This window comes from Actinomycetospora chiangmaiensis DSM 45062 (assembly GCF_000379625.1).
Taxonomy (GTDB): Bacteria; Actinomycetota; Actinomycetes; order Mycobacteriales; family Pseudonocardiaceae; genus Actinomycetospora; species Actinomycetospora chiangmaiensis.
Genome location: NZ_KB903240.1, coordinates 287,740 through 343,970, shown reverse-complemented (window position 1 = coordinate 343,970; position 56,231 = coordinate 287,740). Strand labels below are relative to the sequence as shown.

Annotated in this window: 53 protein-coding genes (2 of these 53 only partly in view); 31 read left to right on the top strand and 22 right to left on the bottom strand. The window is 74.4% G+C overall.

Going from position 1 to position 56,231, the window contains the following annotated elements; genetic code table 11:
* Positions 1-150, top strand: partial view of an ABC transporter ATP-binding protein gene (locus A3CO_RS0118680; protein WP_018333767.1) — the 3' end only. It extends 1,590 nt beyond the left edge of the window; only the last 150 of its 1,740 coding nucleotides appear in the window; the start codon falls outside the window, past its left edge; its stop codon occupies positions 148-150.
* 47 nt (positions 151-197) lie between these two features.
* On the opposite strand, the gene A3CO_RS0118675 is transcribed toward A3CO_RS0118680, so the two are convergent.
* Both A3CO_RS0118675 and A3CO_RS33070 read right to left on the bottom strand, forming a co-directional pair.
* Complete coding sequence (locus tag A3CO_RS0118675) at positions 198-725, bottom strand: formaldehyde-activating enzyme (protein ID WP_018333766.1); 528 nt, start codon at positions 723-725, stop codon at positions 198-200.
* Positions 722-1,873, bottom strand: coding sequence for an alcohol dehydrogenase catalytic domain-containing protein (locus A3CO_RS33070; protein WP_018333765.1), 1,152 nt, complete (start codon positions 1,871-1,873; stop codon positions 722-724). The genes A3CO_RS0118675 and A3CO_RS33070 overlap by 4 nt, the downstream gene beginning before the upstream one ends.
* Positions 1,874-2,119: 246 nt before the next feature.
* On the opposite strand from A3CO_RS33070, the gene A3CO_RS33065 reads away from it, so the two are divergent.
* Together A3CO_RS33065 and A3CO_RS0118660 are read left to right on the top strand one after the other, a co-directional pair.
* Positions 2,120-3,058, top strand: coding sequence for a LysR family transcriptional regulator (locus A3CO_RS33065; RefSeq protein WP_018333764.1), 939 nt, complete (start codon positions 2,120-2,122; stop codon positions 3,056-3,058).
* A gap of 270 nt (positions 3,059-3,328) precedes the next feature.
* A complete protein-coding gene (locus A3CO_RS0118660) occupies positions 3,329-4,543 on the top strand; it encodes a S53 family peptidase (RefSeq protein ID WP_018333763.1) in 1,215 nt (404 codons plus the stop codon).
* Positions 4,544-4,603: 60 nt separating this feature from the next.
* Here the strand turns inward: A3CO_RS0118660 and A3CO_RS38250 are convergent, their stop codons facing one another.
* Both A3CO_RS38250 and A3CO_RS0118645 read right to left on the bottom strand, forming a co-directional pair.
* On the bottom strand, positions 4,604-5,029 hold the full coding sequence (locus A3CO_RS38250) for a hypothetical protein (protein WP_157647686.1): 426 nt from the start codon (positions 5,027-5,029) through the stop codon (positions 4,604-4,606).
* Between the two features lie 146 nt (positions 5,030-5,175).
* Positions 5,176-5,373 carry a DUF1059 domain-containing protein gene (locus tag A3CO_RS0118645; protein ID WP_018333760.1) on the bottom strand — a complete coding sequence of 66 codons (198 nt, stop codon included), beginning with the start codon at positions 5,371-5,373 and terminating at the stop codon, positions 5,176-5,178.
* 185 nt (positions 5,374-5,558) lie between these two features.
* On the opposite strand from A3CO_RS0118645, the gene A3CO_RS0118640 reads away from it, so the two are divergent.
* Positions 5,559-6,158, top strand: coding sequence for a class I SAM-dependent methyltransferase (locus tag A3CO_RS0118640; RefSeq protein WP_018333759.1), 600 nt, complete (start codon positions 5,559-5,561; stop codon positions 6,156-6,158).
* A 275-nt stretch (positions 6,159-6,433) separates the two neighbouring features.
* Positions 6,434-8,335, top strand: coding sequence for an AAA family ATPase (locus tag A3CO_RS33060; RefSeq protein ID WP_018333758.1), 1,902 nt, complete (start codon positions 6,434-6,436; stop codon positions 8,333-8,335).
* A gap of 68 nt (positions 8,336-8,403) precedes the next feature.
* Here A3CO_RS33060 and glmS read toward each other — a convergent pair whose 3' ends face one another.
* From glmS to A3CO_RS0118620, 3 genes are all read right to left on the bottom strand, one after another.
* Entirely contained in the window at positions 8,404-10,212 is a 1,809-nt protein-coding gene (glmS, locus tag A3CO_RS0118630; RefSeq protein WP_018333757.1) for a glutamine--fructose-6-phosphate transaminase (isomerizing), read from the bottom strand.
* Positions 10,213-10,232: 20 nt separating this feature from the next.
* Complete coding sequence (locus A3CO_RS0118625; protein WP_018333756.1) at positions 10,233-10,490, bottom strand: hypothetical protein; 258 nt, start codon at positions 10,488-10,490, stop codon at positions 10,233-10,235.
* Between the two features lie 80 nt (positions 10,491-10,570).
* Entirely contained in the window at positions 10,571-11,737 is a 1,167-nt protein-coding gene (locus A3CO_RS0118620) for a citrate/2-methylcitrate synthase (RefSeq protein WP_018333755.1), read from the bottom strand.
* A 54-nt stretch (positions 11,738-11,791) separates the two neighbouring features.
* On the opposite strand from A3CO_RS0118620, the gene A3CO_RS0118615 reads away from it, so the two are divergent.
* From A3CO_RS0118615 to A3CO_RS33050, 8 genes are all read left to right on the top strand, one after another.
* Positions 11,792-12,910: a citrate synthase gene (locus A3CO_RS0118615; RefSeq protein WP_018333754.1), complete on the top strand. Its 1,119-nt coding sequence runs from the start codon at positions 11,792-11,794 to the stop codon at positions 12,908-12,910.
* A 162-nt stretch (positions 12,911-13,072) separates the two neighbouring features.
* The gene (locus A3CO_RS0118610; protein ID WP_018333753.1) at positions 13,073-13,630 is read left to right on the top strand and encodes a type 1 glutamine amidotransferase domain-containing protein; all 558 of its coding nucleotides are present in this window, start codon (positions 13,073-13,075) and stop codon (positions 13,628-13,630) included.
* 37 nt (positions 13,631-13,667) lie between these two features.
* A complete protein-coding gene (locus tag A3CO_RS0118605) occupies positions 13,668-14,816 on the top strand; it encodes a glutathione-independent formaldehyde dehydrogenase (protein ID WP_018333752.1) in 1,149 nt (382 codons plus the stop codon).
* Between the two features lie 19 nt (positions 14,817-14,835).
* Positions 14,836-15,288, top strand: a complete 453-nt coding sequence (locus A3CO_RS33055; protein WP_157647685.1) for a hypothetical protein — start codon at positions 14,836-14,838, stop codon at positions 15,286-15,288.
* Positions 15,285-16,454, top strand: coding sequence for a zinc-dependent alcohol dehydrogenase (locus A3CO_RS0118595; protein ID WP_018333750.1), 1,170 nt, complete (start codon positions 15,285-15,287; stop codon positions 16,452-16,454). Before A3CO_RS33055 ends, A3CO_RS0118595 begins: the two co-directional genes overlap by 4 nt.
* 231 nt (positions 16,455-16,685) lie before the next feature.
* Entirely contained in the window at positions 16,686-16,952 is a 267-nt protein-coding gene (locus A3CO_RS0118590) for a GlsB/YeaQ/YmgE family stress response membrane protein (protein WP_018333749.1), read from the top strand.
* Positions 16,949-19,108 (top strand): amylo-alpha-1,6-glucosidase, encoded by a 2,160-nt coding sequence (locus tag A3CO_RS0118585; protein ID WP_018333748.1) that lies wholly within the window; start codon positions 16,949-16,951, stop codon positions 19,106-19,108. Before A3CO_RS0118590 ends, A3CO_RS0118585 begins: the two co-directional genes overlap by 4 nt.
* Positions 19,109-19,131: 23 nt before the next feature.
* On the top strand, positions 19,132-20,376 hold the full coding sequence (locus A3CO_RS33050; RefSeq protein WP_084682051.1) for a S1C family serine protease: 1,245 nt from the start codon (positions 19,132-19,134) through the stop codon (positions 20,374-20,376).
* A 55-nt stretch (positions 20,377-20,431) separates the two neighbouring features.
* Here A3CO_RS33050 and A3CO_RS0118575 read toward each other — a convergent pair whose 3' ends face one another.
* The 3 genes from A3CO_RS0118575 to A3CO_RS0118565 all read right to left on the bottom strand — a co-directional run bounded on the left by A3CO_RS0118575 (position 20,432) and on the right by A3CO_RS0118565 (position 24,065).
* The gene (locus A3CO_RS0118575) at positions 20,432-21,622 is read right to left on the bottom strand and encodes a glycosyltransferase family 4 protein (protein WP_245561534.1); all 1,191 of its coding nucleotides are present in this window, start codon (positions 21,620-21,622) and stop codon (positions 20,432-20,434) included.
* A gap of 125 nt (positions 21,623-21,747) precedes the next feature.
* The gene (locus tag A3CO_RS33045; RefSeq protein WP_018333745.1) at positions 21,748-23,217 is read right to left on the bottom strand and encodes a PucR family transcriptional regulator; all 1,470 of its coding nucleotides are present in this window, start codon (positions 23,215-23,217) and stop codon (positions 21,748-21,750) included.
* Positions 23,218-23,312: 95 nt separating this feature from the next.
* Positions 23,313-24,065, bottom strand: a complete 753-nt coding sequence (locus A3CO_RS0118565; protein ID WP_157647684.1) for an ANTAR domain-containing protein — start codon at positions 24,063-24,065, stop codon at positions 23,313-23,315.
* A gap of 258 nt (positions 24,066-24,323) precedes the next feature.
* Between A3CO_RS0118565 and A3CO_RS0118560 the strand changes: the two genes are divergently transcribed.
* Genes A3CO_RS0118560 through A3CO_RS0118550 form a run of 3 tightly spaced genes read left to right on the top strand, consistent with a single transcriptional unit; the run spans position 24,324 to position 26,824 of the window.
* Positions 24,324-25,259, top strand: coding sequence for an SRPBCC family protein (locus tag A3CO_RS0118560; protein ID WP_018333743.1), 936 nt, complete (start codon positions 24,324-24,326; stop codon positions 25,257-25,259).
* 21 nt (positions 25,260-25,280) lie between these two features.
* Positions 25,281-26,450, top strand: a complete 1,170-nt coding sequence (locus A3CO_RS0118555; protein ID WP_018333742.1) for a zinc-dependent alcohol dehydrogenase — start codon at positions 25,281-25,283, stop codon at positions 26,448-26,450.
* Positions 26,451-26,485: 35 nt separating this feature from the next.
* Positions 26,486-26,824 carry a hypothetical protein gene (locus A3CO_RS0118550; RefSeq protein WP_026204750.1) on the top strand — a complete coding sequence of 113 codons (339 nt, stop codon included), beginning with the start codon at positions 26,486-26,488 and terminating at the stop codon, positions 26,822-26,824.
* A gap of 9 nt (positions 26,825-26,833) precedes the next feature.
* Here A3CO_RS0118550 and A3CO_RS33040 read toward each other — a convergent pair whose 3' ends face one another.
* Positions 26,834-28,039: a hypothetical protein gene (locus A3CO_RS33040; protein WP_018333740.1), complete on the bottom strand. Its 1,206-nt coding sequence runs from the start codon at positions 28,037-28,039 to the stop codon at positions 26,834-26,836.
* A gap of 248 nt (positions 28,040-28,287) precedes the next feature.
* Here A3CO_RS33040 and A3CO_RS0118540 point away from each other — a divergent pair, with 248 nt between their 5' ends.
* Positions 28,288-29,382, top strand: coding sequence for a hypothetical protein (locus A3CO_RS0118540; protein WP_157647683.1), 1,095 nt, complete (start codon positions 28,288-28,290; stop codon positions 29,380-29,382).
* Positions 29,383-29,444: 62 nt separating this feature from the next.
* Positions 29,445-30,341: an LLM class flavin-dependent oxidoreductase gene (locus tag A3CO_RS0118535; RefSeq protein ID WP_026204748.1), complete on the top strand. Its 897-nt coding sequence runs from the start codon at positions 29,445-29,447 to the stop codon at positions 30,339-30,341.
* Here A3CO_RS0118535 and A3CO_RS0118530 read toward each other — a convergent pair.
* Together A3CO_RS0118530 and A3CO_RS0118525 are read right to left on the bottom strand one after the other, a co-directional pair.
* Positions 30,331-31,194, bottom strand: coding sequence for an ABC transporter permease (locus tag A3CO_RS0118530; protein WP_018333738.1), 864 nt, complete (start codon positions 31,192-31,194; stop codon positions 30,331-30,333). The two genes, A3CO_RS0118535 and A3CO_RS0118530, sit on opposite strands and share 11 nt — an antisense overlap.
* Entirely contained in the window at positions 31,191-34,064 is a 2,874-nt protein-coding gene (locus A3CO_RS0118525) for an alpha/beta fold hydrolase (RefSeq protein WP_018333737.1), read from the bottom strand. The genes A3CO_RS0118530 and A3CO_RS0118525 overlap by 4 nt, the downstream gene beginning before the upstream one ends.
* Before the next feature lie 263 nt (positions 34,065-34,327).
* Between A3CO_RS0118525 and A3CO_RS0118520 the strand changes: the two genes are divergently transcribed.
* The 5 genes from A3CO_RS0118520 to A3CO_RS0118500 all read left to right on the top strand — a co-directional run bounded on the left by A3CO_RS0118520 (position 34,328) and on the right by A3CO_RS0118500 (position 39,686).
* A complete protein-coding gene (locus A3CO_RS0118520; protein WP_245561532.1) occupies positions 34,328-35,356 on the top strand; it encodes a TerC family protein in 1,029 nt (342 codons plus the stop codon).
* Positions 35,357-35,434: 78 nt separating this feature from the next.
* The gene (locus A3CO_RS38245; RefSeq protein ID WP_018333735.1) at positions 35,435-36,658 is read left to right on the top strand and encodes a hypothetical protein; all 1,224 of its coding nucleotides are present in this window, start codon (positions 35,435-35,437) and stop codon (positions 36,656-36,658) included.
* Positions 36,655-37,713: an ABC transporter ATP-binding protein gene (locus A3CO_RS38240; protein WP_018333734.1), complete on the top strand. Its 1,059-nt coding sequence runs from the start codon at positions 36,655-36,657 to the stop codon at positions 37,711-37,713. The genes A3CO_RS38245 and A3CO_RS38240 overlap by 4 nt, the downstream gene beginning before the upstream one ends.
* Entirely contained in the window at positions 37,710-38,750 is a 1,041-nt protein-coding gene (locus A3CO_RS0118505) for an ABC transporter permease (RefSeq protein ID WP_018333733.1), read from the top strand. Before A3CO_RS38240 ends, A3CO_RS0118505 begins: the two co-directional genes overlap by 4 nt.
* 36 nt (positions 38,751-38,786) lie before the next feature.
* Positions 38,787-39,686 carry a Dyp-type peroxidase gene (locus A3CO_RS0118500; RefSeq protein ID WP_018333732.1) on the top strand — a complete coding sequence of 300 codons (900 nt, stop codon included), beginning with the start codon at positions 38,787-38,789 and terminating at the stop codon, positions 39,684-39,686.
* Here the strand turns inward: A3CO_RS0118500 and A3CO_RS33030 are convergent.
* Genes A3CO_RS33030 through A3CO_RS33025 form a run of 3 tightly spaced genes read right to left on the bottom strand, consistent with a single transcriptional unit; the run spans position 39,626 to position 42,634 of the window.
* A complete protein-coding gene (locus A3CO_RS33030) occupies positions 39,626-41,233 on the bottom strand; it encodes a chloride channel protein (RefSeq protein ID WP_018333731.1) in 1,608 nt (535 codons plus the stop codon). The genes A3CO_RS0118500 and A3CO_RS33030 overlap by 61 nt on opposite strands.
* Positions 41,234-41,277: 44 nt before the next feature.
* On the bottom strand, positions 41,278-41,727 hold the full coding sequence (locus A3CO_RS0118490; protein WP_245561531.1) for a MarR family winged helix-turn-helix transcriptional regulator: 450 nt from the start codon (positions 41,725-41,727) through the stop codon (positions 41,278-41,280).
* A gap of 52 nt (positions 41,728-41,779) precedes the next feature.
* Positions 41,780-42,634 (bottom strand): esterase/lipase family protein, encoded by an 855-nt coding sequence (locus A3CO_RS33025; protein WP_018333729.1) that lies wholly within the window; start codon positions 42,632-42,634, stop codon positions 41,780-41,782.
* Between the two features lie 50 nt (positions 42,635-42,684).
* On the opposite strand from A3CO_RS33025, the gene A3CO_RS0118480 reads away from it, so the two are divergent.
* A complete protein-coding gene (locus A3CO_RS0118480; RefSeq protein WP_018333728.1) occupies positions 42,685-43,560 on the top strand; it encodes an SCO6745 family protein in 876 nt (291 codons plus the stop codon).
* A 127-nt stretch (positions 43,561-43,687) separates the two neighbouring features.
* Here A3CO_RS0118480 and A3CO_RS0118475 read toward each other — a convergent pair whose 3' ends face one another.
* Complete coding sequence (locus A3CO_RS0118475) at positions 43,688-43,891, bottom strand: hypothetical protein (protein ID WP_018333727.1); 204 nt, start codon at positions 43,889-43,891, stop codon at positions 43,688-43,690.
* Positions 43,892-43,948: 57 nt separating this feature from the next.
* On the opposite strand from A3CO_RS0118475, the gene A3CO_RS0118470 reads away from it, so the two are divergent.
* Together A3CO_RS0118470 and typA are read left to right on the top strand one after the other, a co-directional pair.
* A complete protein-coding gene (locus A3CO_RS0118470; protein WP_018333726.1) occupies positions 43,949-44,971 on the top strand; it encodes an NAD(P)/FAD-dependent oxidoreductase in 1,023 nt (340 codons plus the stop codon).
* Between the two features lie 40 nt (positions 44,972-45,011).
* Positions 45,012-46,943 carry a translational GTPase TypA gene (typA, locus tag A3CO_RS0118465; RefSeq protein WP_018333725.1) on the top strand — a complete coding sequence of 644 codons (1,932 nt, stop codon included), beginning with the start codon at positions 45,012-45,014 and terminating at the stop codon, positions 46,941-46,943.
* A gap of 15 nt (positions 46,944-46,958) precedes the next feature.
* Here the strand turns inward: typA and A3CO_RS33020 are convergent, their stop codons facing one another.
* Complete coding sequence (locus A3CO_RS33020; protein ID WP_157647682.1) at positions 46,959-47,519, bottom strand: hypothetical protein; 561 nt, start codon at positions 47,517-47,519, stop codon at positions 46,959-46,961.
* The gene (locus A3CO_RS0118455; protein WP_157647681.1) at positions 47,516-48,433 is read right to left on the bottom strand and encodes a cation diffusion facilitator family transporter; all 918 of its coding nucleotides are present in this window, start codon (positions 48,431-48,433) and stop codon (positions 47,516-47,518) included. Before A3CO_RS0118455 ends, A3CO_RS33020 begins: the two co-directional genes overlap by 4 nt.
* Before the next feature lie 113 nt (positions 48,434-48,546).
* Between A3CO_RS0118455 and A3CO_RS0118450 the strand changes: the two genes are divergently transcribed.
* Both A3CO_RS0118450 and A3CO_RS0118445 read left to right on the top strand, forming a co-directional pair.
* Positions 48,547-49,263, top strand: a complete 717-nt coding sequence (locus tag A3CO_RS0118450; protein WP_018333722.1) for a hypothetical protein — start codon at positions 48,547-48,549, stop codon at positions 49,261-49,263.
* Between the two features lie 75 nt (positions 49,264-49,338).
* Positions 49,339-50,049 carry a hypothetical protein gene (locus A3CO_RS0118445; RefSeq protein WP_018333721.1) on the top strand — a complete coding sequence of 237 codons (711 nt, stop codon included), beginning with the start codon at positions 49,339-49,341 and terminating at the stop codon, positions 50,047-50,049.
* Positions 50,050-50,060: 11 nt separating this feature from the next.
* Here A3CO_RS0118445 and A3CO_RS33015 read toward each other — a convergent pair whose 3' ends face one another.
* Both A3CO_RS33015 and gndA read right to left on the bottom strand, forming a co-directional pair.
* On the bottom strand, positions 50,061-50,753 hold the full coding sequence (locus A3CO_RS33015; protein ID WP_018333720.1) for a DedA family protein: 693 nt from the start codon (positions 50,751-50,753) through the stop codon (positions 50,061-50,063).
* 55 nt (positions 50,754-50,808) lie between these two features.
* On the bottom strand, positions 50,809-52,248 hold the full coding sequence (gene gndA / locus A3CO_RS0118435) for an NADP-dependent phosphogluconate dehydrogenase (protein ID WP_018333719.1): 1,440 nt from the start codon (positions 52,246-52,248) through the stop codon (positions 50,809-50,811).
* Between the two features lie 154 nt (positions 52,249-52,402).
* Here gndA and A3CO_RS33010 point away from each other — a divergent pair, with 154 nt between their 5' ends.
* Entirely contained in the window at positions 52,403-53,263 is an 861-nt protein-coding gene (locus A3CO_RS33010; RefSeq protein WP_084682049.1) for a GH12 family glycosyl hydrolase domain-containing protein, read from the top strand.
* Positions 53,264-53,339: 76 nt separating this feature from the next.
* Here A3CO_RS33010 and A3CO_RS0118425 read toward each other — a convergent pair whose 3' ends face one another.
* Positions 53,340-53,936, bottom strand: a complete 597-nt coding sequence (locus A3CO_RS0118425; RefSeq protein ID WP_018333717.1) for an NADPH-dependent FMN reductase — start codon at positions 53,934-53,936, stop codon at positions 53,340-53,342.
* 149 nt (positions 53,937-54,085) lie between these two features.
* On the opposite strand from A3CO_RS0118425, the gene hisD reads away from it, so the two are divergent.
* Complete coding sequence (gene hisD, locus A3CO_RS0118420; protein ID WP_051086003.1) at positions 54,086-55,375, top strand: histidinol dehydrogenase; 1,290 nt, start codon at positions 54,086-54,088, stop codon at positions 55,373-55,375.
* Positions 55,372-56,231: the 5' portion of a histidinol-phosphate transaminase gene (locus A3CO_RS0118415; RefSeq protein ID WP_018333715.1), read on the top strand. Its footprint extends 256 nt past the window's final position; only the first 860 of its 1,116 coding nucleotides appear in the window; its start codon is at positions 55,372-55,374; its stop codon lies off the right edge, out of view. The genes hisD and A3CO_RS0118415 overlap by 4 nt, the downstream gene beginning before the upstream one ends.

Here is a 56,231-nt window from a genome sequence, read left to right as displayed (position 1 = left end):
GTGATCGCGATCGCGCACCGGCTGCACACCGCGTCCGGGGCCGACCGCGTGGTGGTCATGGCCGACGGCCGCGTCGTGGAGCAGGGCCCGCCCGCCGATCTCCTCGCCGCCGGCGGGGAGTACGCCCGGCTGGTGGCGGCGGCGTCGTGACGGTGGCGACCTGCTCCCGCTGAGTGCGCGCAGGTCGCCGTCGTGGTTCAGTCGCCGTCGTAGAACGGGTGCCGCACCCGGTCGCGCTGCCGGACCAGCCGGTCGACGGCCGCCGCGTCGCGACCGGCCACGGCCTCCCGCACGGCGGCCGAGGTGGCGGTGCGCGCGTTCGCACCCACCGCCGTCTCGTCGCCCGCGGCGGGATCGAGCCAGAGGGACACGAGGACCAACGTGTCCTGGTCGGCACGGAGAACGCCCTCGGCCGCCACGTCGAGCACCCCGCGGGCGATCCCGGCGGCGCACGCCCCGAACACGAGCTTCTCGTGGCGCTCGCCGGCCGGAGCGGTCTTCGGCACGATCACGGTCGGCGGGTACAGGGTCTCGTACTCCAGCTGGGTGTCGCCCACGCTCGCGAGGACCGGGGTGAACCCGGCCGACGGAGCGGTGAAGGCGCTCGCCACCACCGCCGCCGTCGGGGACCCCCGATGGGCGAGCAGCACGTTGAGGTGCACGCCGTCCGGGGCGGCTCCGCCCCAGCCCTGGGCGAAGCGGCCGTCGACGTCCGGGCCGCTCATGCGGCGAGGACGACGGCGGGGTCGTGGCGGGGCACGCCGGCGAGGGCCTCGTCGAAGACGACGATGCCGCGCCGCAGCCGTCCGTCGCGCATGTCGGCGAACGCCTCGTTGATCCCGTCGAGCGCGTAGGTCCGGGTGATGAGCCGCTCGAGCGGCAGGTGTCCGGACGAGTACCGGCGCAGGATCGAGGGGATGTCGAGGGCGGGGCGCGAGGAGCCGTAGAGGCTGCCGGTGATGATCTTCTCGGAGCGCACGAGCTCGGGCCCGGGCACGGACGGGCGGGCGTGCACCCCGGGCAGCCCGACGCAGACGATGGTCCCGCCGTCGACCGTGGCGGCGAACGCCTGGCCGAGGATGCCGTCGCTGCCGGCGGCGTCGATCGCGTAGTCGACCCCGCCGCCGGTGATGTCGCGGATCCGCTCGACGACGTCCTCGCCCGGGACGATCCCGTGCGTCGCCCCGAACGCGACGGCCTCCTCGACCTTCGACGCCACGGGGTCGCAGACGAGGATCTGCTCGGCGCCGCTGACGCGGGCCGCCATGACGGCGCTGAGTCCGACGCCGCCGGCGCCGAAGACGACCACGGAGCTGCCGGGGTGCACCCGGGCCCGGTTGACGACCGCGCCGTAGCCGGTGAGCACCCCGCACCCGACGAGCGCGGCGACGGCCAGCGGCACGTCGCGGGGGACCCGGACGGCGCTGGAGGCGGGCACCACGCAGTGCGTGGCGAAGGTGGACAGGAACGAGTACTGGTGCACCGGACGGCCCTGGTGGGAGAGGCGGACCGTCCCGTCGAGCAGGGTGCCGGCCAGCAGCGCGGGGGCCGCGAGGGCGCACAGGACGGGCCGCCCCGACACGCAGTGCCGGCACTGGCCGCAGTTCGGCATCCACGACAGGGCGACGTGGTCGCCCTCGGCGACGGTGGTGACGCCGGGCCCGACCCGCTTGACGACGCCGGCGCCCTCGTGTCCGAGCACGCACGGCGCGGGAGAGGGGATGCGGCCGGAGTGGGTGTGCGCGTCGGAGGCGCAGATCCCGGTCGCCGCGAGCCGGACGAGGACCTCGCCGGGGCCGGGGTCGGCCAGGTCCAGCGAGACCGTCTCCAGCGGCTCGCCGGGCTCCGTCATGAGGGAAGCGGTGATCTCCATCGAACAGGCTCCATCGAGGCGATCCGGCGGCTGCCGTGCGACCACGCCGGGCGGGGATGCGCAGGCCACCGGGAACGGCGGGTGCGCGCGGTCATGAGGGGGAGATGCGCGGCGGCGACGCGTGCCGCTCGCGGGAGGTGAGTCGGTCCGCTCCGGGGGAGTCACCCGCTCACGACTCCGGAGTCTGCCCGCCGTGGAGCGGAGACGGCAGTGACAGTCGCTCCACCTGTGGTTCAGCATGACTACATGCCGATCGACCCCCACCGGCTCCTCGTGCTGCGCGCGGTGCACCGCACCGGGAGCGTCCAGGCGGCGGCCACGGCCCTGCACCTGACCCCGTCCGGGGTGTCCCAGCACCTGAGCCGGCTCGAGTCGGAGGCGCGACTGCCGCTGCTCGATCGCACGCAGCGGGGCGGGGGACGCGCCGTGCGCCTCACCGAGGCGGGGCTCGCCCTGGCGCTGCGGGCGGACGACGTCGCGCTCGCGCTCGCCGAGGCCCAACGGGAGACCGACCGCCTGCGGGAGGGGACGGCGGGCACCGTGCGCGTCGGCGGGTTCGCCACTGCGCTCGGTCACCTCGTCGTCCCGACGTTGCAGCAGCTGGCGATCACCGACGCCGCGCTCGCGGTCCAGGTGATCGAGGTCAACGAGCGGGACGGCATCAACCTGCTGCGCGCCGGTGACCTCGACCTGCTGATCGGCGAGCGCTACGTGGAGTCGACGACCCCGGCCCCCGGGCCGTACCCGGGCCTGGTCGAGCAGGTGCTCTACCGCGAGCCCTTCCGGATCGCCCTGCCCGAGCTGTGGGCGACGCCGGGCAGCATCGAGGAACTCCTCGCCGGGGCCTGGGTGACCTCGCCCGACCACCGTCCGCCCCGCCAGATGCTGGACCGGCTCGGCGCCGAGTACGGCGTGACGCCGGTGCACCGGCACATCTGCACGGAGTCGCAGACCATGCTCGCGCTGGTGTCGGCCGGGCTGGGGGCGGCGATCGTCCCGGACCTGACGCTGGCCTACCTGCGCACCGAGGGCGTGGTGGTCTACGCGGCCGCGGTCGACATCGGGTCGCGGCTCCTCACGGTCACCGGGGCACGACGGGACCGCCGCGCCTCGGCGCCCCACCGGTTCCTCGAGGCGCTGCAGGAGGTGATCGCCCGCGTGACGTCGGCGGGCATCACGGGTTGACGGACCGTGTGCGGCTCGCGGTGTCCGGTGACGTCGTGAATGTCGCGTTCGCTCGGTCGGTCCCCTATCGAGGCGCGATAAGGTGTATCTAGTCGCGCAGCGTGGCTAACGCGCTGAGCCGGTCGGGCGATAGGGGGGCAGGTTCCGCATCGATCGGGACGGAACCGCCCGAGGACGACCTGGAGGGGGACCCCCACGATGAGCACCCGGCCGCGCAGCGCTGCGCCGACGACGAGTCCACGACGGCGAGCCCGTCGGCCGGCATCCGGGGTGGCGCCCCGTGCGTGGCGGAGCCTGGTGGTGCTGGTGGTCGCCTGCGTCGTGGCGGCCCTGTGCTCGTCGGCCGCGGCGTGGGCGGCCCCCGCCCCGTCGTCGCCGGCCGTGGCCAAGCCCCACCCGCACAAGAAGGTGTGTCCGGTCACGCCGGAGCCGGGTGCGGCGTGGTGCAAGTCCGAGGTGGTCACCGACGCCTCCGGGGCCCCGGCGGCGAGTTCGGGGCCGGCGGCCGGTAGCTACGGGCCGGCGGACCTGCACAGCGCCTACGGACTGCCCGCCACGGTGGCCGGGGCGCCGACGGTGGCCATCGTGGACGCCTACGACGACCCCCGGGCCGAGGCGGACCTGGGCGTCTACCGCGCGCAGTACGGCCTCCCGGCCTGCACCACCGCGAACGGCTGCTTCCGCAAGGTCGACCAGAACGGGGGGACGCGCTATCCCGCCGCCGACGTCGGCTGGGCCGAGGAGATCTCGCTGGACCTCGACATGGTCTCCGCGACCTGCCCGGGGTGCCGGATCCTGCTCGTCGAGGCCCGGTCGGCGAACTTCTCCGACCTCGGTACCGGGGTGAACCGGGCCGTGGCGCTGGGCGCGAAGGCGGTCAGCAACTCCTACGGCGGCTCGGAGTTCTCGACTGAGACCTCGGCGGACCGCCAGTTCTTCAACCACCCCGGCGTCGCGATCACCGCGTCGGCCGGTGACTCCGGCTACGGCGCGCAGTACCCCGCCTCCTCCCCGTTCGTGACCGCGGTCGGCGGCACCAGCCTGACCCGGACCACCGCGAACGCGCGGGGCTGGACCGAGACGGCGTGGAGCGGGTCGGGCAGCGGCTGCTCGGCCTACGAGGCCAAGCCCACCTGGCAGACCGACCCCGGCTGCGCGAAGCGCACCGAGGCCGACGTGTCGGCCGTCGCCGATCCCAATACCGGGGTCTCGGTCTACGACTCCTACGGCACCGGCACGGGCGGTGGCTGGCTGGTCTTCGGAGGCACCAGCGCCGGCGCGCCGCTCATCGCCGGGGTCTACGCGCTGGCCGGCAACACGTCCGCGATCTCCAACGGCAGCTACCCCTACGCCCACCGGACCGCCCTGAACGACGTCACCTCGGGCAGCAACGGGACGTGCCCGCAGGTGTACCTGTGCACCGCCGGACCCGGCTACGACGGCCCGACCGGGCTGGGCACCCCGAAGGGCACCGGCGCGTTCTGACCGGCTGATCCTGGGCGCGGCGCGACCGGCGGCAACCCGCCGGTCGCGTCGTGCTGTCGTCTACCGGCGCTGCACGCTGCTGACCTGCACCGGGGTGCCGGCGTTGCAGGCGCTGGCCGACCCCGGGTCGGCGGTCCCGGTCACGGTGATCGGGACCCCCACCGGCGTGGTGGGGGCACCGAGGAGTACGAAGTGCCGACCGTCGGCAGTAGTGAGAACCAGACACGAGGGCAGCGCGCCCCGCGTGGCGACACCGTCGAGGGTCTCCGCGCCCGAGGTCGGCAGCGCGACCCCGGAGCTTGAAGGCCCGGAGTTTGAAGGCCCGGAGCCTGCCGTTCCCGAAGCCGGCGCCCCGGTGTCCGTCGTCGGGGAGGCCGAGGCGGAGGTGGCCGGTCCCGGCGCGGTGCCGCCGGTGGCGCAGCCGGTCACGACGACACCGCACAGGATGATCGCCGCCGTGAGCATCGAGCGTCCGAGCACGCGCATCGCGTCAGTGTGACCGAAGGTCGCCGCGTGGCATCGGTTGGACATGGTCGAGTCGGCAGAGGACCTGTCCGTCAGGCCACGCCGGCTGATCGAGCGCCGTCGTTGCCGCCACCCCGCCCACCGAGACATGCGTTCGGCGCGCCGAGTCAGGCCATCGCGGACTCCACCGGCTTGAGGCCGCCGCGGATCCCCTCCCGCAGCTCCGGCCCGTCCTCGTGGCCGTGCTTGCTGATCGCGTGCTGGGTCGCGGCGTCGAGGAGGTCCTCGACGTCATCGCCTGCGATGGCGAGTGTGCAGTTGCTGTCGCTCGGCATGTCGCGGCAGTCGATCATCATCCTGGCCATGACGGAGCCTCCGGCTCGCGAGTGGAGTGGGCGTCACCGTGTGTGATGGACGCGCCATTGGGGCCGGCGAGACTAATCGTCACAGGTGAAGGCATCGACACGTCTTCGTACCGTTCGATCACGATCCGCCACGGTGGGGCTCGCTGTCGGACCGACCTACCTCGTGCCCTCCCAGGAGCCCTGCAGTGTTGGACCTGCTGATCTTCGCCCGCGAATTCGTCCGATCCCCGTGGACGACGGCCTCGCCGCTACCGACGTCGAGCGCGGCCTGCGAGGTCGCACTCAGCCCTCTCCCGGCCCACGGCGACCCCGTCGTGCTCGAGCTCGGTGCGGGCGCCGGGGCTACCAGCTCGGTGGTCGCGCGCCGGCTCGACGGACGAGGCCGTCACATCGCGGTCGAGGTCAACCCTCGCCTGGCCTCGGCGCTCTCGCGACGGCACCCCGACGTCGAGGTGATGTGCGACGAGGCCGTCAGCGCGATGGCGGAGCTCGCTGCGAGCGGTACCTCCGTCGACCTCGTGTTCAGCACGCTGCCCATCAGCCTCGCGGAGGACCGGTCGTTTCTCGTCGCCGCCGGGGCGCTGCTCACACCGACCGGGGCGCTCTCGCAGGTGCAACACAGCTGGACCCGTCCGCTGCCGTGGGCGAAGGCGGCCGAGCGGGCTCTCGGCGACGCGTTCGAGGAGGTCGTGGTCAGTCGGACGATCTGGCGGAACGTGCCGCCCGCGACGGTGACGATCGCCCGTCGACCGCGCGAACATGTCGTGCGCCCCGCCGACAGGTGAGACAAGCGCTGCCCGCGTGGCAGCCGACGGCTTCGCTGATGCCGCGAGCAGAGGGCTGATCGCGGCAACAGCCGTGTTCGGCTCCGGACGACGAGTCGGTGAGGCCGTGACCGCCAGGGCCAGGCGGGGGTGTACGCGCGCCCCTCGCTGCCACCGGCAACAGGCCGAATGTGGAGAGCGCGAGGAGGCCCACGAGCGACTGCCCTGCTCCCACCGGTCCGCGTGCGACACCCGCGTGCGGCGAGCGGCGCCGCCGACGGGCGCACAATGGGGTCATGGCCGACCAGGACCGCACCCGCCGGGACGACCCGGGGCCGGGGCCGTTGTTCGACGAGCTGCTCGGACGGTTGGTCGACCTCGACCTGGGCGCGCTCTTCGGCGGGGGCTTCGACGACCCCGACCGGCGGGAGGAGCCCCGGCAGCCGCGGCAGGACGCGTCGTCGGGAAGGGCCTCGAGGCGCACCCCGACACTGGACCGGCACGGCCGGGATCTGACCGCCGACGCGCGGGCGGGGCGGCTCGACCCGGTGATCGGCCGCGACCACGAGCTGTCGCAGGTCGTCGAGATCCTCGCGCGACGGAGCAAGAACAACCCGGTGCTGCTGGGGGAGCCCGGCGTCGGGAAGACCGCGATCGTCGAGGCGCTCGCCGCCCGCATCGCGGCGGGCGACGTGCCGGCGGCGATCCGGGACACGCGGGTCGTGTCGGTCGACCTCGCGGGGATGGTGGCCGGGACGAAGTACCGGGGTGAGTTCGAGCAGCGGCTGACCGCGCTGGTCGCCGAGGCGTCGCACCCCGACACGATCCTGTTCGTCGACGAGCTGCACGCGATCGTCGGGGCGGGTTCGGCCCAGGAGTCGCCGATGGACGCGGCCGGGATCCTGAAGCCGGCGCTGGCCCGGGGGGAGCTGCGGCTCGTGGGCGCGACCACCACTGCGGAGTACCGCCGCCACGTCGAGCCCGACGCCGCGCTGGCTCGCCGGTTCGCCGCCGTCGACGTCCCGGAGCCGGGCGCGGAGCAGACGGTCACGATCCTCGACGGGCTCGCCCCGGGCTACGAGGCGCACCACGGGGTGGTGCTGCCCCCGGCGACGCGGCGCGCCGCCGTGGAGCTGACCGCCCGCCACGTGCGGGACCGCTTCCTGCCCGACAAGGCGATCGACGCGCTCGACCGCGCGGCCGCCCGCGTGCGTATGCGGGACCCGGAGGGGCGCCCGACGGTCACCGTGGACGACGTCGCGCGAGTGGTCGCCGACCTCACCGGGATACCGGTCGCCGACCTGACCGAGGACGACCGGTCCCGTCTGCTCGACCTCGAGGACCGGCTGCGGGCGCGGGTGGTGGGCCAGGACGGGGCGGTCGACACGGTCGTCGACACCGTGCTCGCGGGACGCGCCGGGCTGGCGGACCCGGAGCGGCCGCACGGCGCGATGCTGTTCGTCGGGCCGACGGGGGTCGGGAAGACCGAGCTGGCGCGGGCGCTGGCCGACGCGCTGGGCTCCGAGCTCGTCCGGTTCGACATGGCCGAGTTCGGTGAGGCTCACACGGTGTCGCGGCTGACCGGCGCGCCCCCCGGGTACGTCGGGCACGACCGGCCCGGCGAGCTCGCCGAGGCCGTGCGTCGCCACCCGGCGTCGGTGGTGCTCTTCGACGAGATCGAGAAGGCCCACGCCGACGTGGTCGCGGTGCTGCTGGGCGTGCTCGACGCCGGGCGGCTCACCGACACCCACGGCCGCACCGTGAGCTTCGCCGACACCGTCCTGATCATGACGTCGAACCTCGCGGCCGCCGAGCTGAGGATCGTCGAGGACCCCGAGGAGGCCCGCGAGCCGGTCATGCGGGTGCTGCGGCGGAGTCTGCGACCCGAGCTGCTCGGGCGGATCGACGACGTCGTGCTCTTCCGGCGGCTGACCCCCGACCTGCTCGCCCGGGTGGTCGGGCTCGCGCTCGACGCCACCCGCGACCGCCTCGCCGCGCAGGGGATCACCTTCACCGTGGAGCCCGCCGCGCTCGCGACCCTCGCCGCCCGGGCCGACCCGGCGTCGGGGGCCCGCGGGTTGCGGCAGGTCGTGGCGCGCGAGGTGGAGCGCCCGCTCTCGCGCCGGATCGTGGCCGGTGCGGTGCGGTACGGCTCCGAGGTGGTCCTCGACGGTCAGCTGCGGTTGGAGGTGCGCTGACAGTGATGATGTAGGCGAGCCCCGCGGCGCCGGCCACGGACAGTGCGCACGGGCGCGGAGCGCACCCCCTACTCCACCGTCACCGACTTCGCCAGGTTGCGCGGCTTGTCGATGTCCCGGCCGAGGGCCGCGGCGCAGTGGTAGGCGAAGAGCTGCAGCGGGACACCGAGCAGGATCGGGTCGAGTTCCGGTTCGACGCTCGGGACACGGATCACGGCGTCGGCGAGTCCCTCGGGCAGCTCCGCGTTCGTCACCGCGATGACGGGGCCTCCCCGGGCCTTCACCTGCTCGATCGTCGAGACGTTCTTGGCGACGAGCTCGTCGTCGGGCACCACGATCACGCAGGGCATCGTGGCGTCCACCAGCGCGAGCGGGCCGTGCTTGAGCTCGGACGCCGCGTAGGCCTCGGCGTGCACGTAGCTGATCTCCTTGAGCTTCTGTGCGCCCTCGCGGGCCACCGCCGAGCCCCGCACCCGGCCGAGGAAGAACATCGACCGGGCGTCGGCGTAGCGCCGGGCCACGGCCGCGATCTCGTCCTCGACGGTCAGCGCCTCGGCCACCGCGTCCGGGAGTCGCCGCAGCCCGTCGACCAGGCGCGTGCCGTGGGCGGCCGAGAGGTCGCGGACCCGCCCGAGCAGCAGCGCGAGCAGGGCGAACGACGTCGCCATCGAGCTGAACGCCTTCGTCGACGCGACGCTGACCTCCGGGCCGGCGTGCAGGAACATCCCCGCCCCGCACTGGCGCGCGATCGCCGAGCCGATGACGTTGACGCACCCGACGACGCGCCCGCCCTTGCGCTGCAGCTCCTCGACCGCCGCGAGGGTGTCGATGGTCTCGCCGGACTGGCTCACCGCGACGTAGAGCGTGTCGGGGTCCACCAGGGGGTTGCGGTAGCGGAACTCGCTGGCCTGCTCGGCGTCGGCGGGGACGCGGGCGAGCTCCTCCATGAGCGCCGCCCCGATCTGCCCCGCGTAGTGCGCCGACCCGCAGCCCAGGAACGTCACGCGCCGGATTCCGCGGAGCTCCCGCGGGTCGAGGTGCAGGCCGTCGAGCCGCGAGGTGGCGAAGCGGGTGTCGAGCCGGCCGGCCAGGACGCGGCGCAGCGCCGCGGGCTGCTCGTGGATCTCCTTGGACAGGAAGTCGGGGTGGCCGTCGAGGTCGTAGTCGTCGTCGCCGACCTCCACCGTCGTGGGCGGGCCGAGGCGGGAGCCCTCGTAGCCGGTCGCGGTGATCGTCGCGATCTCGCCGTCGGCCAGGAAGATCACCTGCCGGGTGTGCCGGACCAGCGCGGCGACGTCGCTCGCCACGAACATCTCGCCGTCGCCGAGCCCGAGCACGATGGGGCTGCCGTTGCGGGCGACCACCAGCTCGTCGGGCCGGCGCGCGTCCAGCACGACCAGCCCGTAGGTGCCCTCGACGACGCGGAGCGCCTCCCGGACCGCGGCCTCCAGCGAGTCCTGCTGCTCGACGGCCTGGGCGATGAGGTGGGGGAGGACCTCGGTGTCGGTGTCGCTGGCGAGCGTCACCCCGTCGGCCACGAGCTTCGCCCGCAGCTCCTCGGCGTTCTCGACGATGCCGTTGTGCACCACCGCGATCCGCCCCGCGGCGTCGGTGTGCGGGTGGGCGTTGCGCTCGCTCGGCTCGCCGTGGGTCGCCCAGCGCGTGTGCGCGATCCCCGTCCTTCCCGACGACGGGTCGCCCGCCACCTTCGCGCGGAGGTCGTCCACGCGGCCGACCGCCTTCGTCGTCCGGAGGGCCTTCCGGTGGGCGACGGCGATGCCGGCGCTGTCGTACCCGCGGTACTCGAGCCGGGCGAGCCCGTCCACGAGGATCCGCGCCGCCGGCCGGTTCCCGACGTACCCCACGATGCCGCACATGCTGCCTGCCCCCTGATGGCTCAGCCGTAGACGATGCGTCGCAGCTGCCGCTCGCTGACCTCGCCGGGCCGGACGGGACGCGCCGCGAGCTCCGACGCGATCACCGCCCAGATCTCGGCGTTGCGCCGGTCGCGGGCCTGCAGCTCCCGGTGACGTCGCCGGACGAACTCCTCGGTGGTCTCGGCGAAGTACGCGACGACGTCGGCCACCACCCGCGCGGCGACCGGACCGGGCAGACCCGTCGAAGCGGCCACGTGGCGCACCAGCTCCGGGTCCATGACGGCGAGCCTGCCCCGCTGCGACGATTCAGGCCAGGGTACTGCCCGCAAACGGGCAAGCAAGTGAGCAGAAAGTGGGGCTATAGCCCCATCTGCTCACGAGGCGAAGCCACATATCGCGCGGCGGGCCGGATGATCGTGGAGCTCTGCGTCTGTTCGAGCACGTGTGCACACCACCCGACGACCCGGCTGACCGCGAACGTCGGCGTGAACATCTCCCGCGGGATTCCGGCCAGGTCCATCACCACGCCGGCCCAGAACTCCACGTTGACCCGGAGCTCCCGGCCCGGGCGGTGCTCGGCGAGCAGCGCCTCGGTGCGGTCCTGGGTCTGCCCGGCGAGCTCGACGAGCGGCCCGCCGATCCCCTCGGCGACCTCCCGGAGCAGCACCGCCCGCGGGTCGGCCGTCCGGTAGACGGCGTGCCCGAACCCCATGATCCGGTCGCCCGCGGCGAGCTTCGCCCGGACGTAGGGCTCGATCCGGTCGGCGGTGCCGATCTCGTCGAGCGCCTCGAGCGCGCGGTCGGGCGCGCCGCCGTGCAGCGGGCCCACGAACGTCCCGATCGCCGCCACCACCGCGGACGCGACGTCGGTGCCCGCCGAGGCCGCCACCCGGGCGGTGAAGGTCGAGGCGTTGAACCCGTGGTCGATGGTCGCGACGAGGTAGCTCTCCACCGCCGCGGCCGCGACCGGGTCCGGCTCGACGCCGTGCAGCGCCCACAGCCAGGCCGCCCCGCCGTGCAGGTCGTCGCGCGGCTCGACCGGCTCCCGTCCCTGCCGGCGCCGCCACAGCGCGGCGAGGACCGTCGGCGTCACCGCCACCACGCGCAGGGCGTCGTCCCGACGCCGGGTCGGGGTCGCTCCCCAGGTCGGCGCGAGACCGTCGGCCTCGGCCAGCACGCACAGCGCGGCGCGCAGCCCGGCGAGCGCGTCGAAGCGGGCGCCGGCCGCGGCCACCGTCGGGAGCACCGTGGCCACGGCGGGCGGGAGCGTCCGGTGGGCGGCGAGTTCGCCGCGCAGGCCCGCACCCCCGTCGTCGGGAAGCTCCCCGTCGAGGACGAGCGCGGCGGCCTCGTCGAACGAGACGGCGCGGGCGAGGTCGACCGCCGAGCGCCCGCGGTAGTGGTAGCGCCCCTCGCTGCCGAGGACGTCGCCGATCGCGGTGTCGCTGACGACGACCCCGCGGAGTCCGGGCGGGGTCTGCTGGGGCGGGCGCAGCGACGGGGGCTGGGTCGTTGTCGATGTCATGGCGGGAACGCTCCGCCGGTCGATCAATGCCGTCAATCTTGATAGCGTCAACCCGTGCGGACGTTGACGACCACCGAGGCGGCCGCGCGCCTCGGGGTCAAGCCCGAGACGCTGTACGCCTACGTCAGCCGCGGCCTGCTGACCTCGCAGCGGGGGACCGGGGGGCGGCCGAGCACCTTCGACGCCGCCGAGGTCGACGCGCTCGTGGCGGGGCGGGGACGCCGACCGACCGGGGTCGCGGAGACGATCACGACGCGGCTGACGCTGGTCGAGCCGGACGACGTCGTCGTCCGCGGCCACCGCCTCGTCGACCTCGCCCGGGTCGAGACCCCGGAGCGGATGGCCGCCCTGCTCTGGCTCGGCGACCTCGACGCGCCGCTGCCCGACGGCGATCCCGACGCGGCGGTGGTCGCGACGGTCCGTGGGCTCGTCGCCGGGATGCCGGGCGATCCGCGTCCGGTCGACCGGTTGCGCCTGGCCGTGGCGGCGCTGGCCCCGAGCGACCCCTGGCGGTTCGACCTCGACGCCGCCGTCGCGACCGGCCTGCGGTGCTGGCGCGGGATGACGGCGGCCCTCGGCGGGCTCTGGCCGGCGCTGTCCGACCGCCCCGAGCCGCCGGACGTGCTGCGCACCGCCCTCGTGCTGCTCGCCGACCACGGCCTCGCCGCCTCGACCCTCGCCGCGCGGGTGGCCGCGAGCGCCCGGGCCCACCCCTACGCCGTGGTGTCGGCGGGGCTCGGTGCCCTGGACGGCCCCGTGCACGGCACCGCGTCGACCGCCGCGTACCGCTTCCTCGCGGAGGCGTTGGACGACCCGGGCCGCGCCGTGACCGACCGGCTGCGCGCGGGGGAGCGGCTGCCCGGCTTCGGCCACTCGATCTACCGCGAGCGCGACCCGCGCACCGACGTGCTCCTGGGCACGATCGCCGGGTCACAGGAGGCCGCGCTGGTCGGCGAGCTCGCGGCGCAGGTCGCCGGCCGGCCGGGGGTGTTCCCCAACGTCGACCTCGGGCTCGCCGCCGTGATGCACGCCCACGGGATGCGCCCCGACGCGGGCGAGGCGGTCTTCGCCGTCGCGCGCACCGTCGGGTGGATCGCCCACGCGCTCGAGCAGTACGCCGAGCCCGGTCTCCGGTTCCGCGTCACCGGCACCTACGCCGGCCCGCGCCCCTGACCGACCGCCCCCGTCGCGGGCTCCTCGTCGGCCCGAGGGGCCGAAATCGCCGCCGCCGCCTCCGCCCGGGCGGACGGTTCCGTCGTCGCGCCGTCTGCCGTCGCGCCGGGTCGCCCACCCCGGGACGCGAACGATCCCTGCTCACCACCAGGAGGCGAATCCATGGCAGACGAGTTGCGCGGCATCACGGTCGCGATCCTCGCCACGGACGGCGTCGAGCGCGTGGAGCTCGAGGCACCGCGGGGGGCGCTCTACGGAGCGGGCGCCCGGACCGAACTGCTGTCGATCCACGACGGCGAGATCGCCGCTCGGCAATTCGATCTCGACCCGGCCGGGTCCTTCCCGGTCGACCGCCAGGTCGGCCAGGCGTCGGTGGACGACTACGACGCCCTGCTCCTGCCCGGCGGCACGATGAACCCCGACCAGTTGCGCACGAACTCCGACGCGGTCGAGTTCGTGCGCTCGTTCGTCGAGTCCGGCAAACCGATCGCGTCGATCTGCCACGGCCCGTGGACCCTCGCGGAGGCCGACTGCGTGCGCGGCCGGCGGCTCACGTCGTGGCCGAGCATCCGCACCGATCTCCGCAACGCCGGCGCCGAGGTGGTCGACGAGGAGGTCTGCGTCGACGGCCAGTTCACCACCAGCCGCGGGCCGCAGGACATGGCCGCGTTCTGCGCCGCGATCGTCTCGCAGTTCGCCCGGACCCCCGCCGGCGCCTGACCCGCCCACCACCCAAGCGTCACGAGAGGACACGAACATGAAGGCAGTCGTCTACCACGGTCCCCGTCAGGTCAGCGTCGATGACGTCCCCGACGCCAGGATCGAACGGCCCACCGACGTCCTGGTGCGCATCACCTCGACGAACATCTGCGGGTCCGACCTGCACATGTACGAGGGCCGCACCGACTTCGAGCAGGGACGGATCTTCGGGCACGAGAACCTCGGCGAGGTCGTCGAGGTCGGGGACGCCGTCGACAAGATCCAGGTGGGGGACATGGTCTCCGCACCCTTCAACGTCAGCTGCGGGCACTGCGAGAACTGCGAGCACGGCCTCACCAACTACTGCCTGCGGGCCAACGAGCCCGGGCTGGCCGGCGCGGCCTACGGGTTCGCCGACATGGGGCCGTGGCCCGGAGGACAGGCCGAGTACCTGCGCGTCCCGTGGGGCGACTTCGATTGCCTCCGCCTGCCCGAGGACGCCCGGGACAAGCAGGACGACTACGTCATGCTCTCCGACATCTTCCCCACCGGGTGGCACGCGACGGAGATGGCCGGGCTGAAGCCCGGGGAGAGCATCGTCATCTACGGCGGCGGCCCGGTCGGCCAGATGGCCGCGCTCTCGGCGATCACCAAGGGCGCCGCCCTGGTGATGGTGGTCGACCGCCACCCCGACCGGCTCCGCCTCGCCGAGCAGATCGGCGCGGTCCCCATCGACGACTCGAAGGGCTCGCCCGTCGACCAGGTGATGGACCTGACCGACGGTCGGGGGGCGGACCGCGGCTGCGAGTGCGTGGGCTACCAGGCGCACGACCCGCAGGGCAACGAGGACAACGCCGACACACTCAACAAGCTGGTCTCCTCGGTCCGGTTCACCGGTGGGATCGGCACCGTCGGCGTGTTCGTCCCGCAGGACCCGGGCGCCCCGGACGAGCTGTCCCAACAGGGCAAGGCGCGGTTCGACTTCGGGAACTTCTGGTTCCGGGGCCAGGCGATGGGCACCGGCCAGTGCCCGGTGAAGCGCTACAACCGGCACCTGCGCAACCTCATCGCGGCCGACAAGGTGCAGCCGTCGTGGATCGTCTCGCACGACCTGCCGCTCGATCGGGCCGCGGAGGCGTACAAGCACTTCGACGCCCGTGAGGACGGCTGGACCAAGGTCGTGCTCCACCCCGGGCAGAGCTCCTGAGGCCGGGGGTCGCGTGCTGATGAGCAGAGCGGTGGTCGACCCGGCGACGTTGGCCGGGCGGGCGATCGACACGGTCCTCGGGTTGGTCGGGCGCACCGACCGGCCCGCGGGCGAGGAGGAGGTCGCCCGTCCGGGCCGGTGGCTGAAGGTCACGGTCTACCGGCAACCCGACGAGGTCCGGGCCGAGGTGGACGGGTCCGGCGCGTTGAGTCGGATGCGCCACGAGATCGAGGTGATCGTCGACCCGGCACCGGGGGACAAGGGCACCGAGCTGGCGGCCCGTCCGACGGCGTCGGACGGCGGGTCGGTCGAGCTGCGTCGCGCGATCCGCGCGGCGCTGCGGGAGACGAAGTCGGTCCTCGAGTGCGGCGAGGTCGTCGAACCGTCCCGCCCGGGGTCGAGCCACCCCGGACCGGCCGGGCAGGTGCTGCGCGCGGTCACCGCGCGGGCGTGGGGAGAGGGGCGCCTGTGAAGGCCCTGTGCTGGGAGGGCGTCAACAAGCTCGCGGTCGAGCGCGTGCCCGACCCGCGGATCCAGAACGCCCACGACGTGATCGTCAAGGTCCGGTACACGACGTCGTGCGGGTCGGACCTGCACCTGCTCGACGGCTACATCCCGGCGATGGAGTCCGGCGACGTGATCGGCCACGAGTTCATGGGCGAGGTCGTCGAGGTCGGTCCCGAGGTCACGAGACACGCGGTCGGTGACCGGGTGGTGGTGGTCTCGTTCATCGGCTGCGGGAGCTGCTGGTACTGCGACCACGACCTGTGGTCGCTGTGCGACAACACCAACACCAACCCCGCGATCACCCAGGGCCTGTGGGGCCAGGATCCCGGTGGGATCTTCGGCTACTCGCACGCCATGGGCGGCTTCATGGGCAGCCACGCCGAGTACGTGCGCGTCCCCTTCGCCGACCACGGGGCCTTCACGGTCCCCGAGGGGATCGACGATCTCACCGCCCTGTTCGCCTCGGACGGCCTGCCCACCGGCTGGATGGGCGCGGACCTCGGCGGCGTCGGCCCGGGGGACACGGTCGCGGTGTGGGGCGCCGGGGGCGTCGGGCAGATGGCCGCCCGGGCCTCCGTGCTCCTCGGCGCCGAGCAGGTCCTCGTCATCGACCGGCTGCCCGAGCGGCTCGCGATGGTCCGGCAGCACGTCGGAGCGGAGACGATCGACTACACCGCCACCGACGTCGGCGCCGAACTGCGGGAACGCACCGGGGGTCGGGGTCCCGACGTGTGCATCGAAGCCGTCGGCCAGGAGTCGCACACGAACGGCCCGGAGTACCTCTACGACAAGGTCAAGCAGCAGCTGCGCCTGGAGAACGACCGGCCCATCGCGATGCGCGAGGCGATCATGGCCTGCCGCAAGGGCGGATCCGTGTTCTCCCTCGGGGTGTTCGCCGGGCTGGTCGACAAGTTCCCGCTCGGGGCGCTGATGAACAAGGGGCTCACGTTGCGGGGAGCCCAGCAGCACGGGCAGCGCTACGTCCCGATGCTGCTGGACCGCCTCTCCCGCGGCGAGATCTCCACGAGCCACCTGGCCACCCACGTCATGCCGTTGGACGAGGGCCCCCGGGGCTACGACCTCTTCAAGAACAAGGAGGACGGCTGCGTGCGCGCGGTCTTCCAACCCTGAGAACCCGGCGGTCCCGTCCCGGCGGTCTCCACCACCACGGTGGGGGCCCGCCCTCGGCGGGAGCGCCGGCCTCGCACGCCAGAGCGAGAGCGGACGCGGGTTCTGGACCCGTGGGGACCGCGACGGTCCGGCGGGCGCGGCACATCGTGGACGTCTCGCGGACGCCCGGCCGGGACCCACCCTTCCCGGCGCTCCGCCGGACACGGATCGGAACACTGGCAAGGAGCAGTCATGGGCATTCTCGGATGGATCGTCCTCGGACTCGTGGTGGGGGCGTTGGCCAAGCTCATCATGCCCGGCGACGATCCCGGCGGCGTCATCGTGACCACCCTGTTGGGCATCGTCGGCGCGCTGCTCGGCGGGTTCATCGGCCGGGCGTTGTTCGGGACCGGTCTCGGGGACTTCTTCGACCTCCGGACGTGGGTCCTCGCCCTCGTCGGGTCGTTGATCCTGCTCGGCATCTACCACCTGGTGACACGACGGCGCGCCCGAACATGACGGGCGACGGCACCGGGCCGGTGCCGTCGTCCTCGACCGGCGGCGGGGTCTCGAACGAGGCCCCACCGCGGGTCGACGTCGACGGCGGCACGACGACGCTCGTCGCGGGCACGTCGTTCTCGCTGTCGACCGTCGACGGTGACATCACCCCGGGAGGGGTGCAGGGGCTCTTCGTCGACGACACCCGCGTCGTGTCCGGCTGGCGGCTGCGCATCGACGGGGCCCCCGTCGAACCGCTCGGTCTGCTCGGGAACGAGCGGTTCCGGGCGACGTTCGTCGGGCGTACGCCTCCCCGGTCGGGGCGGGCGGACGCCACGCTCCTGGTCGCGCGCACCCGCAGCGTCGGCGACGGGATGGTGGAGGAGGTGACCATCCGCAACCTGGCGGCCGAGGCGGCCGGGTTGACCGTGGAGCTCGAGGTGGAGGCCGACTTCGCCGACCTCTTCGAGGTCAAGGAGAGCCGGGTCGACCACCGGCCCCGGATCGCGACGGAGGACGACGGGCTCGGGGTGACCTTCCTGCTCGCGTCCTCCCCGCACCGCTCGCGGATGCGGGTGGTGGGCGACGGGGACCCCGTGTCGGCCGGGGGGACCTTCCGGCACACGATCGTCGTCCCGGGCCGGTCCACGTGGCGGACCCGCTGGACCGTCTCGGTCGCGCTGGGGCCGCACGACACCCTGCCCTCGCCGGACGACGCGAGCCCGGAGGGCGACGCCGCCCGGCGGATGGCCCGCTGGCGGCTGTCGGCGCCGGTGGCCGAGTCGCCCCACCCGGGGCTCGAGACCACCCTGCACACGAGCACCGAGGACCTCGGCGCGCTCCAGATCGCCGATCCCGCCCACCCCGACCGGCGGGTCGTGGCGGCCGGCGCCCCGTGGTTCATGGCGCTCTTCGGCCGCGACTCACTGCTCACCAGCCTCATGGCGCTCCCGGTGGACCAGGAGCTCGCCCTCGGGACCCTGCGGATGCTCGCCGACCTGCAGGGGACGCGGGTCGACCCGATCACGGAGGAGGAACCCGGGCGCATCGTGCACGAGGTGCGCTGCGGTCGGGAGGGCAGCGTCGGGAGGGTGGGCTCGTCGGCCTACTACGGCACGGTCGACGCCACGCCGCTGTTCGTGGTGCTGTTGGGCGAGCTGCACCGGTGGGGACTGGCCGGTGCGGAGCTCCGCGAACTGCTGCCCGCGGCGGACCGGGCGATGGCGTGGGCGCGCGACTACGGCGACCGCGACGGCGACGGGTTCGTGGAGTACCGGCGGGCCTCCGACCGCGGGCTGGTCAACCAGGGCTGGAAGGACTCCTTCGACGGGATCACCGCCGCGAACGGGCGGATCGCCGAGCCGCCGATCGCCCTGGCCGAGGTGCAGGGCTACGTGTACGCGGCGCACTGCGCCCGCGCCGAGCTCGCGGAGGCGTTCGACGACCCCGCGACCGCGGCCGATCACCGTCGGCGCGCGGCGGAGCTCCGCGAGCGCTTCGACGAACACTTCTGGCTGCCCGACCGCGGGTGGTACGCGACGGCGCTCGACGGCGAGAAGAAGCCGGTGGACGCGCTCACCAGCAACATCGGCCACTGCCTCTGGTCGGGCATCGTGCCCCCGGAGCGGGCCGGGGAGGTCGCCCGGTCGCTCGTCGGGGAGACGATGTGGACCGGGTTCGGCGTCCGGACGCTGGCCGCCGACATGGGCGCCTACAACCCCATGGGCTACCACTCCGGGTCGGTCTGGCCGCACGACAACGCGCTGGTGGCCGCCGGACTCATGCGCTACGGGTTCGTGGCCGAGGCGCAGCAGGTGGCGCTCGGGATCCTCGACGCCGCCCGCTCGTTCGGCGGCCGCCTGCCGGAACTGTTCTGCGGCTTCGACCGCGACGAGTTCCCGGCCCCCGTGCCCTACCCGACCTCGTGCTCCCCGCAGGCGTGGGCGGCAGCGACCCCGATCTCGTTGCTGCGGACCCTGCTGCGGTTCCACCCCGACCTGCGGTGCGGGCGTCTCCAGCTCGAGCCGGCCCTGCCCGGGGCGATGCTGCCGTTCCGGGTCGGCGGTGTGCCGCTGGCGGGATCGCGGCTGGAACTCGAGGTCGACGCGGACGGGTGGCAGGTGTCCGGTCTGCCGCCCCACCTCACGCCGGCGCCGACGCCGCCCCGCCACACCTGACCGCCCGGGTCGAAGGAGATCCCATGGCCGACCAGCACCCTGCTGATGACCGCGTTCCCGGTGGACCCGCCGCCGGCACCGAGCCGCGACCCGGGGGTCCACCCGGCGGACGGCGTCGTCGCCCTCTCGTGCTCGTCCCCGCGGCGGTGGCGGCGCTGCTCGTCGCGAGCGGGGCCGCGGGCTGCGGGACCGCGAGCTCCGGCGGCTCCGGCGCGAGCAGCTCGGCGGTCTCCGCCACCACCGGCCCGGCACCGTCCTCGAGCGCCGCCGCGGCGCCGGCCGGGTCGGTCGAGGCGGTGGCCCAGGAGGTGCTGCCGAGCGTCGTGCAGCTGCGCGGCCCGTCCGGTGAGGGCTCCGGCGTCGTCCTGTCCGCCGACGGGCTCGTCCTCACCAACGCCCACGTGCTCGAGGCGGGCCGGGCCCGGACCCCGGCGCCGGGCGGGCTCGACGGGCAGCCCCCGCCGGCGCCGCAGCTGCAGGCGGTCTTCCAGGACGGTCAGCGCGCCCCGGTGCAGGTGGTCGGCACCGACGCGACCGCGGACCTCGCGGTGGTGCGCGCGACCAGCGCGTCCGGCCGCGCTCCGATCCCGCTCGGTGACTCGGACCGGCTCCGGGTGGGGCAGGGCGTCGTCGCCGTCGGGTCCCCGCTCGGGCTGTCCGGCACGGTGACCTCGGGCATCGTGTCCGCGCTGCACCGGCCGGTCGCGACCGGCGGCGCACAGAGCGGCCAGGCGACCGTCATCGATGCCGTCCAGACCGACGCCGCGATCAACCCCGGCAACTCCGGGGGCGCGCTGGTCGACATGGACGGCCACGCGGTCGGGATCACCTCCGCGATCGCGACGCTGGGGTCCTCGTCGGGCGGTGAGGGCGGTGGGCAGCAGCAGTCCGGCTCGATCGGCCTCGGGTTCGCGATCCCGATCGACCAGGCCAAGCGGATCGCCGACCAGCTCGTGCAGCAGGGCTTCGCCACCCAGGCGGTCCTCGGGGTCGGTGTGGTGCCGGACCAGCAGCAGGGCGCCACCGCGGAGGACGGGGCCACCCTCGCCTCCGTCACGCCCGGCGGTCCGGCGGCGAACGCCGGCCTCCGACCGGGCGACGTGGTCACCAGGCTGGACGACCGCCGGATCGACGACGGCGACTCGCTCGTCGCCGCCGTGCGGGCGGAGAACCCGGGCGCACCGGTGACGCTGACGGTGCAGTCGCCCGGCGGCCCGCCCCGCCAGGTCTCGGTGACCCTCGGGACGGAGCGGGCGCCGTCCAGCTAGGGCCCGGCGCCGGCACGCCCTCCCGGGCGTGCCGGCCCGGACCACACCTGACCCCTCAGGACGCGGACCGCGCCGCCTCCGGGGGCCCGCCGGACGCGGCGACCCGGCGGTACACCCGTTCGTAGCCGGCGGCGAGTGCCGAGTCCGAGAAGCGTTCCTCGACGGCCGCGCGACAGTCCCGGGGGTCGATCTCGTCGACGCGCAACAGCGCCCCGGGCAGCTCCGCCGGCCGCTCGCACACCCAGCCGGTCCGTCCGTGGTCGACCACCTCACCGACGGCGCCGCGGCGCAGGGCGACCACGGGGGTCCCGCACGCCATGGCCTCGATCATCACCATCCCGAAGGGCTCCTCCCAGTCGATCGGGAAGAGCAGGCAGCGCGCGCCGGCGAGCAGGTCCTGCTTCTGCTGACCGCCGACCTCGCCGATCCACTCCACGTCCCCACCGAGGAGCGGCTTCACGGCGTGCTCGAAGTACGCCTTCTCGGCGTCCTCGCGGCACTTCGCCGCCAGCACGAGGGGGAGGCCCGCGGCCCGGGCGGCGTCGATGGCCCACACCGGGCCCTTGTCGGGGCTCATGCGGCCGAGGAACAGGGCGTAGCCGTCCTTGTCCGCGCGGAACGGGAACCGGTCGGGACGGACCCCGTTGGGCACCGTCGCCGCCCATCGGGCCGACGGCAGGTCCGCGCGCTGGGCGTCCGAGAGCGCGACGAGGGACGCGCGTCCGGACAGCGTCCGGTAGTACGTGCCCAGGTCGCCCTGCACCGGCCCGTGCGCGGTGATCACCGTGGGCAGCCCGTGCATCGCCGCGACCAGCGGGCCGGCGAGCGTGTGGTCGTGGACCACGTCGACGCCGAGGTCGACCAGCAGGTCGGGGAGCGCGGCGGCGTGCACCAGTTCCGGCAGCGCCTGCCCCATCAGCCGGGGGTCGGCGACCGGTCCGGTCGGGCGGAACGCCGCGGCCGTGCCGTGGCGTCCCGGGGCCAGCAGCGTGACCGCGACGCCGCGCTCGACCAGGGCGTCCACGAGGTCGCTGCACACCGCCTCCACGCCGCCGTAGGCGTCGGGGGGCAGCTCGAGCCAGGGCGGGGCGACGACGGCGACGTGGAGGTCCGTCGCGTCACCCTCGCGGTCGGCGGGCCCGCGGGCGTCGACGGCCGAGGGCCGACGTGCTGCCGCGGTGCCGTTGCGTCGCGCTGCCGTGTCGGTCACGTGCCGCGCCGATGCCGCATCCGTCCACTTGGTCACCCGTACCTCCTCCGCTCCCGACCCGCTCGGGTCCTGCCGACCACGGTGCCGGGGCGTCCGGGCCGGGGCATCGACTCGGGAGAGCACATCCGGGCGGCGAACCCCCGCCCGGCGGGCCGAACCGGTCAGACCGTCGGGAGCGGCCCCGTCGTGGGCAGGACGGCGGGCTCGGCGACGACGGCGGCACGGACGGCGACGTGCAGGTTGAGGCGGGTGTCGGTGTTCGCGAGGTCGTGGCCGGACAGCTCGCGGATGCGCTGCAGCCGGTAGCGCAGCGTCGAGCGGTGGATGTGGAGCGCCGCCGCGGTCGCGTCGTAGTTGCCGCCCTGGTCGAGGTAGACCCCGAGGGTGTGGACCAGACCGGCCTGGCGCTCCACGTCGTAGGCGATCAGGCTCCCGATCCAGTCCTCGACGAAGGCGCCGGCCGCCTGGCGCCCCTCGGGCGTGGCGAGGAGGCGGTAGAGCCCGAGGTCCTCGAAGGTGATCAGGCCTCCGGGGTCGGCCTGACGGGTGCGGACCGTGAGGGCCTGCATGGCCTCGCGATAGGAGCGGGGGAGGTGCTCCGGCCGGTCCACGAAGCTGCCGACGCCGACGGCCGGCGGGCCCTGCAGCACCTGGGTGAAGGCGTCCTGCACGACCTGCCAGGCCTCACCGGACAGCGGCTCGCCCGATCCGATCCGCCCGGTGCCCACGGTCGCCGTCGGCCGGCTCGACCAGGGTGCGGTCGCCGCGCCGCTGTCGGCGAGCCACGCGGCGGGCGGGCGGCACACCAGGACGGCGGTCTGCCCCCGGAGGGTGCCGAGGAACGCCATGTCCAGGATGCGCGCGGCGTGCTCCATGAGGTCGCCGACCGCGGCGTCCGCCGGCCAGCGCCCGTTGCACGGTCGGAGTGCGAGCACACGGTGGGGACCGGTCAGGTCGTGGTCGAGGGCGGACGCACGCCCCACCCGGCGCTCGACCTCGGCCTCCAGGTCGTCCTGCCCGCACTCGAGCAGGACGGTCTCGACGAGGTCGTGCCGGAGGCGCAGCTCGGTCCGCGCGAGGTTGCGGCGGTGCAGGAGCTGCAGGGTCAGGGCGCTGGTCGCGAGGCCGATGGCGTGCAGCGCGCCGGGGCGCGCGCTCCCGGCCCGGGCGTCGACCTCGGGGTCCTTCTTGTCCGCGGGTTCGAGGGTGCCGTCGGGGTCGAGGACGACGAGCAGGCCGAGCAGGGCGCCGTGGGACACCGCCACGCTCGCGATCCGGTCCCGCGCGCGCAGGGGGCCGGACACGCGCCGCGCCGCGTCGACGAGGCGGTCGCGCTGGACCCGGGTGAGCCGCGGGACGCCCCCACCGTCGTCGGCACGTGCGAGGACCCGCCCGAACGGGTCCTCCACCGCCACGCCGAGGCCGAGGTGCTCGTGGAGCGCCTCGGCGATCCCCTGCTCGGGGGAATCGGTCGTCAACGCCCGGCTGAGCTGGTCCTGGAAGCGGTACTCGCGGGCCAGGGCCGCCTCGACGTCGCTCCGGGTCTGCCCGTCGGTCCGTTCGCCGGCTCGGTCGTCCGAGGTCGGATGGTCTCCGACGGAATTGACGTCGTCACGCTGGGTGCCCGTCATTTCGACACGAAACCCGAACGGACCCGCGGGGTCAAGGGCCGGTCGACGCTCGACGACGCGCCGATCTCACCGACCCGGCCCCACCCCGCCCCGCGTCACGTCACGCTGCGGGTGGAGAGCCAGGCGGCGATGTCGTAGAGCTTGAGGTTGGTGGTCTGCGAGGCGTGGCGCAGGCGCGCGAAGGCCTCGTCGGCGTCGATGCCGTGCTGCACCATGAGAATGCCCTTGGCCTGCCCGATGACGTCGCGGCGGGCGATCGCCCGCTCGAGGTGCTCGACCCGGTGGGCGCCGGCCAGCGCGATCGACGCGTACAGCGTGAAGATGCGCGCCTCGCGACGGATCCGTTCCCGCTGCGACGGGTCGGCGAGCGCGTGACCCGTCACGTGCAGGTTCAGGGCGCCGACCGGCCAGGTCCCGCTGAACGGCACCGACACGCTGGCGCGCACGCCGTGGCGCACGGCGGCCTGGACGAAGCGCGGCCACCGGGTCTCGGTGGTGGCGTCGGGGAGGATCACCGTCTCCGTCCCCGTGACGGCGTCGATGCACGGCCCCTCCGCCATCTCGATCGCCGCGCGGTCGACCGCGGCGGCGGTCTCCGTCGTGTGCGCCGCGCAGCTGAGACCGTCCCGGCCGCGGACGGTGACACCGGCGTCGAGGACACCGGGGACGACGGCGGCCGCCCCCTCGGCGATGCGGGCCATCGCGTCCGCGACCTGCTCACACCCGGCGATGCCACGCGCCGAGCGGACGAGGGCGGACACCAGGGTGTCCGCCGCCTCCTCCTCGTCCACCGGCGGCCACGGCACCCGGACCGCCTCCGCCGTCCGCCTCGTCGTACGCCTCGTCACCTGGACACCTCCGGTCGTTTTCCGGCCCTGTCCCCGCCACCGTGGCGCTCCCGGGGTCGGCCGGGCACCGGCCCCGGCGGCCGAAACGCCCGGGCCGCGGCTCCCCTGGACGGACGAGCGGGGGCCACGCCTCGACCCGGCGGAGCGCATTCGGGTCGGTTCCGTCGTCCTCGGCGGACGAGATTCGCGTCGGCCGCCGGGAGCGCGCGGTCGGACCGGCTACCACCGGCTCGCAGTGCAGGACGAGAGGAGGACGGCATGACGACGACGGCACGAAACGGTCGGAGCCCCGCCCAGCGGGACGGGACGGACGGTCTGGTGCACGGGCTCGGGGTGTTCAGCCTCGCCCTGGGCACCGCGCAGGTCGCCGCCCCGGACGCGGTGGCACGGCTCGCGGGGGTCCGCGGCGATCGCCCCGCCCACCGCGCGACGACGGTGGCCTACGGCGTCCGGGAGCTGGTGCAGGGCGCCGGGATCCTCGGTGGGCGCGGGAAGTCCACCTGGGTGCGGACCCGCATCGCGGGCGACGTGCTCGACATCGCCACGGTGCTGGCCGGGGGCGCGCGCAACGGGGTGTCGCGCACTCGTCTCGGGCTGACGCTGGCGGCGCTCGCCGGGGTGACGGCCGCGGACGTGGCGGCGGCCCGCCGCCTGGCGCGCGAGGCCGACGACGGCGGCGAGGGCCGCGCCGTCGCCGCGATCACCGTGAACCGGTCGTGCGCGGAGGTGTACCGCCACTGGCGGAACCTCGAGAACCTCCCGACGTTCATGGCCCACCTCCGCTCGGTCCGGGTCGACCCGGCGGGCCGCTCCCACTGGGAGGCCGTCGGCCCGGCCGGGACGACCGTCCGCTGGGACGCCGAGATCGTGGCGGACCGCGAGGACGAGGAGCTCTCGTGGCGCTCCGTCGAGGGCGCTGACGTGGAGAACTCCGGGTCGGTGCGATTCCGGGACGCCGCGGGCGGCCGGGGCACCGAGATCGTGGTCGACCTGCGGTACCGCCCGCCCGGGGGCCGGACGGGTGCCCTCGTGGCGAAGCTGCTGGGGGAGGAGCCGAACCAGCAGCTGCGCGACGACCTGCGGCGCTTCAAGCAGGTCCTCGAGATCGGCGAGGTCGTCCGCTCGGAGGGCAGCCCGACCGGTCAGTCGACCCGTCAGCAGATCGCCCAGCGTCCGGCCCAGCCGGTCGCCTGAGAACACCGGAGGAGGAGACACATGCGAGCCAACTGCTGGACCGGGAAGCGGTCGGTGGAGGTCCGGGACGTGCCCGACCCCACGATCCTCAACCGGCGCGACGCCATCGTGAAGATCACCTCGACCGCCATCTGCGGATCGGACCTGCACCTCTACAACGGCCTCATCCCGACGATGCGCGAGGGCGACGTCCTCGGGCACGAGTTCATGGGCGAGGTCGTCGAGACCGGGCCCGGGGTGGACAACCTGTCCGTCGGCGACCGGGTGGTCGTGCCCTTCCCCATCGCCTGCGGGGTGTGCGGGGCCTGCGAGCGCGGACTGACGTCGTTGTGCGAGAACTCCAACCCCAATGCCGGGATCGCCGAGAAGATGATGGGCCATTCGCCGGCCGCGCTCTTCGGCTACTCCCACATGCTGGGCGGCTATCCCGGTGGCCAGGCGGAGTACGCCCGGGTGCCGTTCGCCGACTTCGGGGCGCTCAAGGTCGAGTCCGAGCTCCCCGACGAGAAGGTCCTGTTCCTCTCGGACATCTTCCCCACCGGATACATGGGCGCCGACATGGCCGAGGTGGGCCCCGGCGACGTCGTCGCGGTCTGGGGTGCCGGCCCCGTGGGCCAGTTCGCCATCGCGAGCTGCTTCCTGCGCGGTGCCGAGCGGGTGATCGCGATCGACCGCATCGACTACCGGTTGCGGATGGCGCAGGAGACCGGAGCCGAGACGCTGGACTACGAGCAGGTGTCGGTGCCGGAGGCCCTCGCCGAGATGACCGGGGGCCGCGGGCCGGACAAGTGCATCGACGCGGTCGGCATGGAGGCCCACCACGCCAACGGGGCCCTCCACGCCTACGACCGCACCAAGCAGGCCGTGGGGGTGGAGACCGAACGGCCGCACGTGCTCCGGGAGGCCATCGCGAGCTGCGCGAACGGCGGCATCGTGTCCGTCATCGGCGTCTACGGCGGGCTGACCGACAAGTTTCCGATGGGGTCGTTCATGAACCGGTCCCTGACCATGCGCGCCGGTCAGTGCCACGTGCACCGCTACATGCCGCGGCTGCTCGACCACGTCCGCAACGGGGACATCGACCCCTCGTTCGTGATCACCCACCGGCTGCCGCTCGGGCAGGCGCCGCAGGGCTACCGCACCTTCGTCGAGAAGGCCGACGGCTGCGAGAAGGTCGTCCTCACCCCGTGAGGAGGCCGGCGAACCCGACCAGCGAGGAGAAGGACATGGCAGACGAACCCGATACCCACGGCATCCGGGTGGGGCCGGTCCTGATCGACGTCCCACGCTCGATCGGCTACTTCGGCGGCGTCGGCCTCGCCGTCGCGCTCGGCGTGGTCGATCCGCCCCTGGCGGCGTTCATCGCCGCGGCCCCGTTCCTCGTCATGCTGACGCACCGGTCGCTCCCGGTGCCGGTCCGGATCGTCGGGGAGGCCCTCGAAGGTGCGGCGAAGCCGATCGGGGGCGACGACGACGGGTACGTCAAGCTGGAGGACGAGCAGCGCGACCGGGAACGTGCCCGCGCGCTCGCGGCGGCGGCCCGCCGCGCGGACGTGGTCGGGTAGCACCCGGCGTCAGGAGGACGACGAGGACCGCTCCCGGTCCCCGTCGTCCTCCCCGCCCCGGTCCGACCCGCCCTCGTCCGCCTCACCGATCTCGTCGCGGCGCTGCCGCTCGCGGTACCCGTAGGCGGCCCGGCGCACGGCCTCCTCGCTGTCGAGTCCGGACCCGAGGGCGCCGGCGACGGTCGCGAGACCGGTGGCCAGCCAGGACAGCAACAGGTGGTCACCCAGTGTCGGTGGCCGCCCCAGGTACTGGGCGAACACCGAGTCGTCGAGGAGGAACAGCGACCCGAGCAGGGTGATGACGTACACCGCCACGCACATGGTCAGCACGCCGATGGCGAGCGTCAGGACGGTGGAGACGTTGAAGAGGACGACCTCCTCGCGTTCCTCCGCGTCGCGGGCGCGTTCCCACAGGTGGTGCGCCCCGATGATCCACACGACCATCAGCGCCACCGAGATCAGCAGGGTCAGCGTCAGCTTGACCCCGCCGAGGCGGGTGGCGAGCAACCAGATGGTCGAGTTGATGGTCAGGTACGCGCTGGTCCCGAGCACGGCGGCCAGGGCCGTGCGCATCCCCAGCAGGAGTCGCCACGGCTCGTTGGTGCTCACCATCCCGGCGAGCAGCCGGACACGGCCGCGTCGGGGGGTCGTCACGTACCGCCGGGTGTGCCGGCCCTCGTCGGCCTCGACGACGTGGACCGGGTTCAGGGGGCTCCCGAGCGTCTGCGCGAGCTGACCGGGCTGGTCCTGCCCGCCGTCGAGGCCCGCGGTGGCGATCCCGGCCAGGTCGGCGACGAGGCGGACGACGGCGTTGCGCACCTTCTCGTGCTGCCGGAAGGGACCGAACCCGGGCAGCGACAGACCGGCGACGCGGCGGTGGTGGTCCACGTCGACCACGATCGGCCGGTCGCCGTGCTGGATCGGCAGATCCGTCAGGTAGATCCCGATGTCCCACTCGGCCTCGGCGGCCTGGTCGGCGACCGCGTCGAGGACCTGCTCCGGGTCCTGGACCGACGCGGTGATCGGGTGGGTCATGGTGCGGACCTCCCACTCGATGTCCCGGTCGACGTGGTCGCTGAGCAGGGACGAGAGCTGGTCGGCCACCTTCGAGGCGACCTCGGTGGGGGTGTCGGGGTCGGCGAGCAGACCGACGACCGTGCGGCCGCGGTCGGCCACCTCGGCCGTGGCGGCGCCGTGGCGTCCGTGCTCGGACATGGTTCCTCCTCGTCGGGGATCCCGTTCGTCCGGCCGGACTCCGGGCAGGAGGCAACGCCCCCGGGTGAGCCCAGCCTCGCCGCGCGTCCACCGGGCCCGCGTCGACCCGACGTGGCGAATCCGACGTCCCCGCCCCGACCTGTCACGCCGAGGCGTCCGCGGGCGATGTCCATTCGGCGGTGTCGCCCCGGGAGGGGCGTCCCTACCGTGCGGGGCCGGGATCTTCGACAGCGACGGGGTATGGCGTGGTGGCACAGGCGACATCCGCTGCGGACGACATGGCGGGCGAGGGCGACCCCGACCCGACCCACCCCTACGTCGAGGCCCTCACCGGCCTCCCCGGCGTGGAGCACGTCGCGGTGGTGGACGTCTCGGGGCAGCACGTCCTGGGGGAGTGGGGCGGCCCGGCCGGCTCGGCGGACCCGTTGCTCGCCCGCGCCCGGGCGGCCGCGGACCGGACGGGGCGCCGCGAACTCGAGGACGTCGTGTCGACGACGCCGTCCGCCTTCCACCTGTCACGCCTGGTGCTCGCCGGTCCCGGCCACCCCGAGTCGGTGTGGGTGGCGCTCCGGGTCGACCGGTCGCAGGGGAGCCTGCCATGGTCGCGGGCGGCGCTCGCGGGCCTGGACGGCCCGACGGGCGCGCCGGTGCTGCGCCCGCGCATCCCGGCGCCCCGCGACCCCGACGGACCCGACGTCGCCGGACCGTCGGTGCCCGCGCCGCGGATCGTGCCCCCGCCGCCCGCTCCCGTGCTCGCTCCCGCGCGGGTCGTCAGCCCGCCCGTGGCGCCGCCGATGCCGGTCGCGATGCCGGTCGCGCCGGCCCCCAGGGTCCACGTCGCCCTCACCGCACGGGTCGCGACACCGGCTCCCGCCGTCGCCGCGGGCCCGGTGCCCGACACCGCGGAGACGGCAGTGGCGTCGGTGGCCGAGGTGGCGGTGGCCCAGGTGGTCGAGGTCGCCGAGGTGGCCCAGGTGGTCGAGGTCGCCGAGGTCGCCGAGGTCGCCGAGACCGTGGAGATCGGGCTGCCGCGGCCGGTCGCCCCGGTGGCCGGCGTCGAGGCGCCCGCCCCCGAACCGACCCGGCGCAGCTCCTTCGCCCCGGTCATGGTCGTGCTGCCCCCGCCGTCACCGGTGCCCGAGGACGGCAGCACCGAGGAGCCGGCGCCGATGCCCTACCCGGTCATCATCGCGCCGGACCCCGTCGACCGTGCCGTGGCGGAGGACGTGCCCGACGCCGAGGTCACGCCCGACGCGACGGAGCCGACCGACGACGCGCCCGCGGAGTCCGACGAGCCGCGCGTGATGCGGCGACTGATCCACGGGTTGCGCCGCCGCCCCTGAGCCCGGTCGCGGGCGCGGGCCCGGTGGACGCCGTCGTCCCGACGACGGACACTGACATCGTGATGTCAGCCGCTGTCGTCAGTGCCCGCGCCGCCCTCGGTCCGCTCGGGACGTACCTGCCCGTGCCGGTCACCGGCCTGCCCCCGGTCGCCGCGCAGATCGGGGCGGCCCGACGGCTGGAGGCCGCCGGGTACCGCGCGGCCTGGACGAACGAGACGGTCGGCGGCAAGGACACCCTCGTGCAGGTGGCCACGCTGCTCGCCGCGACCGACCGGCTCGTGCTGGGGACCGGGATCGCCAACGTCTGGGCCCGTGCCCCGCAGACGGCGCACGCCGCGGCGGCGTTCCTCACCGAGGCGTACCTCGGTCGCATCGTGCTCGGCCTGGGCGCGGGCCACCCGGTCCAGGCCGAGGCCGTCGGGCGGGAGTACGGGCGCCCGCTCGCCGTGCTGCGCGACTACGTGCGGCGGATGGACGCGCCCACGATGCCGCCCGCTCCCGACGCCGCCTACGCCCGCATCCTCGCGGCCCAGGGACCACGGCTGACCGCGCTCGCCGCGGAGATCGCCGACGGTGCCCTGCCCGCGATGCGCCCGCCCGGCGCCACCGCGCGGGCCCGCGCCGCCCTCGGCCCCGACAAGCTCCTCGTCGTGGCGATCGCCGCCCTCACCGATCCCGAGCCCGACCGGGCCCGCGTCGCCGCCGACGAGCTCTACGGCGGGCTCGTCGCCGACCCCGCGTACGGCGCCCTGCTCGTCGACCTCGGGCTCGACCCTGCCGACCCGTCGACCCGGGACGCCGTCGTCGCCCACGGCGATCCAGAGGCGTTCGCGGCCGCGGTCGAAGCCCACCGCCGGGCCGGCGCCGACCACGTCGTCCTGCTCGGGCGCCCGGGGGACGACCTGGACGAGGAACTGCGGCGCCTGGAACGCCTGGCGCCGGAGCTGGTCAGCTCGTGATGTCCTTCCGCCGGAACCACCAGACCGCTGTCGCGCCGAACGCCGTGGCCCACACCAGGGCCGTGAGGACGCCGTTCGCCATCTCCGTGCCGTCGACGTCGGCGGTGAGCAGGTCGGTCCAGGCGAACGCGTAGTGCGTCGGCAGGACGTTCCGGATCGACCCGAGCGCGTCCACGGTGTCGAGGATCTGCGACAGGATCGAGACGAGGACCGCCCCGCCGACCGCCCCGAGCGGCGCGTCGGTCGTCACCGAGAGCAGCGTCGCGACGCCTGCCACCCACGTCAGCTGCAGGGCGACGTAGACGACCGCGAGCAGGAGCCGCAGCACGCCGGTCCCGTAGGTGAGCGTCTCCCCGGTCGGTGACGCCAGGGCCCCGTCGCCGTAGACCAGCGTCCCGAGCGCGAGCGCCACCAGCGGCAGCACTGCGATCACGGTGATCGACAGCAGGCCCGCGACGATCACCTTCTGTCGCAGCAACCGCACCCGCGGCACGGGGATCGCGAGCAGGTAGCGCAGCGACGACCAGGACGCCTCGCTCGCGACCGTGTCCCCGAAGAAGAGCGCCACGACCACCACGAACAGGAAGCTCGCGGACGAGAACAGCGCGAAGACCACGAAGTTCGGGCCCGAGGTCTGCGCGAGGTCGGTGAGCGACAGCCCCGCCTGCCCCGACGAGCCGTTCCCCACCGAGAACGCGATCCACAGGATCACCGGCAGCAGGGCGAAGAGCCCCAGCGTGATCTGGGTGCGCCGCCGGCGCAGCTGCCGGAGCAGCTCGATCCGGACCGGGAGCGTCCGCCCCGACGAGGCCTCGCGCGGCCCGAGGCGGTGATCGGCCAGTTCCGAGCTCATCGCTGCTCCTCCCCGATCAGCGCGAGGAACGCGTCCTCCAGGCGACGACGCGGCCCCACCCCGACGACGTCGACCCCCGCCGCCACCAACGTCCGGACGACGGATGCCCGCTCGCCCTCGGTGCTGCCGCTGTCGGCGATCACCACGTCCGCCCGTTCCGGGTCGGACTCGGCCGCGAACCCGGCGTCGCGCAGCGCCACCACCGCGCGGTCGCGGTCCCCGGCGACCGCGACGGCCACCTGGCCGCCCGCCACGAGCTCGGCCACCTCGCCCGCCGCGACGACCTCGCCGCGGTGCATGACGACGACGTGGTCGCACGTCTGCTCCACCTCGGCGAGCAGGTGGCTGGACACCAGCACCGTCCGGTTCCCCTCCCTCGCGTACTGCTTCAGCACCTCCCGCATGGCGTGGATCTGGGGCGGGTCGAGCCCGTTGGTCGGCTCGTCGAGCACGAGCAGGTCGGGCAGCCCGAGCATCGCCTGGGCGATGGCGAGCCGCTGCCGCATACCCTGCGAGTAGGTGCGGACCACCCGGTCGACCGCGGTCCCGAGCCCGGCGATCTCCAGGGCCTCGTGCATCCGCGCCTCGCGGAGCGGGCGTCCGGTCGCCGCCCAGTACAGCTCCAGGTTCGACCGTCCCGACAGGTGCGGCAGGAACCCCGGACCCTCGACGAACGAGCCGATGCGGCCCAGTACCGGCGCTCCCGGCGTCACCCGCACCCCGAAGACCCGCAGCTCACCGGCCGTCGGGCGCAGCAGCCCCAGGAGCATGCGCAGGGTCGTCGTCTTGCCGGCCCCGTTCGGCCCGAGCAGTCCGAGGACCTGGCCGCGCTCCACCCGGAACGACACGTCGCGGACCGCGGTGAACCCGTTGCGGTACCGCTTCGCGACACCCCGCACCACGAGCGGCACGTCGACGAGCTCCGGGTCGACGGCGAGGTCGCCGCCGGGTTCGAGGTCCCGACGCCGCCGCCGCGCCGCGACGACCCGTCCCACGATCACCGCGACCACGACCGCGAGCAGCAGGATCCCGATCGCGATCAGCGGTGCGGTCGACACGGTGGACCCGCCGGCCTGTTCGCCGGGGACCTCCGGGACCGACAGCGTCGGACCGGCGAGCGCGACGCGGTAGACCGCCGGGTCCGCGGGGGAGGCGAAGCCCTGGTCGGTCGTGGCGATCGCGACCTCGAGCCGGTGCCCGGCCTGCACGGTCGCCGCCACGGCCGGGAGGGTCACGGTCACCGTCTGCGTGCCGACCTGCGGCCCGAGCCGCAGCGGGGCGACCGCGTTGCCGAGCAGCGTCCGCGTCTCCGGGGCGCCGTTCTGTCCGGGGGCGACGTCGTAGACCTTGCCGAAGAGCACCGGTCCCGACGACGGCGCGGGGGCGCCGGGGGCGGTCGTACCCGTCGTCGTGACGGCGATGCGGACCCGCGGGGAGCCCGAGATGATCGTCCGGTCCGCCAGCGGCGCGGTGCGGAAGGTCGCCGCCTGGCCGGGGAGGTCGGCCGCGAGCCGGCCGAGCAGGGCGCCCGCGCCCCCGCCACCGCCCGCGCCGCCGCCGCCGCCGGATCCCTCGGTGCCGCCCGACCCGCCGCCCGACCCGCCGCCCGAGCCGCCCGAGCCACCGGCGGCGGCGCCGGCCAGGGCGGAGAGACCGGGGATCGACGAGATGGAACCGGGCACGCCGCCCGCCGGGGCGACGACGGCCTGCTCGTCCCCGGAGAGGGCGAGGTCGGCGCGCGGCGCCGTCGCGGGGTAGGCCGGTGCGGTGACGACGCGCTGGGTGGGCGCCGAGCGGCTGCGGACCCCGGAGGGCAGCGCGTAGGTGAACTCGGTGGACGGCGTCGACCCGGTCCCCAGGAGGTAGTGGTCCAACCACCCCTGGATCCGCGCGTTCGTGCGTGCGTCCGGCGACCCGCCGTCGTGACCCCCGTTGAACCAGGCCACGGCGACGGTCCCGCCGCCGGCGGCGATCGCACGGGCGTTCGCGTCGCTCTGGTCGAGGCCGAACAGCGTGTCGTTCTCGCCCTGCACCAGCAGCGTCGGGGCCGTGATGCGGTTCGCGACGGACGCGGGGGAGGACCGCTCGAGGTAGCTCGCGAGCGCGGCGGGCTCCCGGCCGGTGCGCACCGCCTCGACGTAGCCCGCGCAGACCTCGGGGAGGAACCGGCCGCAGACGTCGGGTGCCGCGGTCGAGCCGGTCTGCGTGCCGATCCCGAAGAACAGCGAGGCCCACGACCGCTTGAACACCCCGTCCGGGGCGTCCGCGCCCGCCGCCGGGGTGGCCGCGAGGGGACCCGTGGCGGCGTCGTTCGGGAAGAGCGCCTGACCGAGATCGTTCCAGGTGATGATCGGGACGGCCACGTCGACCCGCCGGTCGTAGGCGGCGAGCAGGAGGGAGAGCGCGCCGCCGTAGGAGCCGCCCATGACGCCCACCCGCGGGTCGCCGGGGCCGTCCTGCGTGACCTCCGGGCGCTGCGCGAGCCAGTCCACGAGCTGGGAGGCGTCCGCGACCTCGTAGTCCGGGTTGTTCAGCGCGATCTGTCCGGTGCTCTGCCCGAATCCGCGCGCGGACCAGGCCAGCACCACGTACCCGCGGGCGGCGAGGCTGCGGGCCTCGCCGGCGACCGACCGCTTGTCCGCGCCGAACCCGTGGGCCAGCAGCATCGCGGGCGCCGGGGTCCGGGCCGGGAGGTAGAGCGTGGCGTCGAGGGACTGCGGCTGGTCCCGGGCCGGGCCGTCGCGCACCGCGATGCGCAGGTCCTGGGTGCGGACCCCGTCCGAGGTCTGGGTCGGCACCGCCTGCGCCGGAGCCGCGAGGAGCACCCCCAGCAGCACGACCAGGGGCAGCACGAACAGGCGGATCACCACCGGAACCCTAGGTGGCCGCGGTGATGTCGGCGTGGGGCACCGGGGTTGCGCGCAGGAGAGTGAGCTTTCGGACACCCCGCGTGGTCGCCGCGGATCCGGCGTGGGAGGGTCCCTGGTGGAGGGGAGTATCCCCGGATCGCCTGCGAGCGCCTCGTCAGCACGACAGCCGGAAGATGTCCGGGGCGCCCGGTGCGCCGACCCGTTGCGGGTCGGGCGCGGGAGAGACCTCCGGTGTGGTGCCGACCTTCCCACCGGAGGATTCCGTGTTGCTGTCTGCCGTGCCGGGGCCCGTCGTGGTCCGCGGAGGAGAACCCTTCTGGGTGTGGGCCCTGACGATCGCGGGCCTGGTGCTGATCTTCGCGATCGACCTGTGGGCGGGCCGTGAGCCGGCCGAGGTCACGATGCGCCAGGCCGGGCGGGGCGTCGCGATCTACGTGGGCCTCGCGGTGGTCTTCGCGGCCGGGGTGCTGGTGCTCGGCGGCCGGCCGAAGGCGACGGCGTTCATCGCGGGCTACGTCACCGAGTACTCGCTCTCGGTGGACAACCTGTTCGTGTTCCTGCTGATCATGACGGCGTTCGCGGTGCCGAAGGCGTTCCAGCACCGGGTGCTGCTGGTCGGCATCCTCATCGCGCTGGTGATGCGTGGCGGGTTCATCCTCGCCGGTGCCGCCGTGATCTCCCGGTTCTCCTGGGTGTTCTACCTCTTCGGCGCCTTCCTGGTGGCCACCGCGGTCAAGGTCTTCCTCGAGCGTTCCGACGCCGGCGACGACGAGTTCCGCGAGAACATCCTGCTCCGTGCGGTCCGGCGCGTGGTCCCGGTCACCAGGGACTACCGCGACGCCCGGCTCATAGTGCGCGAGGCGGGGCGCCGGATGATCACCCCGATGCTCATGGTGATGATCGCCATCGGGCTGACCGACCTGCTGTTCGCCCTCGACTCCATCCCGGCGATCTTCGGGCTCACCAAGGACCCCTACATCGTCTTCACCGCCAATGCCTTCGCCCTGCTCGGGCTGCGCCAGCTGTACTTCCTGCTCGGCGGGCTGCTGTCCCGCCTGGTCTACCTGCAGTACGGCCTCGGCGTGATCCTCGCGTTCATCGGCGTGAAGCTCGTGCTCGAGGCGCTGCACACCAACACGCTGCCGTTCGTGAACGGCGGGCGGCCGGTCGGTGTGCCGTTGATCGGGATCGAGCTGTCCCTGGGCGTGATCATCGGCGTCCTCGCCCTGACCACCGTCGCGAGCCTCCTGCGCACGCGGAGGAGCCGGAAGCGCGATCTCGAATCGGTGTGAGGCCTCACGGCGCTCCTGCCCCGCGGATGGCACTCTCGACGGAGTGGACGGGGTCGGCGGGACGGAGCGTGGCTGCGGGTGACCGCGATTCTCGACCGTCTCCGCGCGACCGGTGACGGCGGAGCGCCGCCGCCGATCCGGTCCGTCCGGGTCCGGCGCTGGACGGTGGTCGCCGTCGTCGCGGCCCTGCTCGTGGCCGTCCCCGTCGTCGTCGCAGCATGGCCCGTGTCGCCGGCCGTGTCGGTGTCGCCGGCCGAGCTGCGCGACCGTGTCGCCGCCTCGGGGAACCTCCCGTGGTCGGGGTACGCCGAGGCCTCGGGCGGGCTGAACCTCCCCGACGTCGCCCAGTTCTCCGACGTCACCACCCTGCTCTCCGGCACCTCCCGGCTGCGCGGCTGGTACGCGGCCCCCGACCGGGTGCGCGTCGACCAGCTCTACCCCGCGGGCGAGCGCAGCCGGTACACCACGTCCACCGGGCAGGTCGTGTGGGACTACGGCGCCCAGCTGCTGACCTACGTCCGGCGCGACCCGCTCGTTCGGCTTCCCCGCCCCGACGACCTGCTGCCCCCGCAGCTCGCGCGGCGCCTGCTCTCCGGCACCCTTCCCGACGATCCCGTGACCGGGCTGCCGGCCCGCCGCGTGGCCGGGGTGGACGCAGCGGGCTTCCGCGTCACCGTGGCCGACCCGCGGACCACCGTGGGCGCGCTCGACGTCTGGGCGGACCCCACCGACGGGCTCCCGGTCGCCGTCGAGCTGCACACGAAGGGCGCGACGGGCACCCTGTCGGCCGGACCCGTCGTCGTGACCCGCTTCCTCGACCTGGACCGGGAGACGCCGGACCCGTCGCTGTTCGTGGCGCAGCCGACGCCCGGCGTCGGGGTCACCCGCAGCCCCACCTCCGACCTGTTCGGCGTCCTCGGCCGGGGCAGCCCCGACTCGGTGCCCGCCGTCGTCGACGGGGTGGCGCGCGTCGCCCCGCAGCGCGGGTTCGCGGCGATCGGCAAGTACGGGACGACGCTGTCGCAGCTGATCGTGGTCCCGCTGCCCGCCGACATCGCGGGATCCCTGCTCGGCAACATCGGCGACGCCGGGTCCGCCGGCCGGACCATCGCCGTCGCCGCGCCGCAGAACGCGCTCGGCCGGACGGCGAACGCGAGCGCCGGCGCCCTCGAGTCCTCGCTGCTGCGGCTGGCCGTGCTGCGCGTGGGCACCCGGGCGTGGGCGATCGGCGGGCTCGTGACCGACGACGTCCTCGACCGCGCCGTGACCGACATCGCCGCCGACTCCGCAGGAGCATCGTGACCGACCTGGGCCAGCGCAGCGACGGCGAGCGACGGGACGGGGCGCCGCGGGGCTCGACCGCCGGCACGGGCGTCCGCACCCCGAGCGAGCCGGTGCCCGTGCAGCGGGCGCGCCCGCTGCCGGGGCCGCCGGTGGACACCCCGCTGGTGATCGAGACGCGGGGGCTCACCAAGCGGTACGGCACCCGGGCGGCCGTCGACGACGTCGACCTGCACGTCGCGCGGGGGGACCGCTACGGGTTCCTCGGCCCGAACGGCTCGGGGAAGACGACGATGGTCCGGATGCTCCTCGGGCTGGTGTTCGCGACCCGCGGCGAGATCCGGGTGCTGGGGCACGAGGTGCCGCGCGAGGTGCACCAGGTGCTGCCGCGGATCGGCGCGATGGTCGAGGGGCCGGCGGCGTACGGCCACCTCTCGGGCCGCACCAACCTGGACCTGCTCGACGCCTCCGGCCCCGGCCCGCGGGCGGGGCGACGGCGGCGCGTGGGGGAGGCGATGGAGCGCGTCGGCCTCGGCGGGGTGGACCGCCGACCGGTGCGCACCTACTCGCTCGGGATGCGGCAGCGGCTCGGCCTCGCCGGCGCGCTGCTCTCGAAGCCGGACCTGCTCATCCTCGACGAGCCCACCAACGGCCTCGACCCGCACGGCATCCGCGAGATCCGCGAGCTGCTCGTCGAGCTGAACACCGAGGGCACCACCGTCTTCCTCTCCAGCCACCTGCTGGCCGAGATCGAGGCCCTGTGCACCCGGGTCGGGGTGGTGGACCGCGGGCGGCTCGTGCTCGAGGAGCCGCTGGACGCGGTGCGGCGACCGACGGGACGGGTCGTGGTGCGGACCCCCGACGCCGACCGGGCGGCGGCCGCGCTCGGGTCGGCGCTGGTGGACCGGACCCCCGACGGCGCACTGATCGTCACGCCGGCCGACGGCACCGGGGCGGCGGGACTCGCCCGCCATCTCGTCGGGGCCGGCGTGCGCCTCGACGCGCTGGAGCCGGAGACGGTGAGCCTCGAGGACGTCGTCGTGCGGATCACGGGGCCCGGGAGCGACCGGACATGATGGTCGTCGAGCTGCGCAAGCTGTTCCGGCGGCCGCGCACGTGGGTGACGATCGGTTTGTTGTGCCTCCTGCCGGCGATCGTCGCCGTGTTCCTGGCGACGACCCGCATCGCGCCCGCGCCCGGCGAGGGGGCGGCGTTCCTCTCGGCCGTCCTGGAGTCCGGGTCCCTGTACCCGGCGGCCGCCCTCGCGCTGGTCCTGCCGATCTTCCTGCCGGTCGCGGTGGCGGTGGTCGCGGGCGACACGGTGGCGGGGGAGTCGGGTGCCGGGACCCTGCGCTACCTGCTGGTGCGCCCCGTCAGCCGGACGAAGCTGCTCCTGGCCAAGCTGGTGTCGATCGTGGCCTTCGTGGTCGCGACGGTGGCCGCCGTGGCGGGGACGTCGTACGTGGTGGGCGTGACCCTGTTCGGCGCGGGCGACCCGGTCGCCGTGGTCAACGCGATCCCCCAGATCTCGGGGCCGGGCGGGGGCGGCTCGTCGTCGGGCGGGTCCGGCGGCGGCTCCGCGTCGACGCCGTCCGCGGGCGGCTCCGCGAGCGCGGCCGACCCGGCGGCCCCGGCTCCGGCGGCGCCGGGTGCGCCGACCGCGGGGGCGGGCGCCGACAACGGCGCGCCGGCGCTCGATCCGACCCAGGCACGGGAGCGGGCCGCCGACTCCGTCGCCTCGCTCTCGGGTGACCCGCTCTCGCCGATGGACCTGGCGCTGCGGCTCCTCGGTGCGATGGCCTACATCACCGTGTCCATGCTCGGGGTCGGGGCGATCGCGCTCTTCCTCTCGACGGTGACGGCCTCGTCCCTGGGGGCCACCCTGGGTGCCCTCGCCGCGCTGATCTCGTCGCAGGTCCTGGTGACCCTCGACGCCGCCGCGTCGGTGACCCCGTACCTGCCGACGCGCTACTGGCTGGCGTGGATCGACTTCTTCCGCGACCCGATCTTCCTGCGTGACATCCGGTCGGGCCTGTTCGTGCAGGCCGCCTACGTCGTGATCCTCATGCTCGCGGCGTGGGCGAACTTCACGACGAAGGACGTCGCGCAGTAGGCGGTCCCGGCCCGCCCGCCGGTAGCGTGCCCGACCATGGCCGTCCCGCAGAACGGGGTGCTCGCGCTCGGCACCTCCTCGCACGCCTACCTGGAGTTCGACCGGTTGCCGGGGATCGACGCCGCGGCCCTGGTCCACGCGCTGGCGGAGCTCGCCGTCTCGGTCCGGACGACGGGAGCCGTGAGCCTCGTCGTCGGGATCCGGCCCGAGCTGTGGGCCGAGGTCGCACCGGACGACGCCCCCGCGGGCGTGCGCGGCTACGACGAGCCCGTCACGGGCCCCGACGGGTTCACCATGCCCGCGACCCAGCACGACGCGGTGATCTGGGTGTCGGGCGGCAGCCGCTCCGTGGTGTTCGACGGCAGCACCTCCGCCGTCGCGGCCCTGCACGCGGTCGCGGCCCTCGCCGACGAGACCACCGCCTGGTCCCACCACCACGACCGCGACCTCACGGGCTTCGAGGACGGCACCGAGAACCCCTCGGCGGCCGAGGCGCCCGGTGTCGTCCTCGTGCCCGACGGGCGGCCCGGTGCCGGCGGCTCGGTGCTCCTGCTGCAGAAGTGGCGGCACGACGCCGACCGTTGGTACGCGCTCGACCGCGGCACCCAGGAGGACGTCATCGGCCGGACGAAGCCCGACTCGGTGGAGCTCGACCCCAAGCCGGCGGACGCCCACGCCGCCCGGACCGACCAGGACACCTACGGCCACATCTTCCGGCGCAACTCCGCCTACGGGGACACCTCCGACCACGGCACGATGTTCGTCGGCTTCTGCGCCTCGCAGGGCCCGCTCGCGACCATGCTCGACGCCATGGCCGGCAAGGACGGCCCCCGCGACGCGCTGACGCGCTACACGACGGCCCTCACCGGCGCCTACTACGTCGTCCCCGCCGCGGACGCGCTCGTCCGGCTCGCACCCGCGACCGTCGGGGACTGAGCCAGCAGCGCCTCCAGCGTCGCCGTCCCCACCAGCTCCCCGCCCGTCCCGACGACGGGTGCTGCCGTGACCCCCGCGGTCAGCAGCCGGTGCCGGGCGTCGACGAGCGTGTCGTCCGGCCCGAGGGTCACCGGGTCCGTCACGACCTCCCCCGAGCGCCGCACCACCCCGACGAGCGTGCCGTCCGCAGCCACGCGCAGCCGGGGCCGACCCTCTCCGTCGTCCGGGACGGGGAGCATCACCTCGTCGACGAAGCGCACCGAGAGCGGGTCCACGGCGTACTCGCGCGAGAGGTGCCCGCCCCGGCGGGCGATCTTCTCGGTGAGCACGGAGCGCCGGAGCAGGAGCACCGACACCCCGTAGGCCGTCGCCGACGCGACGAGCAGGGGGAGCAGCGCCGACCAGGCGTGGGTGAGCTCGAGCGGGAACACGACGCCGGTGAGCGGCGAGCGCATCACGCCGCCGACCGTGGCCGCGAGCCCGACCAGCGCCCAGAAGCCCGGTCCGACCGGCGGCAGCACGAAGCCCGCGAGCGCGCCGAGCGCGGCCCCGATCATGAACGTCGGCGCGAGGACGCCACCGGACGTCCCGGAGCCCAGCGACAGCCCCCAGATCAGCGACTTCACCACGAGGATCCCGACGATGAGCGACAGCGCGGCGTGGCCGGAGAGCAGGTCGCCGATGACGTCGTACCCGACGCCGAGCGCGCGGGGCACGATCAGCCCGCCGATCCCGATGATCAGCCCGCCGATCGCCGGCCACCACATCCAGTGCAGCCGCCCGCGGAGCAGCTCGAACGTGTCCTCGGAGCGGTAGACCAGCGCCGTCACGGCCACCGCGAGCAGGCCGCCCAGCAACCCGATCCCCACGCTCAGCCCGTCGGCGAGGGCGCCGACACCCCAGCGCGTGGTGTCGAGCCCGAAGAGCGGCCCCGACCCGAGCAGCGGTCCGCGCAGCAGCGTCGCGACCACGACCGCCGCCGTCACCGGCAGGAAGCTGCGCGGACGCCACTCGAAGAGCAGCAGCTCGACGGCCAGCAGGACGGAGGCGAGCGGCGCGTCGAAGGTCGCCGCCATGCCGGCCGCCGCGCCCGCGACCATGAGGGCCTTGCGCTCGTCGTCGGTGAGGGTGAGCCGCTGGGCGACGAGGGAGCCGAGGGCGCCGCCGGTCATGATGATCGGGCCCTCGGCGCCGAACGGTCCGCCGGTGCCGATGCTGATCGCGGCCGAGGTCGGCTTGAGCACCGCGACCTTCGCCTCGACGACGCTGCGCTTGAACAGGATCGCCTCGAGCGCCTCGGGCATGCCGTGCCCGCGGATCTTCTCGGAGCCGTAGCGCGCCATCAGCCCCACGATCAGCCCGCCGACCACGGGCGCGACGAGCACCACCCACCACGGGGCGTGCAGCTGCCCCGGGCTCACCGTGGTGGCCGAGAGCCGGCCGCCGAAGACGGCGTTGGTGATCAGCCCGATCAGGGTGAGGAGCAGCCAGGCCGCACCCGCCCCGAGCGCGCCGATCGGGATCGCCCATGCGACGATCACCCCCACCCGGGGCGTCAGGGTGAAGTCGGAGAGTGGTCCTGGGCGTCTCGTCACGGGGTCATCAGCTCCACGGGGCCGGTGCCGTGATCGGCGCCGGCGGCGTCTCGAAGGGCGGACAGGGCTGCGGTGAGGGCGTCGCGCTGCGCGGCCGGGAGCCGGCCGACGAGCTCGGCGAGCGCGTCCCGACGACGGGCCAGGACCGTCGCGACGACGGCCCGCCCCGCCGCGGTGGGCTCGAGCACCACGACGCTGCGGTTCGCCGGGTCCCGACGACGGGTGAGGTGGCCCGACGCCTCCAGCTGGTCGCCGAGGCGGGTCACCGACGAGGGGGCGGTGCCGAGCCGGTGGGCCGCGACGGTGCCGGCGCTCGGGCCGAGGTCGTCGAGGACGAGCAGCAGGCGGAACTGCGGCAGGGACATGCCGAGGTCCTCGAGGGCGTGGGTCGCGATCCCGACCAGCAGCCGGGTCGTGGCCATGAGCGCGTCCACCGCATCGTTCACCTAGACAACGATTGCGCACCGCAACGCTTGCGTCAGCTGAAAGTGGTCGCGATCATCGTGTGCCGACGAGGACGGGGCGGCCGACGCCCTCCGCCTGCAGGCGCGTGCAGTCGCCCGGCACGGGGACCGGGAGCGGGCGGGTGCCGAGGGCGCGGAGGGTCAGCCCGACGGCGAGACCCGCCGTCGGGAGCTGGCCGTGCCCGATGAGGATGCCGTCGCAGACCGCCTGCAGCCGGATCGAGCGCACTCCGGGCAGGGCCGACGAGGTGGGCGGCGTGACGGTCTCGTCCTGGTCGGTCCACAGCGAGAGCCACGGGATGTCCGGCCGGGGCTGCGCCGCCAGGCGGGCCAGCAGGGAACTGCCGGGCGCGAGCTGCTGGCAGGCCCGGGGACAGGCACCGGGGACCAGGGCACCGCCCGCCGCGGCGAGTTCGGCGCCCTGCAGCGGGGAGCCGAGTGTGACGAGGCGGCGGATCGCGGGCGCCGTCGTCCCCGTCTCCAGGTAGAGCCACGACGCGACGCCGCCTGCGGAGTAGCCGACGAGGTCGACGCTCGTGGCCCCGTCGTGGCGGAGGAGGTCGCGCACCGCGTCGTCGATGGCCGCCGCCTGCGCGGCGAAGTCCCCCGTCCCGCCGTCGGGGAGGTTCACGACGACGGCCGGGCGCCCGACCACCTGCAGGCGCAGCGCAAGCGCCTGCAGCGCGGCCGTGTTGCCGCCGTAGCCCGGGACGAGCACGACCGGGCCCATGACGGCGGGATCGGCCTTCGCCGGCACCGCGTACTCGCGGGCGACCGACACCCCGACGAGCACCGCCACGGCCAGCACGATCGCCGTCATGATCAGCACGAACCGGCGGCGCCGGGGAGCGAGGCCGCCGAGGGGCGCTCGTTCGGGCCACCGGGTCACGGGCTCCAGTGTGCCCATGATCGTGTGTGATGGCGTTAGCGTGCGTCCCCGTGGAGCCCAGCGACGTCGCGCGCCTGTACCGCCGGATCGAGCCCCTGCACTCGATGATCTACTTCGCGCCCGAGGTCGGTGAGGAGCTCTCGGAGCTCGGCATCGACCACCCGCGCGCGCAGTACTTCGCGCAGCGCTCGGCGGCCATGGGACCCGTGGGGCCGGGGGTCGTGGCGGCGACCTACTTCAACTTCAACCCGGCCCTGGTCGTGCGCTTCGTGCCGATGATCTGGCTGTCCGCCTCGCCCGAGGCCGTGCTCAACGCCCGGCTGCGCGCTGCGGACCGCGCCCTGCGCCGCCTGCTCGGTGACGCCGCGACCTCGCGGGAGTGCGAGCGGGCCGGTGTCCTCGCCCGGCGGGCCGCCTCGGTCTGCGGCCCAGAGGGTCGTCCGCTCTACGCCGCGCACGCCGACCTGCCCTGGCCCGACGAGCCGCACCTCGCGCTCTGGCACGCCGTCACGCTGCTGCGCGAGTACCGCGGTGACGCGCACCTCGCGGCCCTGCTCGCCGCGGGCGTGTCCGGCGTCGAGGCCCTGGTCCTGCACACTGCGACCGGACGCGGCTTCCTCCCCGAGGTCGCCCAGGCCACCCGCGGGTGGTCCGCCGAGCAGTGGGGCGACGCCGTGGTGGGCCTGCGCTCCCGGGGTCTGGTGGACGACGCGCTGTCGCTCACCGACGACGGGGCCGCCTTCCGGGACGCGATCGAGGCCGCGACCGACCGCATGTCGGCGGCGCCCTGGCAGCACCTGGGCGACGAGGCTGCGGCCGAACTCGCCGAGGTCGGCGGCGGCCTCACGAAGCGCCTCCTCGAGGCGGGCGCCTTCCCGAGCGGGGTGTTCGCCGCCGGCGCCGACCGGGCGCCGACGGTGTCGTAGCCGGGTCCCGGTCATGATGTGAGGCAGCCCGGGGGACCCGCCGTGGCCCCTGACGAGGTCCCGGCGGACTTCAGTGGCATCGGGCGCCCCTGCGGTGCCTCCGTGCCACTGACATCCGGCCCGGCCGTCACGGCAGGCGCTGCGGGTCGCCCGTGCCCACCTCCCCGCGTGCACCGGCCCGCTTCGCGAGCCAGATGCCGCCGCCGATCACGAGCGCGCCCGCGATCAGCCAGCCGAGCACCCCGAGCAGCCAGTGCACGAGCGGCAGGACGACCCCACCGAGCACCACGAGCGCGCCGATACCGACCAGGATCCACACCACGATCTTCATGACGTCGAGCCTCCGCCGGACTGCGCGGTCCGGGATCGGGGTGCGACCCTGAGTTTCATGCGGGTCACCGTCGTGGGCGCCGGGATCGTCGGACTGGCCACCGCGGACGCGCTCCTGCGCCGCGGCCACGACGTGACGGTCCTCGAGGCGCGCCGACCGCTGGGCGCGCGCAGCGTCGGGTCGTCGCGCATCTTCCGGTCCGCCCACGGCGACCCGGACCTGGTCGCCGCGGCGGTCGAGGCCCGCGGGCTGTGGGACGCCTGGTCCGAGCGCGCCGGGCGTCCGCTGCTCGGCGACGAGGGGGCCGTCGTCTCCGGCCCGCGGGTCGACGCCTGGGCCGCGGCGATGGCGGCCGCGGGCGCGCCGCACCAGGTCGGCGACCCCCTATCGGCGTGCTCGACTGCTCTGTCGGGAACGCTGGGCAGGACGGACGGCCCGGTGCTCGGCGACCCGTCCGGGGGAGCGCTCGACCTCGCGGGCGCGGGTGAGCTGCTGCTCCGGACGACGAAGCCCCACCTGCGGCCCGGGCGGGTGGTGGACCTCGACGAGTTCGACGCGGACGCGATCGTCCTGACGGCGGGTGCGGGGACCGCCGAGCTGGCGGCGCAGCGGGGGATCGCCGTGCCGGCCGAGCTCGCGCACCACGTCCGGTTCGCCTTCCGGTTCCGGGAGCGGCCGGCCGTGATCCCGCCCGCCCACATCGACGACGCGACGTACCAGCACCGCACGCCGGACGGGACGTGGGCGGTCGGCGGCCACCTGCCGGACGAGGTGACGGCCACCGCGACGAACTCCCTCGACGACGTCCGTCGGCGGTCCCGCGAGGCCGTCACGGCCCACGTCCGGGAGCGGCTGCCCGAGCTCGACCCGGAGCCGGTCGACGAGATCACCTGCACCCCGACGGTGGGGGAGGGGGACGGGGTGCGGACGGCGCGGGCGGGGAACGTCCATGTCCTGTGGGGCGGGAACCTCGCGAAGTTCGCCCCCCTGCTGGGGGAACGCCTGGCCGCGGCGGTCGCGGAGGACCACGTGGCGCACGCCATCGGTCCACCCGACGACCCGGCGGATCACGGTCGGTAACCTGGGAGGGACCGACACCCTGTAGAAGGAAGTCATCTTCGTGACCACGACCGCACCCGAGCGGCCCGGGTCCGCCGATCACGCCCTGCGCACCGACCTGCGCAACATCGCGATCGTCGCCCACGTCGACCACGGCAAGACCACCCTCGTCGACGCCATGCTCCGCCAGTCGGGCGCCTTCTCCGCGCGTGCCGAGCTCGTCGACCGGGTCATGGACTCCGGCGACCTCGAGCGCGAGAAGGGCATCACGATCCTCGCGAAGAACACCGCCGTCCGGCGTGGGGACGTCACCTTCAACATCATCGACACCCCCGGCCACGCCGACTTCGGCGGCGAGGTCGAGCGCGGCCTGTCGATGGTCGACGGGGTCGTCCTGCTGGTGGACGCGTCCGAGGGCCCGCTCCCGCAGACCCGGTTCGTGCTGCGCAAGGCCCTCGCCGCGCGGCTCCCGGTGATCCTCGCGGTGAACAAGACCGACCGCGCCGACGCCCGGTGCGAGGAGGTCGTGAACGAGTCGCTCGACCTGCTCCTCGAGCTCGCGACCGACCTCGAGCTCGACGACGACGTCGTCTCGCAGCTCCTCGACCTCCCGGTCGTCTACGCCTCGGCCCGCGCCGGCAAGGCCTCCCTCGAGCGCCCCGCCGACGGCACCGTGCCGGACTCCGAGAACCTCGACCCGCTGTTCGAGCTGCTCCTCTCCGAGGTGCCCGCCCCGGCGGACGACCCGGACGGGACGCTGCAGGCCCACGTCACCAACCTGGACGCGTCGGCCTACCTCGGCCGCATCGCCCTGTGCCGCGTCCGGTCCGGCCGCATCCGCCGGGGCCAGCAGGTCGGCTGGTGCCGCGAGGACGGCACCGTCACCCGCGTCAAGGTCACCGAGCTGCTGCGCACCGAGGGCCTCGAGCGCGTGTCGACCGAGCAGGCGGAGGCCGGTGACATCGTCGCGGTCGCCGGCATCTCCGAGGTCACCATCGGTGACACCCTCGCCGACCCGGACGACCCGCACCCGCTGCCGCGCATCACGGTCGACGAGCCCGCCATCGCCATGACGATCGGCATCAACACCTCGCCGCTCGCGGGCCGCGACCCCAAGCCGGGCACCAAGCTCACCGCCCGCCTGCTGAAGAACCGGCTCGACGCCGAGCTCGTCGGCAACGTGTCCATGCGCGTGCTGCCGACCGAGCGGCCCGACGCCTGGGAGGTGCAGGGCCGCGGCGAGCTGGCGCTGGCCATCCTCGTCGAGACCATGCGCCGCGAGGGCTTCGAGCTGACCGTCGGCAAGCCCGAGGTGGTCACCAAGACCGTCGACGGCAAGCTCCACGAGCCGTTCGAGCGGCTGTCGGTCGACGTTCCCGACGAGCACCTGGGTGCGGTCACCCAGCTGCTCGCCGCCCGCAAGGGCGAGATGCTCGAGATGACCCACTCGACCTCGTCGGACCACGTCCGGCTCGAGTACCGGGTTCCCTCGCGCGGCCTCATCGGCTTCCGCACCGAGTTCCTCACCGAGACCCGCGGCACCGGCATCGCCAACCAGCTCTTCGACGGCTACGGGCCGTGGGTCGGGGAGCTGCGCGCGCGGCTGTCCGGCTCGCTGATCGCCGACCGGTCGGGCCCCGTCACGGGCCACGCGGTGGGGCTGCTCTCGGAGCGGGGCGAGCTGTTCGTCGGGCCCACCACGCAGGTGTACACCGGCATGATCGTCGGGGAGAACTCCCGCTCCGACGACATGGAGGTCAACATCACCCGCGAGAAGAAGCTGACCAACATGCGGTCCTCCACCGGGGACGAGCTGGTCCGCCTCACCCCGCCGCGGCTGATGTCGCTGGAGCAGTCGCTCGAGTTCTGCGCCGAGGACGAGTGCGTCGAGGTGACGCCGTCCGCGGTCCGGATCCGCAAGGTCGAGCTCGACTCGCACACCCGCAACCGCCAGCGGTCGCGGGCGAAGCAGGGTCTCGCGACGAAGTCGTAGTCCGGTCCCCGCCGGTCACGGTCGCGGCCGCACCGTGACCGGCGCCGTGGCCAGGACGTCGAGCGCCCGCATCTCCCGGCGGGCCGGGGAGCGGGCGAAGAACAGCAGGTCGAGCGGGTACCACAGCCCGATCCAGGCGATCACGAGGAAGACGCCGTTGCCCAGGACCTCCTGCAGGAACGGCGGGACCTCCGGGTCGAGGAGGTCGGTCGAGAGCAGCAGGCCGACGACGAACAGCGCACCCCCGCCGCGCAGCGACCACAGCCCCTGGCGCCAGGCCGCCCGGGACTCCCGCTCGATCCGCTTCGTGCGGGCGGTGCACCACCGGCGCAGCGCGTCCTCGAGCCGGTCGGCGACACCGTCCTCGGCGGCGGCCGCCGGGGGCAGCGTGAGCACCACGCGGCGCGGGCGGCGCAGGCCCGGGCGCCCGAGCAGCTCGCCGAGCAGTTCCTCCACCCCCGGCGTCACGCGCAGCCGGTCGCCCGGCGAGGCGGACAACGGCGCGAGCGGGTCCACCGCGAAGAGGTCCTCGGGGGCGTCGAGGTGCACGACGATCTCCTCGCGCGCCGCCGTCACCGGGTCCACCTCGGGTCGGTCGTGAAGGCCACGACCACGGAGCGCTCGTGGCCGAGCGCCGCCAGCCGCTCGTGCAGGTCGGCCCGGACCTCGTCGCAGTCCGCGACCGTCCGCACCCGCGAGGCGTCGTCGACCACGAAGTCGATCTCGACGTCCACCCGGCTGCCGACCGCGGACGCCCGCAGCACGGCGTCGCGCAGGCCGTAGCGCTCCGCCACGGCGTCCACGCACCCCCGCAGACCGAGCATGACCTCCGCGGGCGGGGACATCGCGAGGAGCTCCCGCATGGCGCGGACGACGAGGCCGGCCGGCACGCGCAGGAAGGCCAGCGAGACGAGCACGACCATGCCGGGATCGACGTAGGCGGCGAGGTCGGGACGCCCGGCGGCCACGAGACCGGCGGCGATCCCGAACCCCACGAGGACCCCCACCGACAGCAGCGTGTCGCCCTGCCACTCGGCCGCCTCGGCGCGGACGAGACCGCCGTCGCCGCGGCGCAGGAGCACCGTGATCACGGCACCGCCCGCCGTCGCGAGCACCGCGTAGCCGAGCGCCCACCCGGTGGCGACCTCCCGCCCCCCGGCGAGCAGGTCCGCGATCCCGCCGACCACCGCGTAGACCGACAGGGCGGCCAGCGCGAGCGCCTTGACCACGACGACGACGGGCTCCCACTCCTCGCGGCCCCACGGGTGCGCGTCGTCCGGGCCCCGCCGGGAGGTCCGCAGGGCCGCCACCGCCAACAGCGAGAGCCCGATCGAGGCGAACGAGTACAGGCCGTCGAACACGATCATCGACGAGCCGGCGAGCAGGCCCCACACCGAGGAGACGACGGCGAACCCGGCCGACGACCAGACCGACAGGAGCAGCAGCCGCTGATCACGTCGAGTGTCCAGGGTCTGCGCCACACGGGTCATCGTGGCGCGTCGGCCCCCCGCGGTCGAGAGCGACTCGTGACCAGCCAGGACCTCCCCCGGAGGCCCCGGATCGGTCACCGTGGGATGACGGCGCGGACGAGGAGGTCGCTCGGATGGACGTACGGCTCGAGTTCGACCCCGGTCGGCTGACGGCCCTCTGGCTGCTCGGCTCCTTCGTCGTGGTCTTCCTCGCCACGCGGTTCGTCACCCGCATGATCAGGGCCGGGCGGGGGCCGTTCCGCGACGCGAGCGTGGGCGGGGTCCACGTCCACCACCTGGTCCACGGGATCGTCCTGATGGTGCTCGCCGGGGCGGGGGAGTTCGTGTACCGGCCCGACGGCGGGTGGCGCGTCGTCCTGGCGGTCGGGTTCGGCGCCGGGATGGCCCTCGCGCTCGACGAGTTCGCGCTCTGGCTGCACCTCTCCGACGTCTACTGGTCGCCGGAGGGCCGGCTGTCGGTGGAGGCGGTGCTCGTGGTCGGCGTGCTGGGCCTGCTGGTCGTCCTCGGGGCCGACCCGTTCACCGCCGACGAACCGGGCGACGTCGCCGCGTTCGTGGTGGGCGTGGTGCTCACGGTGCTCTTCTCCGTCGTGGCGGCCCTGAAGGGGAAGCCGGGGTCGGCGATCATCGGGGTCGTCCTCCCGGTGGTCGCGGTCGTGGCGGCGGTCCGGCTGGCGCGTCCCCGGTCGGTGTGGGCCCGCCGCCGGTACCGCGAGGGATCGTCGAAGGACGTCCGGGCGCGGGCCCGCTTCCCCGAGGGACGGCGGACGCGGTGGGACGCGCTCGTGGACGTCCTCGGCGGCGTCCCCCGGGAGCCGAGCGGTCCGTGATCGCCCCCCGGGGCCTCGTGCCGGGACGGACGATCGGTCAGGCTGGGGCGGTCGCGCTCGTGGAGGAGGCCCCGGATGACCCTGTCCCTCGACGTGGACTTCGGCGCCGGTCGCCTGGCCGCCGTCTGGATGCTCGGCTCGTTCCTCGTCGTGTTCCTGGTGACGCGGTCGATCACCCGGCTCATCCGGGCCGGCCGCGGCCCCTTCCGCGACACCTCGGTCGGCGGGGTCCACGTCCACCACCTCGTCTACGGCATCGCCCTGATGCTGGTCGCCGGGGCGGGGGAGTTCATCTACCGGCCCGACGGCGTGTGGCGGACGGTGCTGGCGGTCGCGTTCGGGGCCGGTGCGGCGCTGGCGCTCGACGAGTTCGCGCTCTGGCTGCGGCTGGCCGACGTCTACTGGTCGGACGAGGGGCGACTCTCGGTCGACGCCGTGCTCATGGTGGCCGTGGTCGGCAGCCTGCTCGTGCTCGGCGCCAACCCGTTCGGCACGAGCGGCGCGGACGGCGCGCTCGGCGTGGCGCTCTCGGTCGTCGTGACGACGGGCGCCGCCGTCACCGCCGCGTTCAAGGGCAAGATCGTCACCGCGATCGTCGGGGTCCTGCTCCCTCCCGTGGCGCTCCTCGGGGCCCTGCGCCTGGCCCGGCCGGGCTCGCCGTGGGCCCGCCGCCGGTACACGCGGGGCTCGCGCCGCGACCGCCGGTCACGCGCCCGCTACCCCCACGGTGCCCGCAACCCGTGGGACCGCGTGGTCGACCTGCTCGGCGGGGTGTCGCGGACCTGAGCCGCCGACCGTCAGGACCCGTCGTCGGGAACGCGCAGGACCCGGGTCGGCGCCGCCGTCCGCCGCGCGGCCCGGCGACGCCGGTAGCGCCGGACGAGCATCACCACGACGAGCACCACCAGCAGCGTCAGCGCGATCGACTGGAGCACGCCCGCATACCGCTCGACGCGCTGCCACTGCGCGCCCAGGGCGTAGCCGCCGCCGACGAACACGGAGTTCCAGACGAGGCTGCCCAGCGCCGTGAACAGGATGAACTCCCACCACGGCATGCGGCGTTGTCCGGCCGGGACGGACACGAACGACCGGACGCCCGGGATCATGCGGCCCCAGAACACCGAGGCACGTCCGTGCCGGTCGAACCACGCCTCGGCCCGGACCACGTCGTCCTCGCCCACCAGGGGCATCCGCGCGAGCGTGCGGCGCACCCAGCGGTCGGGGCACAGCATCCCGACGAGGTAGAGCGCGATCGCCCCGACGACCGACCCCGCCGTCGTCCAGCCGATCGCCGCCCAGACCGAGAACTCCCCCCGACCCGCGGCGAAGCCCGCCAGCGGCAGGACGATCTCCGAGGGGATCGGGGGGAAGACGTTCTCGATCGCGACGACGAGCCCGGCGCCCGGGGCGCCGAGGGCGGCCATGAGGTCGGTCGCCCAACCGGCGAGACCGTCGGTGCCGGGCGGGGCCTGGAGCGGGAGCACGATCATCCAACGTCCGGAATGTCCGGTTCGCTCCCGCCCCCGGCTGAGATCCTCCTGAGACTCAGGCCTCCGACTCCGCGCGGTCGTCGGTCGCCCACGCGGTGTGGAAGGTGCCCTCGCGGTCGGTGCGGCGGTAGGTGTGCGCCCCGAAGAAGTCGCGCTGGCCCTGCACGAGGGCGGCCGGGAGCCGGTCGGCGCGGATGCCGTCGTAGTAGGCGAGGGCCGAGGAGAAGCCCGGCGTCGGGATGCCGAGCTGGGCGGCGCTCGCGACGACACGGCGCCACGAGTCCTGCGCCCCGCCGATGGCGTCCGCGAAGGAGCTGTCGGTCAGCAGCGTCGTCAGGCCCGGGTCGCGCTCGTAGGCGGCGGTGATCTCCTCGAGGAACTTCGCCCGGATGATGCAGCCGCCGCGCCAGATGCTGGCGACCTTGCCGAGGTCGATGTCCCAGCCGTACTCCTCGGCGCCGGCCTGGATCTCGTTGAAGCCCTGGGCGTAGGCCACGATCTTCGAGGCGTAGAGGGCCTGCTCGATGTCGTCGGCGAACCCCTCGGCCGCCGCCCCCTCGAGGCGGGCGCCGCTGACCCCGGGGAGGTCCTTCGCGGCGTCGCGCAGCGTGCGGTTGCCCGAGAGCGAGCGGGCGAAGGTGGCCTCGGCGATGCCGGTGACGGGGACACCGAGGTCGAGCGCGGCCTGCACGGTCCAGCGACCGGTGCCCTTCTGCTCGGCCTCGTCGGCGACGACGTCGACGAACGGCTTGCCGGTCTCGGCGTCCGCGTGCGCGAGGACCTCGGAGGTGATCTCGATGAGGTACGAGTCGAGCCGGCCCCGGTTCCAGCCGGTGAAGGTCTCGGCGATCGCGGCCGGGTCCATGCCCAGGCCCTTGCGCAGCAGGTCGTAGGCCTCGGCGATGAGCTGCATGTCGGCGTACTCGATGCCGTTGTGCACCATCTTGACGAAGTGGCCCGCGCCGTCCGCCCCGATGTGGGTGCAGCAGGGCTGCCCGTCCACCTTGGCGGAGATGTCCTCGAGCAGCGGACCGAGGCTGTCGTAGGCCTCCTTCGGCCCGCCGGGCATGATCGAGGGCCCGTTGAGGGCCCCCTCCTCGCCGCCGGACACGCCCATCCCGACGAAGTTGAGCCCCCTCTCCGAGAGGGCCTTCTCGCGCCGGCGGGTGTCCACGTAGTGCGCGTTGCCCGCGTCGATGATCACGTCACCCTGCTCAAGGAGGGGGACGAACTCGTCGATCACCGCATCGGTGGCCTTCCCGGCCGGGACCATGAGGATGATCCGCCGCGGCTTCTCGAGGGCCTGCACGAACTCCTCGGCCGAGTAGGTCGGGACGAAGGTGCCCTCGTCGGAGAAGTTCTCCGCGAGATCCGTCGTCCGCTTGTCGGTCCGGTTGTGCAGCGCGACGGCGTGGCCGTGCCGCGCGAGGTTCCGTGCGAGGTTGCGGCCCATGGTGGCGAGGCCGCTGACGCCGATCTCCGCTGTCTGACTCACAACGAGGAGAATGCCCGACAACCGGGCCCGCACACGCTCGTCGGAGTGACTTTCCCGTGACCCGCTAACAGTTGGGATCTCGGCGGCGAGGTAGGTGACGTACCGCGACGGGAGCAGACCGTTCGCGGACGGTCACGGGGGAGTACGACACACGATGACAGATCGGACGTCGGACGCAAGGGGCACCATCCAGGGTGGTCGCGCAGCGGTACGGCGCGCCGCTGCCCGGGCGACCCGTCGGACGCGGTTCCTGGTCGCTGCGATCCTCACCCTCGTGGTGGCGGGCGGCTCGGTCTTCGTCGGCAACGCGGTCGGTTCGGCCGCGACGTACGCCCAGATCTGCGACCAGTTCGGTTCCCAGGGCGTCGGCGGCAAGTACGTCGTGCAGAACGACCGGTGGGGCACGCCGAACAAGCAGTGCGTGACGCCGTTCGACACCGGCTTCTCCCTCGACGTCGCCGACGGCGCGAACAACACGGGCCCCTCGGGTTACCCGTCGATCTACCGCGGCTGCAACTACGGCTACTGCACGCCGGGCTCGGCGAACCTCTTCCCGGCCCCGGTCCGCACGCTCGGCACCGTCCGGTCGAACCTCGCGACGACGGGCCCCGACAGGACCCAGCCGGTGAACCAGTACAACACCGCCTACGACATCTGGTTCGACCCGAACCCCGCGCAGGCCGGGCGCAACACGGGCGCCGAGATGATGATCTGGCTCAACCGCACCTCGTGGGTCCAGCCCATCGGCAAGCCCTACTACGACGTCAACGTCGGCGGCGTCATCTACACCGTCTGGTACGGCAAGACCGACCTGCCGGTCATCTCCTACGTGCGCAAGACGCCGACCACCTCGGTCACGAACCTGCCGATCGACCTCTTCGTGCGGGACGCGTCCAACCGCGGCGTGATCAGGAGCACCTGGTACATGACCAGCGTGCAGGCGGGCTTCGAGCCGTGGACCGGCGGCAAGGGCCTCAAGGTCACGAACTTCTCGGTGACGCGCAACGGGCAGTAGCCCGCCCGTCCGACGGGAAAGCGTCGTTGCTTGCACCCGATGCAAGCACCGACGCTTTGCTGTCACCGGGCGTTGGTCAGGACCGGGTGCCCTGCAGCCCCAGCTTCTCGATCCACGCCGTGATGCCGTCGAGAGCCGCCTTGGCGCCGCCCTCGGTCTCCGCGGCCGGGGTGAACACGCGCTCGTCGCCCTCGCCCGAGACGTTCTTCATCGCGAACGGGATCGGCACGGCGGCGGGCACCGGGACCATGTTCAGGCCGACCAGCACCGGCCAGAGCGCCTCGGCGGCCCGGGCACCGGCCGCCACGCCGCCGTAGCTGACGATCGTGGCGGGCTTGCCTGCCCACTCGCGGTTGAGGTGGTCGAGCGCGTTCTTCAGCGCCGCGTTGAAGCTGTGGTTGTACTCCGGGGTGACGAAGACGAAGGCGTCGGCGCGCGCGATGATCGCGCTGAAGGCCTTGGTGGAGTCGAGCGTGTAGCGCCCGAAGCGGGGGTGCTCGGGCTCGGCGAACATCGGCAGGTCGACCTCGGCGAGGTCCACGATCTCCACCTCGAAGCCCTCGTACGCCCGGGCGTAGTCCGCGAACCACCGCGCGATCGGCTCCCCGACGCGGCCGGGCCGGGTGCTCGCGACGATGATCTGCAGCAGCGGACGGCGGGCGTCGTCGCTCATGGGTGCTCCTTCGTACGGCTAACAGTTGTCTCCACAACCATCCTGCACCTGATGATGTCGGACCGCCTCGTTACCCTGGGAACGTGACGACGCTCCTGACCCGGTCCGACCTCCGCGGTGGCGTCCCGGCCCCCGCCGAGCTGCGCGCGATGCTGCCGCGCGCGGAGATGAACGTCGACGCGGTCGTCGAGAAGGTCCGCCCGATCATCGACGATGTGCGCGACCGCGGGGTCGACGCCGTCCTCGAGTACGGCGAGCGCTTCGACCGGGTGCGCTCGGAGTCGGTCCGGGTCCCGCACGGGGCGCTGCGCGAGGCCCTCGACGCCACCGACCCGCAGGTGCGCGCCGCCCTCGAGACCAGCATCGAGCGCGCCCGCGCCGTGCACGCCGACCAGCGGCGCACCGACACCACCACGCAGGTCGTGCCCGGCGGCACCGTCACCGAGCGGTGGGTGCCGGTCGCCCGCGTCGGGCTCTACGCGCCGGGCGGGCTCGCGGTCTACCCGTCGAGCGTCGTCATGAACGTCGTGCCCGCGCAGGCCGCGGGGGTGGAAGGCCTCGTCGTGTGCTCGCCGCCCCAGCAGGAGTTCGGCGGCCGGCCCCACCCCCTGATCCTCGCCGCCGCGGCGCTGCTCGGCGTGGACGAGGTGTGGGCGGTCGGCGGGGCGCAGGCGGTCGCGCTGCTGGCCTACGGGGGCACCGACACCGACGGCTCGGCGCTCGAGCCGGTCGACACCGTCACCGGCCCGGGGAACGTGTTCGTCACGGCCGCCAAGCGCGTCCTGCGCGGCCGTATCGGCATCGACTCCGAGGCCGGCACCACCGAGATCGCCGTCCTGGCCGACGCGACGGCCGACCCGGTGCACGTCGCGGCGGACCTCATCAGCCAGGCGGAGCACGACCCGTCGGCGGCGTCGGTCCTCGTGACGACGAGCCCGGAGCTGGCCGACGCGGTCGACGCCGAGCTGGCCGCGCAGGTCGGCACCACGAAGCACGACGAGCGCATCCGCACCGCCCTGTCGGGCCCGCAGTCGGGCACGATCCTGGTCGCCGACCTCGACGCCGGGGTCGCGGTCGTCGACGCGTACGCCGCCGAGCACCTGGAGATCCAGACCGCCGACGCGTCGCGCGTGGCCGCCCGGATCCGCAACGCCGGCGCGATCTTCGTCGGGCCGCACAGCCCGGTGTCGCTGGGCGACTACTGCGCCGGCTCCAACCACGTGCTGCCCACCGCCGGGTGCGCCCGGCACTCCAGCGGGCTGTCGGTGCAGACGTTCCTGCGCGGGATCCACGTCGTGGACTACTCCGAGGACGCGCTGCGGGAGGTGGCCGACCGCGTGGTCGCCCTCGCCGAGGCCGAGGACCTCCCCGCCCACGGCCAGGCGGTCGCCGCCCGGTTCGGGAACCGTCGGGAGTGGACCGGGGGACAGCGGCGATGAGCGATCTCATCGGCGCGGGGGTCGAGCTCGCCGACCTCCCGCTGCGGGACGACCTGCGCGGCCGCTCGCCCTACGGTGCGCCCCAGCTGCAGGTGCCGGTCGCGCTCAACACCAACGAGAACCCGTTCCCGCCGCCGCCCGCGCTCGTCGACGACGTCGCCGCGGCCACCCGGGAGGCGGCGGCGACGCTGCACCGCTACCCCGACCGTGACCACGTCGCCCTGCGCACCGCCCTCGCGGAGTACCTGACGACGGCCACCGGGGTGCCGCTCGCCCTGGAGAACCTCTGGGCCGCGAACGGCTCGAACGAGGTGCTCCAGCAGCTGCTCCAGGCCTTCGGCGGTCCCGGGCGCCTCGCCCTCGGGTTCGAGCCGAGCTACTCGATGCACCCGATCCTCGCCGCGGGGACGCGGACCGACTGGGTCCCCGCGCCCCGGCGGGACGACTTCTCGCTCGACGCCGCCGCCGCGGTCGACGTCGTCCGGGAGGCCGCGCCCGACGTCCTGTTCGTCACCACGCCGAACAACCCCACCGGGCAGTCGATCGAGCTCGACGAGCTGGCCGCGATCGCGGACGCCGCGCCGGGGATCGTCGTGGTGGACGAGGCCTACGTGGAGTTCTCCGCCGGGCCCAGCGCCGTCGAGCTGCTCGCGACGCACGGGCACAAGCTCGTCGTCAGCCGCACGATGTCGAAGGCGTTCGCGTTCGCGGGCGGTCGGCTGGGCTACCTCGCCGCCGCCCCCGCCGTCGTGGACGCGCTCATGCTGATCCGGCTCCCGTACCACCTCTCGGCCCTCACGCAGGCCGCGGCGCTCGCCGCGCTGCGCCACGCGGACGAGACCCTGGCGTTGGTCGC

Excerpts from the sequence above, each read along its gene's own strand:
- hisD (WP_051086003.1), top strand. The coding sequence starts at position 54,086 with ATGCTGCCGCGCGCGGAGATGAACGTCGACGCGGTCGTCGAGAAGGTC.
- A3CO_RS0118535 (WP_026204748.1), top strand. The coding sequence starts at position 29,445 with ATGTCAGCCGCTGTCGTCAGTGCCCGCGCCGCCCTCGGTCCGCTCGGG.
- A3CO_RS0118530 (WP_018333738.1), bottom strand. The coding sequence starts at position 31,194 with ATGAGCTCGGAACTGGCCGATCACCGCCTCGGGCCGCGCGAGGCCTCG.
- A3CO_RS33050 (WP_084682051.1), top strand. The coding sequence starts at position 19,132 with ATGGCCGACCAGCACCCTGCTGATGACCGCGTTCCCGGTGGACCCGCC.
- A3CO_RS0118585 (WP_018333748.1), top strand. The coding sequence starts at position 16,949 with ATGACGGGCGACGGCACCGGGCCGGTGCCGTCGTCCTCGACCGGCGGC.
- A3CO_RS0118450 (WP_018333722.1), top strand. The coding sequence starts at position 48,547 with ATGGACGTACGGCTCGAGTTCGACCCCGGTCGGCTGACGGCCCTCTGG.
- A3CO_RS0118425 (WP_018333717.1), bottom strand. The coding sequence starts at position 53,936 with ATGAGCGACGACGCCCGCCGTCCGCTGCTGCAGATCATCGTCGCGAGC.
- A3CO_RS33060 (WP_018333758.1), top strand. The coding sequence starts at position 6,434 with ATGGCCGACCAGGACCGCACCCGCCGGGACGACCCGGGGCCGGGGCCG.
- A3CO_RS0118555 (WP_018333742.1), top strand. The coding sequence starts at position 25,281 with ATGCGAGCCAACTGCTGGACCGGGAAGCGGTCGGTGGAGGTCCGGGAC.
- A3CO_RS33070 (WP_018333765.1), bottom strand. The coding sequence starts at position 1,873 with ATGGAGATCACCGCTTCCCTCATGACGGAGCCCGGCGAGCCGCTGGAG.
- A3CO_RS0118455 (WP_157647681.1), bottom strand. The coding sequence starts at position 48,433 with ATGACCCGTGTGGCGCAGACCCTGGACACTCGACGTGATCAGCGGCTG.
- A3CO_RS0118500 (WP_018333732.1), top strand. The coding sequence starts at position 38,787 with ATGGCCGTCCCGCAGAACGGGGTGCTCGCGCTCGGCACCTCCTCGCAC.
- A3CO_RS0118445 (WP_018333721.1), top strand. The coding sequence starts at position 49,339 with ATGACCCTGTCCCTCGACGTGGACTTCGGCGCCGGTCGCCTGGCCGCC.
- glmS (WP_018333757.1), bottom strand. The coding sequence starts at position 10,212 with ATGTGCGGCATCGTGGGGTACGTCGGGAACCGGCCGGCGGCGCGGATC.
- A3CO_RS0118675 (WP_018333766.1), bottom strand. The coding sequence starts at position 725 with ATGAGCGGCCCGGACGTCGACGGCCGCTTCGCCCAGGGCTGGGGCGGA.
- A3CO_RS0118475 (WP_018333727.1), bottom strand. The coding sequence starts at position 43,891 with ATGAAGATCGTGGTGTGGATCCTGGTCGGTATCGGCGCGCTCGTGGTG.
- A3CO_RS0118605 (WP_018333752.1), top strand. The coding sequence starts at position 13,668 with ATGAAGGCAGTCGTCTACCACGGTCCCCGTCAGGTCAGCGTCGATGAC.
- A3CO_RS0118620 (WP_018333755.1), bottom strand. The coding sequence starts at position 11,737 with ATGACATCGACAACGACCCAGCCCCCGTCGCTGCGCCCGCCCCAGCAG.
- A3CO_RS0118590 (WP_018333749.1), top strand. The coding sequence starts at position 16,686 with ATGGGCATTCTCGGATGGATCGTCCTCGGACTCGTGGTGGGGGCGTTG.
- A3CO_RS33040 (WP_018333740.1), bottom strand. The coding sequence starts at position 28,039 with ATGTCCGAGCACGGACGCCACGGCGCCGCCACGGCCGAGGTGGCCGAC.
- A3CO_RS33055 (WP_157647685.1), top strand. The coding sequence starts at position 14,836 with ATGAGCAGAGCGGTGGTCGACCCGGCGACGTTGGCCGGGCGGGCGATC.
- A3CO_RS0118470 (WP_018333726.1), top strand. The coding sequence starts at position 43,949 with ATGCGGGTCACCGTCGTGGGCGCCGGGATCGTCGGACTGGCCACCGCG.
- A3CO_RS33045 (WP_018333745.1), bottom strand. The coding sequence starts at position 23,217 with ATGACGGGCACCCAGCGTGACGACGTCAATTCCGTCGGAGACCATCCG.
- A3CO_RS33015 (WP_018333720.1), bottom strand. The coding sequence starts at position 50,753 with ATGATCGTGCTCCCGCTCCAGGCCCCGCCCGGCACCGACGGTCTCGCC.
- A3CO_RS38250 (WP_157647686.1), bottom strand. The coding sequence starts at position 5,029 with ATGCGCGTGCTCGGACGCTCGATGCTCACGGCGGCGATCATCCTGTGC.
- A3CO_RS0118560 (WP_018333743.1), top strand. The coding sequence starts at position 24,324 with ATGACGACGACGGCACGAAACGGTCGGAGCCCCGCCCAGCGGGACGGG.
- A3CO_RS0118610 (WP_018333753.1), top strand. The coding sequence starts at position 13,073 with ATGGCAGACGAGTTGCGCGGCATCACGGTCGCGATCCTCGCCACGGAC.
- A3CO_RS33065 (WP_018333764.1), top strand. The coding sequence starts at position 2,120 with ATGCCGATCGACCCCCACCGGCTCCTCGTGCTGCGCGCGGTGCACCGC.
- A3CO_RS0118645 (WP_018333760.1), bottom strand. The coding sequence starts at position 5,373 with ATGGCCAGGATGATGATCGACTGCCGCGACATGCCGAGCGACAGCAAC.
- A3CO_RS0118625 (WP_018333756.1), bottom strand. The coding sequence starts at position 10,490 with ATGGACCCGGAGCTGGTGCGCCACGTGGCCGCTTCGACGGGTCTGCCC.
- A3CO_RS0118505 (WP_018333733.1), top strand. The coding sequence starts at position 37,710 with ATGATGGTCGTCGAGCTGCGCAAGCTGTTCCGGCGGCCGCGCACGTGG.
- A3CO_RS0118550 (WP_026204750.1), top strand. The coding sequence starts at position 26,486 with ATGGCAGACGAACCCGATACCCACGGCATCCGGGTGGGGCCGGTCCTG.
- A3CO_RS33010 (WP_084682049.1), top strand. The coding sequence starts at position 52,403 with ATGACAGATCGGACGTCGGACGCAAGGGGCACCATCCAGGGTGGTCGC.